The sequence below is a fragment of the Desulfosoma sp. genome (genome assembly GCF_052743555.1).
Window position 1 is genome coordinate 1 of record NZ_JBRAHS010000017.1, and the last position, 57,671, is coordinate 57,671.

The 57,671-nt window shown below is 56.4% G+C and carries 47 protein-coding genes, 2 tRNA genes and 2 pseudogenes (1 of these 51 running past the window's edge); 14 read left to right on the forward strand and 37 right to left on the reverse strand.

Annotation, left to right across the window (positions count from 1 at the left end; genetic code table 11):
* The 10 genes and pseudogenes from ACUVSA_RS11435 to recN form a co-directional block, all read right to left on the reverse strand.
* Positions 1–343 (reverse strand): annotated as a pseudogene (locus ACUVSA_RS11435) (hypothetical protein); the annotation flags it as partial.
* 198 nt (positions 344–541) lie between these two features.
* Positions 542–1,285: pseudogene (locus tag ACUVSA_RS11440) on the reverse strand (DUF6920 family protein).
* Between the two features lie 373 nt (positions 1,286–1,658).
* Entirely contained in the window at positions 1,659–1,808 is a 150-nt protein-coding gene (locus ACUVSA_RS11445) for a hypothetical protein (RefSeq protein ID WP_445892478.1), read from the reverse strand.
* Between the two features lie 293 nt (positions 1,809–2,101).
* On the reverse strand, positions 2,102–4,669 hold the full coding sequence (locus ACUVSA_RS11450) for a cellulose synthase subunit BcsC-related outer membrane protein (protein WP_445894917.1): 2,568 nt from the start codon (positions 4,667–4,669) through the stop codon (positions 2,102–2,104).
* Between the two features lie 21 nt (positions 4,670–4,690).
* Positions 4,691–5,368, reverse strand: a complete 678-nt coding sequence (locus ACUVSA_RS11455) for a tetratricopeptide repeat protein (protein WP_445894918.1) — start codon at positions 5,366–5,368, stop codon at positions 4,691–4,693.
* Positions 5,369–5,408: 40 nt separating this feature from the next.
* Positions 5,409–6,137, reverse strand: coding sequence for a glycosyl hydrolase family 8 (locus ACUVSA_RS11460; RefSeq protein ID WP_445894919.1), 729 nt, complete (start codon positions 6,135–6,137; stop codon positions 5,409–5,411).
* On the reverse strand, positions 6,070–6,447 hold the full coding sequence (locus ACUVSA_RS11465) for a glycosyl hydrolase family 8 (protein WP_445894920.1): 378 nt from the start codon (positions 6,445–6,447) through the stop codon (positions 6,070–6,072). Before ACUVSA_RS11465 ends, ACUVSA_RS11460 begins: the two co-directional genes overlap by 68 nt.
* Position 6,448: 1 nt before the next feature.
* The gene (locus ACUVSA_RS11470; protein WP_445894921.1) at positions 6,449–8,737 is read right to left on the reverse strand and encodes a cellulose biosynthesis cyclic di-GMP-binding regulatory protein BcsB; all 2,289 of its coding nucleotides are present in this window, start codon (positions 8,735–8,737) and stop codon (positions 6,449–6,451) included.
* Positions 8,698–11,043: a glycosyltransferase family 2 protein gene (locus ACUVSA_RS11475; protein ID WP_445894922.1), complete on the reverse strand. Its 2,346-nt coding sequence runs from the start codon at positions 11,041–11,043 to the stop codon at positions 8,698–8,700. The genes ACUVSA_RS11470 and ACUVSA_RS11475 overlap by 40 nt, the downstream gene beginning before the upstream one ends.
* 99 nt (positions 11,044–11,142) lie before the next feature.
* Positions 11,143–12,873: a DNA repair protein RecN gene (gene recN / locus ACUVSA_RS11480; protein WP_445894923.1), complete on the reverse strand. Its 1,731-nt coding sequence runs from the start codon at positions 12,871–12,873 to the stop codon at positions 11,143–11,145.
* Positions 12,874–12,990: 117 nt separating this feature from the next.
* Between recN and ACUVSA_RS11485 the strand changes: the two genes are divergently transcribed.
* Positions 12,991–15,684: a 1-acyl-sn-glycerol-3-phosphate acyltransferase gene (locus tag ACUVSA_RS11485; protein ID WP_445894924.1), complete on the forward strand. Its 2,694-nt coding sequence runs from the start codon at positions 12,991–12,993 to the stop codon at positions 15,682–15,684.
* Between the two features lie 16 nt (positions 15,685–15,700).
* Here the strand turns inward: ACUVSA_RS11485 and ACUVSA_RS11490 are convergent, their stop codons facing one another.
* Complete coding sequence (locus ACUVSA_RS11490) at positions 15,701–16,897, reverse strand: M24 family metallopeptidase (protein WP_445894925.1); 1,197 nt, start codon at positions 16,895–16,897, stop codon at positions 15,701–15,703.
* Positions 16,898–16,923: 26 nt separating this feature from the next.
* Entirely contained in the window at positions 16,924–17,742 is an 819-nt protein-coding gene (locus ACUVSA_RS11495; protein ID WP_445894926.1) for an HAD family hydrolase, read from the reverse strand.
* A 79-nt stretch (positions 17,743–17,821) separates the two neighbouring features.
* On the opposite strand from ACUVSA_RS11495, the gene ACUVSA_RS11500 reads away from it, so the two are divergent.
* Positions 17,822–19,831 (forward strand): cache domain-containing protein, encoded by a 2,010-nt coding sequence (locus ACUVSA_RS11500; RefSeq protein WP_445894927.1) that lies wholly within the window; start codon positions 17,822–17,824, stop codon positions 19,829–19,831.
* Positions 19,832–20,049: 218 nt separating this feature from the next.
* Here the strand turns inward: ACUVSA_RS11500 and ACUVSA_RS11505 are convergent.
* Positions 20,050–20,126: transfer RNA gene (locus ACUVSA_RS11505), tRNA-Arg, on the reverse strand.
* A 50-nt stretch (positions 20,127–20,176) separates the two neighbouring features.
* On the opposite strand from ACUVSA_RS11505, the gene ACUVSA_RS11510 reads away from it, so the two are divergent.
* Positions 20,177–20,713 carry a DUF721 domain-containing protein gene (locus tag ACUVSA_RS11510; protein ID WP_445891768.1) on the forward strand — a complete coding sequence of 179 codons (537 nt, stop codon included), beginning with the start codon at positions 20,177–20,179 and terminating at the stop codon, positions 20,711–20,713.
* A gap of 381 nt (positions 20,714–21,094) precedes the next feature.
* On the opposite strand, the gene uvrC is transcribed toward ACUVSA_RS11510, so the two are convergent.
* Positions 21,095–22,990: an excinuclease ABC subunit UvrC gene (gene uvrC / locus ACUVSA_RS11515; protein WP_445894928.1), complete on the reverse strand. Its 1,896-nt coding sequence runs from the start codon at positions 22,988–22,990 to the stop codon at positions 21,095–21,097.
* 807 nt (positions 22,991–23,797) lie between these two features.
* Here uvrC and ACUVSA_RS11520 point away from each other — a divergent pair.
* Positions 23,798–23,874, forward strand: a tRNA-Pro gene (locus ACUVSA_RS11520).
* Positions 23,875–23,889: 15 nt separating this feature from the next.
* On the opposite strand, the gene ACUVSA_RS11525 is transcribed toward ACUVSA_RS11520, so the two are convergent.
* From ACUVSA_RS11525 to ACUVSA_RS11535, 3 genes are read right to left on the reverse strand one after another with little or no spacing between them, the layout of a single operon-like run.
* Entirely contained in the window at positions 23,890–24,453 is a 564-nt protein-coding gene (locus tag ACUVSA_RS11525; RefSeq protein ID WP_445894929.1) for a response regulator, read from the reverse strand.
* Complete coding sequence (locus ACUVSA_RS11530; protein ID WP_445894930.1) at positions 24,450–26,396, reverse strand: PAS domain S-box protein; 1,947 nt, start codon at positions 26,394–26,396, stop codon at positions 24,450–24,452. Before ACUVSA_RS11530 ends, ACUVSA_RS11525 begins: the two co-directional genes overlap by 4 nt.
* 9 nt (positions 26,397–26,405) lie before the next feature.
* Positions 26,406–26,831 carry a transporter substrate-binding domain-containing protein gene (locus ACUVSA_RS11535; protein WP_445891772.1) on the reverse strand — a complete coding sequence of 142 codons (426 nt, stop codon included), beginning with the start codon at positions 26,829–26,831 and terminating at the stop codon, positions 26,406–26,408.
* A 126-nt stretch (positions 26,832–26,957) separates the two neighbouring features.
* On the opposite strand from ACUVSA_RS11535, the gene ACUVSA_RS11540 reads away from it, so the two are divergent.
* Entirely contained in the window at positions 26,958–27,590 is a 633-nt protein-coding gene (locus ACUVSA_RS11540; RefSeq protein WP_445891773.1) for a hypothetical protein, read from the forward strand.
* A 253-nt stretch (positions 27,591–27,843) separates the two neighbouring features.
* On the opposite strand, the gene cutA is transcribed toward ACUVSA_RS11540, so the two are convergent.
* On the reverse strand, positions 27,844–28,176 hold the full coding sequence (gene cutA, locus ACUVSA_RS11545) for a divalent-cation tolerance protein CutA (protein WP_445891774.1): 333 nt from the start codon (positions 28,174–28,176) through the stop codon (positions 27,844–27,846).
* 51 nt (positions 28,177–28,227) lie between these two features.
* Between cutA and ACUVSA_RS11550 the strand changes: the two genes are divergently transcribed.
* A complete protein-coding gene (locus ACUVSA_RS11550) occupies positions 28,228–28,887 on the forward strand; it encodes a hypothetical protein (RefSeq protein ID WP_445894931.1) in 660 nt (219 codons plus the stop codon).
* A gap of 329 nt (positions 28,888–29,216) precedes the next feature.
* Here ACUVSA_RS11550 and ACUVSA_RS11555 read toward each other — a convergent pair whose 3' ends face one another.
* From ACUVSA_RS11555 to ACUVSA_RS11600, 10 genes are all read right to left on the reverse strand, one after another.
* On the reverse strand, positions 29,217–30,608 hold the full coding sequence (locus ACUVSA_RS11555) for an undecaprenyl-phosphate glucose phosphotransferase (protein ID WP_445891776.1): 1,392 nt from the start codon (positions 30,606–30,608) through the stop codon (positions 29,217–29,219).
* Entirely contained in the window at positions 30,605–31,387 is a 783-nt protein-coding gene (locus ACUVSA_RS11560) for a WecB/TagA/CpsF family glycosyltransferase (RefSeq protein WP_445894932.1), read from the reverse strand. The genes ACUVSA_RS11555 and ACUVSA_RS11560 overlap by 4 nt, the downstream gene beginning before the upstream one ends.
* Positions 31,345–32,589 carry a glycosyltransferase gene (locus ACUVSA_RS11565; protein WP_445894933.1) on the reverse strand — a complete coding sequence of 415 codons (1,245 nt, stop codon included), beginning with the start codon at positions 32,587–32,589 and terminating at the stop codon, positions 31,345–31,347. The genes ACUVSA_RS11560 and ACUVSA_RS11565 overlap by 43 nt, the downstream gene beginning before the upstream one ends.
* 2 nt (positions 32,590–32,591) lie before the next feature.
* Positions 32,592–33,746 (reverse strand): glycosyltransferase, encoded by a 1,155-nt coding sequence (locus tag ACUVSA_RS11570; protein ID WP_445894934.1) that lies wholly within the window; start codon positions 33,744–33,746, stop codon positions 32,592–32,594.
* Positions 33,743–34,963 (reverse strand): O-antigen ligase family protein, encoded by a 1,221-nt coding sequence (locus ACUVSA_RS11575; protein WP_445894935.1) that lies wholly within the window; start codon positions 34,961–34,963, stop codon positions 33,743–33,745. Before ACUVSA_RS11575 ends, ACUVSA_RS11570 begins: the two co-directional genes overlap by 4 nt.
* Entirely contained in the window at positions 34,956–36,275 is a 1,320-nt protein-coding gene (locus ACUVSA_RS11580; protein WP_445894936.1) for a lipopolysaccharide biosynthesis protein, read from the reverse strand. The genes ACUVSA_RS11575 and ACUVSA_RS11580 overlap by 8 nt, the downstream gene beginning before the upstream one ends.
* On the reverse strand, positions 36,235–37,236 hold the full coding sequence (locus tag ACUVSA_RS11585; protein WP_445891782.1) for a UDP-glucuronic acid decarboxylase family protein: 1,002 nt from the start codon (positions 37,234–37,236) through the stop codon (positions 36,235–36,237). The genes ACUVSA_RS11580 and ACUVSA_RS11585 overlap by 41 nt, the downstream gene beginning before the upstream one ends.
* Positions 37,237–37,293: 57 nt before the next feature.
* Entirely contained in the window at positions 37,294–38,259 is a 966-nt protein-coding gene (locus ACUVSA_RS11590) for a hypothetical protein (RefSeq protein ID WP_445891783.1), read from the reverse strand.
* Positions 38,260–38,503: 244 nt separating this feature from the next.
* Positions 38,504–38,707: a DUF6485 family protein gene (locus ACUVSA_RS11595; RefSeq protein WP_445891784.1), complete on the reverse strand. Its 204-nt coding sequence runs from the start codon at positions 38,705–38,707 to the stop codon at positions 38,504–38,506.
* 25 nt (positions 38,708–38,732) lie between these two features.
* Complete coding sequence (locus ACUVSA_RS11600) at positions 38,733–38,924, reverse strand: hypothetical protein (RefSeq protein ID WP_445891785.1); 192 nt, start codon at positions 38,922–38,924, stop codon at positions 38,733–38,735.
* A 141-nt stretch (positions 38,925–39,065) separates the two neighbouring features.
* Between ACUVSA_RS11600 and ACUVSA_RS11605 the strand changes: the two genes are divergently transcribed.
* On the forward strand, positions 39,066–40,226 hold the full coding sequence (locus ACUVSA_RS11605) for a TrkH family potassium uptake protein (protein WP_445894953.1): 1,161 nt from the start codon (positions 39,066–39,068) through the stop codon (positions 40,224–40,226).
* 49 nt (positions 40,227–40,275) lie between these two features.
* Here the strand turns inward: ACUVSA_RS11605 and ACUVSA_RS11610 are convergent, their stop codons facing one another.
* The 3 genes from ACUVSA_RS11610 to mltG all read right to left on the reverse strand — a co-directional run bounded on the left by ACUVSA_RS11610 (position 40,276) and on the right by mltG (position 43,984).
* Complete coding sequence (locus ACUVSA_RS11610) at positions 40,276–41,922, reverse strand: fatty acid--CoA ligase (protein ID WP_445891786.1); 1,647 nt, start codon at positions 41,920–41,922, stop codon at positions 40,276–40,278.
* Between the two features lie 113 nt (positions 41,923–42,035).
* Complete coding sequence (locus ACUVSA_RS11615) at positions 42,036–42,866, reverse strand: NTP transferase domain-containing protein (RefSeq protein ID WP_445891787.1); 831 nt, start codon at positions 42,864–42,866, stop codon at positions 42,036–42,038.
* The gene (gene mltG / locus ACUVSA_RS11620; RefSeq protein ID WP_445894937.1) at positions 42,863–43,984 is read right to left on the reverse strand and encodes an endolytic transglycosylase MltG; all 1,122 of its coding nucleotides are present in this window, start codon (positions 43,982–43,984) and stop codon (positions 42,863–42,865) included. The genes ACUVSA_RS11615 and mltG overlap by 4 nt, the downstream gene beginning before the upstream one ends.
* A 285-nt stretch (positions 43,985–44,269) precedes the next feature.
* Here mltG and selB point away from each other — a divergent pair, with 285 nt between their 5' ends.
* Genes selB through ACUVSA_RS11635 form a run of 3 tightly spaced genes read left to right on the forward strand, consistent with a single transcriptional unit; the run spans position 44,270 to position 47,061 of the window.
* The gene (gene selB, locus ACUVSA_RS11625; RefSeq protein WP_445894938.1) at positions 44,270–46,228 is read left to right on the forward strand and encodes a selenocysteine-specific translation elongation factor; all 1,959 of its coding nucleotides are present in this window, start codon (positions 44,270–44,272) and stop codon (positions 46,226–46,228) included.
* A gap of 45 nt (positions 46,229–46,273) precedes the next feature.
* Complete coding sequence (locus ACUVSA_RS11630; RefSeq protein WP_445894939.1) at positions 46,274–46,564, forward strand: Dabb family protein; 291 nt, start codon at positions 46,274–46,276, stop codon at positions 46,562–46,564.
* 29 nt (positions 46,565–46,593) lie between these two features.
* Complete coding sequence (locus ACUVSA_RS11635; RefSeq protein ID WP_445894940.1) at positions 46,594–47,061, forward strand: hypothetical protein; 468 nt, start codon at positions 46,594–46,596, stop codon at positions 47,059–47,061.
* 365 nt (positions 47,062–47,426) lie between these two features.
* On the opposite strand, the gene ACUVSA_RS11640 is transcribed toward ACUVSA_RS11635, so the two are convergent.
* The 4 genes from ACUVSA_RS11640 to ACUVSA_RS11655 all read right to left on the reverse strand — a co-directional run bounded on the left by ACUVSA_RS11640 (position 47,427) and on the right by ACUVSA_RS11655 (position 53,874).
* Positions 47,427–48,980: an acyl-CoA carboxylase subunit beta gene (locus tag ACUVSA_RS11640; protein ID WP_445894941.1), complete on the reverse strand. Its 1,554-nt coding sequence runs from the start codon at positions 48,978–48,980 to the stop codon at positions 47,427–47,429.
* A 166-nt stretch (positions 48,981–49,146) separates the two neighbouring features.
* Complete coding sequence (locus ACUVSA_RS11645; RefSeq protein ID WP_445894954.1) at positions 49,147–50,655, reverse strand: sigma 54-interacting transcriptional regulator; 1,509 nt, start codon at positions 50,653–50,655, stop codon at positions 49,147–49,149.
* A gap of 75 nt (positions 50,656–50,730) precedes the next feature.
* A complete protein-coding gene (locus ACUVSA_RS11650; RefSeq protein WP_445894942.1) occupies positions 50,731–52,254 on the reverse strand; it encodes a two-component system sensor histidine kinase NtrB in 1,524 nt (507 codons plus the stop codon).
* 291 nt (positions 52,255–52,545) lie between these two features.
* Positions 52,546–53,874: a replication-associated recombination protein A gene (locus ACUVSA_RS11655; protein ID WP_445894943.1), complete on the reverse strand. Its 1,329-nt coding sequence runs from the start codon at positions 53,872–53,874 to the stop codon at positions 52,546–52,548.
* Positions 53,875–54,182: 308 nt separating this feature from the next.
* On the opposite strand from ACUVSA_RS11655, the gene ACUVSA_RS11660 reads away from it, so the two are divergent.
* The 4 genes from ACUVSA_RS11660 to ACUVSA_RS11675 are packed head-to-tail and all read left to right on the forward strand — an operon-like array spanning position 54,183 to position 56,918.
* The gene (locus ACUVSA_RS11660; RefSeq protein WP_445891795.1) at positions 54,183–54,623 is read left to right on the forward strand and encodes a sugar 3,4-ketoisomerase; all 441 of its coding nucleotides are present in this window, start codon (positions 54,183–54,185) and stop codon (positions 54,621–54,623) included.
* The gene (locus ACUVSA_RS11665) at positions 54,620–55,033 is read left to right on the forward strand and encodes a sugar 3,4-ketoisomerase (RefSeq protein WP_445891796.1); all 414 of its coding nucleotides are present in this window, start codon (positions 54,620–54,622) and stop codon (positions 55,031–55,033) included. Before ACUVSA_RS11660 ends, ACUVSA_RS11665 begins: the two co-directional genes overlap by 4 nt.
* The gene (locus ACUVSA_RS11670) at positions 55,030–56,184 is read left to right on the forward strand and encodes a DegT/DnrJ/EryC1/StrS family aminotransferase (protein WP_445894944.1); all 1,155 of its coding nucleotides are present in this window, start codon (positions 55,030–55,032) and stop codon (positions 56,182–56,184) included. The genes ACUVSA_RS11665 and ACUVSA_RS11670 overlap by 4 nt, the downstream gene beginning before the upstream one ends.
* Positions 56,181–56,918, forward strand: a complete 738-nt coding sequence (locus ACUVSA_RS11675) for a phosphoribosylanthranilate isomerase (RefSeq protein ID WP_445894945.1) — start codon at positions 56,181–56,183, stop codon at positions 56,916–56,918. The genes ACUVSA_RS11670 and ACUVSA_RS11675 overlap by 4 nt, the downstream gene beginning before the upstream one ends.
* Here the strand turns inward: ACUVSA_RS11675 and ACUVSA_RS11680 are convergent.
* Positions 56,900–57,604: an ABC transporter ATP-binding protein gene (locus tag ACUVSA_RS11680; protein ID WP_445891799.1), complete on the reverse strand. Its 705-nt coding sequence runs from the start codon at positions 57,602–57,604 to the stop codon at positions 56,900–56,902. The genes ACUVSA_RS11675 and ACUVSA_RS11680 overlap by 19 nt on opposite strands.
* A protein-coding gene (locus ACUVSA_RS11685; protein ID WP_445894946.1) for an ABC transporter ATP-binding protein crosses the window boundary here: on the reverse strand, positions 57,597–57,671 show its final stretch. It continues 699 nt past the right edge of the window; 75 of the gene's 774 nt are visible here — the last part of the coding sequence; the start codon falls outside the window, past its right edge; it ends in the stop codon at positions 57,597–57,599. Before ACUVSA_RS11685 ends, ACUVSA_RS11680 begins: the two co-directional genes overlap by 8 nt.

The following is a 57,671-nucleotide window of genomic DNA, read 5'->3' on the forward strand; positions in this document are numbered from 1 at the left end:
GCTGATTGGTTTCGTCAATGCGCTTGCTCAGTTCGTCGCGAATAGCATCAATGCGTCGGCTTTGATCTATCAAATGGATGTACACATCATCCAGCCGTTTGTGAATCGCCTCGATTTGAATTTTTGTCTCTGCCTGATCCCTTTTGATTTGGTCCAGCTCAGGCACAATAAGTTCTTGCATGGCCGCACGAATGGCTTCTTTGATGTCCATCGATACGCCTCCTTTTTGCATCAGAATAACCGAATCCAGCGCCGGCGGTCCAGCACCAGAATGGATTGTCAGAGAGCGTGTTTTCAGCCCAAAGTGCCTTGGGCCAGTGCACAGCCGGAAAGCCTCTTCCAAGCAAGAGCTCTCCTTAAACAAGCACTCGCAAACCTCCTTTTGCTGTCGTGCTCGACCGCATTTTATGGAAGTAGTGCGCGGTGCAATAGCGAGTAGCAGGTTCCGAAAATCCCACAAAACGATTCTCAGACAAGCTATGACGATAAAGATCCACCGGAGTTCGAGCCGAGAGGACCCATGGAATGGGCGGCGCGCTCGTCACACACCATGTTGGTATTCGATCTGCTCGATGTGAGCCCGCCAGTAGGGCTTCGGCCCCTCAGGTAAAACCCAGGCCCCCTCGGCGCTCATGGGTATCCACATGCCGTCTCGCATTTCATAATTCCAGAATCAGCCCTGCCACGCCGTGGCCTCAAACCTGCCATTCACCCGGCCTTAGCGGGTCTCTGCATACACTGAGCAAATCCACCCCTCATGGCCAAACGCAAAGGTAAAATCGACGGATGTTTTGCCATCTGTGAGCGTCGCTGGGGCATGGGTGGCATCGACGGGGTACCATTGTAGGCCCTGATGGGGAAGAAGCGCCGTGGAATACCAAACGGCCTCGGCAAGATAGCGCATTAATTGGCCGTGTGCGAGCTCGGGTGTCTACGGTTCCTTCACGATGGTCAACAAAGCCCAGAGCTTGGCCGTGAGAACACCGTTGGCGGCTATGCAGGCATCGCGAACAAAAACAGGATGTCCCGGCATCACACGAATTCGCGCATTCCAGAAAAAACCTGGAGGTCTAATGACTACGTGTTGGATCGAGCTGAACGATTTCCACGCTTCGCCGCTTTCGCTCATGTTCAACGTTCTCTTGTGGTGGATTTGCACAGCCGCCACCATTGGGGACTTCGCCTTTAAAACCCGATGGAAATAACGTTCAACCGGTGCGGGAGGTTCCTTCAATTCGCCTGAATCGTACGATTTTCCGGCCAGGAAAATGCGCCCCACTGCCATGGCAACCTGAAGCTTTCTCGTTTCCCTTTGCCAGCGGAAAGAGCCCTAAAGAATCGACGAGATTCCAAGGAGCGCCAAGACGACAACACTCATGAGCACGTTCCATCCCATGCATCCGCCTCATTTCCACCCCAAGCAAAGATGACGCAGCAACCAGGCCACGGACGCTCGTGATGCCCCAACACAGTCATTCCAGCGCTTCGCCCTTATATCCCGGAGGCATGCTGAAAGCCATCTTCAAGTCCTGGGGCCGCCTTGGCGCAATCCCCAAGGGCATCCACCTACGTGGAACGTTCATCCTGCCTTTAATAGCGGGCTAGGAGTGGAATCGATCTTTTTGCGCGGGGCCGTAACCGGCCTCGAAGACGGGCACTCAATGGGTCTTCAGGGCTTCCTTGACTCGTTTTGCTAGAACCGTGCGCACAAAGCTCAAAGCGGCTTGCATGTCGCCATCCATGTCGATACGCACCACTTCCCGAGCTTCATCCGGGCTCAGTGTCAAAACAATGGGTTTCAGCCTCATGGACTGCTCCTTGTCGCCATGGCCACATCGTGCCACGCTCAGGCCTTGGCGGATTTTGGAAACCTTGTCGGCAGGCATTCTGCAGAGCCACTTTCCCGTATCCGCTCCTTCAATGTCTTTGTCTCTGGATCGCCCCAAAATTGTCAAGCAGGAGGAGAAACTTTTCCAGGATCACCTTGCGCGGCAAATGATAACAAACACCCTACGGTTCATCGCTTGGGTAAGCCCTTTGAAAAAGCCTTTGACATCGTGCGTGGTGCGCTTAGGTCACCATAGGCGACTTAAGTCAGCACTTAACGATCCGCGGGGTGAAAGAAGGCGTCGTAGCGGGGGGTTGTGCGGCCGAGCGAGGTATGGGCGTCATAGAACCACGTGAGGGCTGCGCCGGCAGACCAGCGGGTGTAGTCGGAGGACTTGTCCACGTCCAGATGCACTCCCACGGCCCACTGAGGTGCAATTAACCGGACGGCCTTAAAGGATCCCGAATACCCCAGCCCGGAAAATCGCTCACCAGCGTAGCGCTCGGGGCGGTCCTTTCGCGGATACACGGGGCTTTTCTCGGTCTGGTAGTCAAGGTAGCCTGCCGAGGCCTGGATATCCAGCCACCAGGGTTTGCCTTCATGGGTCTGAAAGCGGAGGGTCGGGCCTGCCATGACAAAAACGGAAGGGCTGAAATAGCCGCCATGGCCCAGGGTGTAAAAGTCGCTGTTGCGCTCGTAGCGGGCGGCGGCGACAAACCCGCCCAGGGATATGGTTCCGGCCGTCCAGGAAAAACTTTGCCCCATGGCCGCATCACCCGAAACGGCAAAGTTCTCCCACATACCTTTCCCCCCGTAATGGTCGGCCCCTAGACGCACCCTGGACCAAATATCTCGAGGCCAGGAATGGTTGTAGGTTACGGAACCGCCTGTTCGAAGCACTCGGCCCCACGTTTTCTTCGAATAGGGATCGCGTTGCCCAATCCACGAAAGGAGCGAATCTTCCACAGATTTTCGGTGCGCTTCCAGGCGCCATCGAGGCTGGGACAGTTCCATGGCCAGAACGGGCTCCGGATCCACGGGCCCTTCCAGTGGGGTTAATCCCACTTCCATTCGAACATCCCATGCGCCTTCTCTGGTGTAAGCCACAGAAGGAGACACCACCCACTGGGAAGTGACCCATCGCGATGCCTGGAAAGCCATGTCGTCGAAAAGACCAGATGAACCGACAGAGGGCTTTTCCGGGAGACGCTCAGTCTCCATATAGATCCCTTCCACCTGAAATGTCCACAAGGAGGCTGCCTTCGTAGGAAGTGCCCAGCGCCAGGGCATGCGAATCGTTTTCAGCCGAGACGTGCCGTCATCCCCGGAGCGGCTCATGAAGGACACCCCCAATGTGCTCCAGCCCGAAGCGTCTTTTGGCCCTTGCCCAGAGGCCAAGACCGCCCGCAGTTCCTTGCCGGCTCTTTGAAAATGCTCCACGGCCACTTGCCGAAGGGAGGAATCTTCCTTTTGGCTTAGACCTTCGGCCATATCATAGGCCTCGCCAAATCGGCCGGACCGCTCCAGCGAAAGGAGCAACCCTTGGGCATCGCTCGGCTCCATGGCCACATTCAAAGCTTTCGTAAAGGCTTTGGCTGCTTCGGTTGCACGCCCCTGCTCCAGAAGGACCCACCCCAGCGCCCGCCACGGCGCAGCGTCTTCCCCCTGAAGTTCAGCCGCCCGCCGGTATGCATTTTCCGCTCCCTGAAGGTCCATTGCTTTCTGACGCTGAACCCCCTCTTCCATGTGCAGACGAAAGAGGGCGCTTTGCCGCTCTTTCGTGTAAGGCGGTGTTAAAGATTCCAGCACCTGGTGAGCTTCACCGAACTTCTGCTGGGCAATGCACACGTGGGCAACGCCCAAAAGGGCGTCCTGCCGTTCAGGATGGCGACGATGGAGTTGCGAAAAAAGCGCTTCCGCTTCTGAAAATCGGCCTGCATGATAAGCTTGCCAACCTAGCTTGAGCAGGGCGTCCGGGTCGTCGGGGCTTTGTTGCAGAATTTCTCGTGCCACGGCTTCCACGTCCTCAGCCCCTTCTGCCATGGTAAAAAGCTTACGCCGCAAAACTTCTCTTTCTAAGGTCGCTAGACCGTCCAGGTACGAGGTCGGAATATCCGTGCGTTCCTTTTCCGAGCGCAATCTCGCCAGCATGTTTTCCACCGGTACAAGTTCCAGCAGTTCGGAATACACGCCCAGGCGGAGGGCATACCGGTGGGCCGTGCAATCCAACAGCTTTTCCTGAATCCGCAAAGCTTGCACTGCTTCTCCCTTCTGCCGCAGAGCCTGGGCTGCCTCAAAGAAGGCCTCGGGAGCAATGCAACGGCGAAGAGCCTTTGCATTTTTTTCTACAAACCGGGACACGGTTCCTACTTCTTCGGCGTCACGGACCTTTGCGATTTCTCTTCGAATCCGCCCTTCCAGAAGCTTTCTTTGAATAGAGCCGCCGGCCCGCTGGTATTGGGCCAGCCATTTTTCGGTCTCTCGTGTGCGGTACCCCTGTCGATGCAGGTCTTCCACAAGGGCCGCCGCTTCGTTGCGCCTTTGCAACCGATCCAGGCAGAGCGCCGCGCCCCACTGGGCTTCCTGACGAAGGGAAAGGGTCTCACCTCTTCGCCTGAGTTCTTCAAAAAAAACAAGAGCCTTTTGGGGACGCCCTTCACGAAAATGCCACCAGGCGATTTCCAGCGACGCCCGATCGCGCACGCTGGCCACTTCCCGTTCTTGAGCTGCGGCTGAAACCCTTCGAACAGAGTCATCAAACGGCAGCACGGCGTCGGATGCCCTAAGATGTCCCGTCCACGTCACCCACACAGCTACAGCAAGGAGCATGATTCGCATCATGAGTGCTTCCCCTGGCTCTGTTCAGGGAAGGAGCGGAAGGTACTTTTCGGCGTCTGCGTACCGTTTGAGCCCCAGAAGGGTTTCCACCAAAGCCGGTACAGTTTCTCGAAGGCGAACCCCTTGGGCGACCATATCTTCCAGCAGCTGCGCCGCTTCGTTCAAACGGTTCAGTCGAATCATGCTGTAGGCCAGTCCCAATCGGGATTCCTCGACCACATTCGGCACCGAGTCTTCTCCTGTCAGAGCGTCAAACAGTAGGGCGGCATCCTGGTACCGGCCTTGATTATAATAGCCCCAGGCGATGGTCAGTTTAATTCGGGGAATATCCACGGAAAGGCCGGAAAGTCCCTCTTCCGGCTGCACCTGTAAACTTCTGACACCAGCCTGAGGAGACGCCTCCAAAGGCAGGCTCGGGAGACCCGGAACGGCCAAAGGTTTCGGCATCAAAAGGTGCGCCTGAGCACTCTTTTCCACGTGAATCAGTGCCGCCTGATTGGACTCTTGCGCCAAAATCCCTGGGGTTCCACAAAGTCCCAGCGAGAGAAACAAAGCCAGCGCACAACCCCGTCGAAGCCACATGCTGCCTCGACCGCCAGGGCATGAAGCCGGCCACTCCTTTTCATCCAAAGGCCTGCACACGGCGCGGTCGGTCATGGACCTTTTTACCTGCAGCACGTCTCGGTTTACCGTCCATTTCATGGCCCTGCACACAACTCGGTTAGCCATGGACCTTTTCACCTCATGGTCCTTCCAGAGCCCGTAGGCTCAGAAGATACAAGGTCGCTGAGTAGTAGTCGTCCTTTTCGCGCTCCACTTTTTCACGGGCGCGCTTCCACAGCTTATCAGCCGCCTCGAGTCGGTTCAGCCTTTGAGCCGCCACGGCCCACACGGCATAAAACCCTGCGGGCGCTTCCGTTAGGGACACCGCCGGGTCCACCACATCCACCCACAGGGGCAAGGACCCCGTCTTGTCAAACCAGTCCAGGACCATCAACCACGGCTGCAAGGCTTCTGGCCGATCCATCCACGCCAGGTACAAAGGCACTCTGACGGCTTCGTAGCCAAAGCGGGAACTCCTTTTTTGAAACACATTCAAGCCTTCCCCATTCACCAAAATCCAGTCGGGCGGCAGGTTCCAGGAACCGCGGCGCGCTCGATGCAACAGATCCATGCCGGCTTCGAGAAGACGGTTCCAGATCGGATCGTCGTCGTATCGAGCCAGGGTGTGCAAGGCGGGGTAGACGTAATAGGAGAGGTTCAGCACGAATCCGTTGGGATCGACGAAGCCATAGTAGCCGGGGAGAAGCACCGGGACATTTTGCACGTTCGTCACCACGTGCTTCTTGATGTCGCGGGCCAGTTCCAAGGCTTCCGATCGCAAGGCTGGATCGTTCCAGCGTTCAAAAGCTTTCAGAAGACCGTAAAGGACCAGCAGGTCTCCGTCCGTGGCATTGTTCAGATCCACCACGGTCCACTCTCCATTGGGTCGCTGCCCCCCAGGCCCAAGCCAATAAGTGGTCAGAACCCCGCACCTGCAGGTTCTCTCGAGTCCACTGCCGAATCCGTTCGAAAGTCGGTCGATCATCGGCGGAAACGGCCAATATCAGGCCATATCCTTGCCCTTCGGAATGGCTCATCTGGCGATTGCCACGGTCGATGATGCGGCCGTCCGGGCTCACAAAGCGATCCTTATAAGCATCCCACAGACCGCGGTCCAAGGCCCGCCCATCCACGACCGATCCGGCCCAAAAAGCCGCCAACACGATGAGCAAAACCATTCTAGGACGCACTGAGTCGCCTCCGCCGATACCCTTTGAGGAGACGGTAAACGAGGAAACTCACGAGAGCCAGTGCCACGAGCACCGATAAAGCGAAAGCCCACGGATACGTGTAAACGAAAAAGTCTAACCGGGTCAACGAGGTCAGACTTCCTACTCGGTAAGGAGCGCTGACGCGAAGGCTTTCCACGCGGGTCTTGGGGCCGTCCCAGTCCAACAGAACCAGATCACCTCGACAGGCTCCCTGCGTTTCGTACTCCCATAGGGACCGCGCCGCCTGCGCCACGACCTTCGCGTCCTGGGCGGTGAGCAACAAGAGTGTTCGGTCGGATGTGCCAGGTAAACGATATTCCATCAAAGCCGCTCGATTGGGCGAGAGGCCTCCCGTTTGATCGGCCCGCGCCAAACGCGCCTGAGAGGTTTCCTGAATCGGGGTCGTTCGGCCCAACAGGCGCCGCAGCCAATTATTGATCCATCCCTCTTCTTGAGACGTGACACTGGCGGGCGGGGATGCCACCGGATAGGCTGCGCGAACGGGAGGCACCAACTGATACGGGGCCGACTGAAGCACATCCTCGGGAAAAGCATTCAGGGGCGCGACGGCCAGAACGTTCACCGAAGGCCTTTCCGGCAATCGGTCCCAGACCTGCAAACCCAGCGGAGGATAGCCCACCTTTTGGCTCATGAGCGCTACCAGGTTGACGGCCGCTTCCACGGAAGCGAAATCCGAAACGGGCATCCAGAGGGCGGCTTCACGCCCGTCCGGATGACGGGCGAAGGGAAAACCGTCCTTAAAAAAGAGTCCCAGGACGGGCAGTGCCGCCCAATGGGAGATACCGGGTAACTGAAACGTGGAATCGTCAAAGACAGTAAGCAGCAGATGGTTCGTTTGAATAAGGGTACACTCACCGGTGATGAGCGGCGTCAGGACCGCATGAAAAGCCAGCTCGTTGTCTCCAGGCCTCAATAAATATGTGGGAAAAGAAATGCGATAGCCCTGGTAATGGGCACCCGATTTTTCATTCAATGGAATGGAGAAGAAAAACTTGCCGTTGAGAAAGAGGGCTAGGACGGAATCTTCCCGCATGCCGGCGCTGTAGGCCACATGCAGGGACAATGAGGCGTATTTATGCGGCTTGATCAAAATATCCGACGGCAAGCGGAACCTCAAAATGGACGGAGCCGGCCGGTATCCTTGAAAGGTCACGCTGGAAAAACCCAGATCCTGGAATGTGTAGGTATGGTCCAATTGCAGCATGCCTCGGAACTCATAAGGACTCACTGACGGCGCAACCACGTTGTGCACCAAGGTCATGGAGTTATCCGGAAAAGGAAAGGAGAGAAAGGCCAGGGCCTGAAGCGCCTTGGTCAGCGCCGCATCGTCCGGCCCGCTCACCAGGATCAGAGCGTGCGTGGGATCCTCCGTCTGGTCGATATCGTTTGTTTTTCCGGCGGAACTTGGCATGGAACGCACTTCCAGGTAGGCACCTTCCGGATTGGGTGCCGAGGCACCTAAAACTTGAGTGATAAAGTCCGGTGTTCCCACCACCAGGTTGTCGCACCCGGGTTTCAGAGTGTCAGAAACCGAAAATTGCACGGCGCGATAAGCAAAGCGCAAAGCAACGGCGGATGCCGCCAGCATGGCTCTTCGGGTATCATGCTGACTGGGAGAGGCCACGGCAATGTGGACCCTCTCCGGCCTGGGATTGACCGGATCAAAAACCACGTTGGGAAGTGCGCTGAGCCGAAGGGGAATGGGTTTTAGGGACACCGTCCAGTCCACGTAAGCTTCGTCCAGCTTGAGGGTAGTCCAGAGTTCCGGAGCCGTTGGGTCTTCGCAGTCCAGTACATAATGCTGGGTCACCTTGAAGGATAGACTGTTGTAGCCGGGGGTCAACAAATTGGCGGGCAATCGGACCGAGACCCGGCCCTCGGGAGCCTGGGGTTCCAGAACGACCTGGGCCAGAGGGCGGCCGTTGAGTTTCACGATCAGGCGTGAATTTTGCCGAAGCAGAGCTGTAGAATTGACGTAGGAAAAGGTCAGCACGGCGTCGTGAACCTGCCACCGTTCGGGAACAGGCAAGCTCACGTCAAACCCGTTGTAAGCCCCTTGCAGTTTGTGCACGGAAACGGGGACCAGCTGCGGCAACGGAACCCGTAGACGCATCGGTTCCGGTTCTGGAACGCCCCACGTTGTGGAAGTCATAAACGGGCAGAGAATGGCCAGCACCACGACCCAGGCCGCCCGCCTCACGAAGCCTTGGGCTGTCTTTTGAATCCTCGCGTCCATAAAAACTCCGCCTTCCTCCTGCAGTAGAGCATCAACAGTTTCACTGTCCCCGAAAGGTTATGAAAAGCTCGTCGTACTCCAGTCCTTAGCAAAAGGGCGTATCCATGACCCAGAGGCAGACGAGCGCGGGAATTGGATTCCCAAAACCGCTCCCATCGTTCACTGTCCCCGTAAATGAAACCCACTCGATCCGTAAAAGCCTGAAGGCCTTCCTCGACCCATTGGCAGCCCACCGTGCATTCTTCTTGGCCCTTGACGTCACACGGGTCCATGCGAAGAATGCGAACCGCCAGATTGTATGTCCTTTGGAAACTGTCCTGAGCCCGCAAGGTCAAAACGTCACCCGGCCGAATGGTTGAGGCGATCAGACCGGCCAAACGCAGGCGAGCCCCTCCCAAAGACAGATCCCTGATGCGCACGGAAAGAGTCCGCCCATCGCCGCCGATGAGCTCGGCCGGCTCATCGGTTACCACGCGATGATGGCGGCGCCATTGATGCAGCTCCCAGGCCGCTCCCAGACACAGCAGAATGACGCCCAGATTGTACACATTCCAGAAAAGGCAAATGATGATCACGTCCCGTTCCAGCGGAAAGGTTGTCCAGCGGTTAAAACCCGCCACCATGCCCAACAGAATCAACACCAGCATGACGTAGAACGGATAGCCCAGTGGGCTGGGCGCATCGGCCGCCAGGTGCTTTCCCTTAGGCGTTACCTTAAACCGTGGCGATCGAGGATTCTTAAAGGTGGAAAGAATGGCTGGCAAGAGATAGATGCTCTGAACGGTTTCAAAGAATTCGGAAAAGAGTGTATGCCGCACATCGCCGTAAAGGTAATGAGCTGTGAGCGTGGAGCCGAACAGATGGGGCAGGGCATAGGCGATTACCTGAATCACTGAGGCGTTGTACACGCGAAGCCCGAAAACGAGATACGCCAGGGGCGCCAGGAAAAAGACGATGCGTGCCAAGCCGAAAAACCAGAAGAAACAAGAATTCAGGTAGCACAGTTTCTGGGTGAGCGTCAGACCCTTGGCCAACAGGGGGTTTTTGAGCAAAAAGATCTGAACCATGCCCTGAGCCCAGCGGGTGCGTTGCACAATGAAGGCGTCAAAGGTTTCAGGAGACAGCCCACAGACCATGGGGCGACTCACGTAGACGCTGCGATACCCACGCCGGTGCAGCTCAAGGGCCGTTTCCGCATCCTCCGTGATGGTTTCCCCTTGAATGCCACCGACTTCAGCCAGGCAGCAACGGCGCATGAGTGCTGCGGAACCGCAAAAGAACGACGCATTCCAAAAATCCAGGCCCAGGTGAACGCGCCGGTAAAACATTTCGTTTTCTCCGGGCACCATGCCGTGAATGCCCAGGTTCTTTTCCACGGGGCTGGGGTTGATGAAAAAGTGAGGCGTCTGCACTAGGAAAAGCTTTTCGTCGTGCAGAAAATAAGGCACTGTTCTTTTGAGAAAATCGCGAGTGGGCACGTGGTCACAGTCCAAAATGAGAATGAGATCGCTGCAGGTACGCTGAATGCCCGCATTAATGCACGTGAAGTTCTGGACGTCTCTCTTTTCGGCATCGGCAGCACACAAGCATTGAAGCGCATAATTGATGTTGCCCGCTTTGGCGTCCACGTTGTCATCCCGGGTCATGTAGTGCACGCCGATTTCCTGGGCCAGCTTTTGAAGGCGCTCGTGCCGGATCTGGGCGGCACGGGCCTTTTCCGGGTCCGGGTGGTTTCTTCGAGCCACCGTGCCGCCGTCGTCCAAAATGTAGATGTTCATTTTGTCGCGAGGATAATCCAGAAGGGTGCAGGCCACCGCCGTGGTTCGAACAATCTCTTCCGGCTCATTGTAAGTGGGAATCAAAATATCCACGCTGGGATACTGCAGCGGATCATCGGGCAGGGAGGGTTCACCTTGCCTTTTCAAAGGCCAGATGTTCACGAAGAGCCCTAAAAGATGGAGACCGATGCCATAGGTTTCGGCGCCGTAGAGGAGCAACATGCCCGCGCAGTCCCACGGCCCGGTATAGCTCAGAGTCTCAAAGGTTCGAAACATCCAGTAACGAAGGGAAAGAAAGGCACTCAAAAGCAGGATAAAAAAGCGCAGCGGAACACTGCGCCCGTTTCGCTGAATAACACCCGACAATACGGCAAAAAGCCCCCAGCCCACCAAAACCTGATCCCGAAGCTCCAGGTAAATGGACGCCGCATAGGCGATATAGGCCCACAGAACGGCCAGGGCCACCCACACAATCCAGCGTTGAGCCCCCTCTGTGCCCATGTGTTCTGGCACGGTGTTCCATTTCATACGAAGTCGCCTTGAAGCCCCTTTTCCACGAAAAAGACGTGTCACTTCTGGAGTGTCCTTTTCATCTGTCGGCCGATGAAGGAGGTAGCTTTAAAGAAATCAGCATGACTTGTCAGAAGTATTGTATTTTCTGAAAGTCGGTGGTTGCGCCCGCTCCAGCCATTCTTTGGCGTGGGCCAGTGTCTTTTCGGTGATGCTCACACCGCCCAGCATGCGGGCCAGTTCTTCCACGCGTTCCTGAGGTCTGAGGCGGGCGATGGCGATTTGGGTGGTTTCTCCTGAGGTGTGTTTGATCACACGATAATGGTGGGTGCCGAAACAGGCAATCTGCGGAAGATGCGTGATGCAGAGCACTTGAAATCGTTCCGACAGATGCTGCAGCTGACGCCCCACCAGTTCGGCTGTGCGGCCTCCGATGCCCGTATCCACTTCGTCAAAAATCAAGGTTTCCGCTTCGCCCTGACGACTGAGCAGGGTTTTGAGGGCGAGAAGAATGCGGGACAGTTCACCGCCTGAAGCCACCTTGGCCAAAGGCTTAAGCTCCTCCCCAGGATTGGCGGAGAGCAGGAATTCCACGCGATCGATGCCTTTGGCGCTGACGAGGCTGGAAAAGCTTTCCGGATCATCTTGTTGTGGCGTCGAAAACATCACGTCAAAACGCGCTTTGGGAAGATCCAGAAGGGCCAAGACCTCCTCTACCTCGCTTCTCAGCTTTTCTGCCACGCTTTGGCGTTGGCGAGAAAGTTCTTCGGCAAGAGCCCGCAGGCGTTCCTCGGCTTGATTCGCCTCCTTGCGCAGCACCGATTCTTCCCAGTCCACGTCGGCGCTTTCCCCCATCGCCTTTCGAAGCTCGTCCCGTTTCCGGATCATGTCGGCCACCGTGGGTCCGTACTTTTTGGCCAAGCGCCCTAAAACCGCCAAACGGTCTTCCACTTCCGCAAGCCGGGCGGGATCAAAGCGAATGCTTCCTGCGTAATGTTGCACAAGAAAACTCGATTCTTCCGCATGGATCCGCGCTTGTTCCACATGATCCAGAGCCGGTTTTTGTGTGGGATCGATGTCGGCAATGGTTTTCAGATGTTTGGCGATCTCGTCCAATTTCTCCAAAACCGAACCGTGATCCCGGTAAAGAAGCCCATAGGCGGCTTGGGCAGCTTCATGCAGCGTGGCCGCGTGATGCAAAATCTTGCGCTCCGCCTGCAGTTCTTCGTCTTCACATGGAACAAGACGAGCTCTCTCCAGTTCCTGAAGTTGAAAGCGCAGAAAATCCGTTTGTTCTTGCCGTTGCGCCTTCACGCGCTGAAGGCGTCTGAAAGCATCCAGACGCTGGGTCCATTCCGCGTAGGCTCTGGCCACCTTCGAGGCGGCCTCGCCTAGGTTTCCGTACTGATCCAGAAGATCCAGATGAATGTCCGGATTCAGTAGAATCTGGTGTTCATGCTGGCCGGATATGGAAATGAGCCCCATGGCCAACGCCTGCAGTTGGGCTAGAGTGGCCAAGCGCCCATTGATGAACACGCGATTTCTTCCTAAACGACTCACCGTGCGTTTGATCACAAGCTCCGTGGAAGGTTCTGCGCCCAGGCCTCTGAGGCGTGAAGCCAAAACGTCCGGGTTTTCAAAGGTAAAAAGGGCTTCCACAGTGGTTTCGTCCGCGCCGGTGCGAATCATGTCCTGGGACGCACGACTACCCAGAATCAAGTTCACGGCACCCACCAGAATGGATTTACCGGCGCCCGTTTCGCCGGTAATCACCGTAAATCCTGGGTCAAAGGTCACGTGAAGCCGGGAAATAATGGCAAAGTTGTGCACCACGAGTTCACTGAGCACGGAACACTCTCCCTTGCATGATTCGGGAAAAAACTTTTCCTAAAACGAGAAGCTTCTGGTAATTTACTGCGCCCTTAGGGCCAAGACCGTCACATTTTTCCCGCAGGGAAGGATTGCATGATGAGCACCTGGTTTCAGTCCGTCAAGAACCGTTTGTTCGGCCACAAAGGACAAGACAAGCAACCCCTGGCGGGCGACTCCTTTGGCTTTTCTGTGCCGGACAAACCCCGATTTCTGCTCAGACCCATCTTTGAAAGACTCATTGCCAAAACCTTCTTTCCCGAAGACCAGCAAAAACTCTTGGAAAACCTCGCCCAAAAGGGCGTTATTGTCTACGCTCTGCGGCATCGATCCCAGCTGGACTTCGTCTACGTGAGCCTTCGGCTGCACCAGTTGGGCTTGCCTACGCCACGATTCCTTTTTGACCTGCGGCCTTATTTTTGGCAACCCCGAACCTATGCCGCCATCCTCGCCCTTCGCCGTCTCGTGAAAAACCTTACCCGAGACGGTGTGCCGAATCCTTATGAACACGGCTATTACCGCAACATGGTGCAGCAGGGTCAATCAGGACTGCTTTTTCTTTTGGGGGAAAGAGGTTACTATCAACGGGCCGTCATGGTCCAGCACGATCCCCTGGACCATTTGCTGACCCTGCAACAGGAAATGTCCCGCCCCATTTATGTAGTGCCTCTGGTGCTGCTCTACAGCCGAGCCCCTCTTAAAGAGCGGCGCGGGATTTGGGACATTGTCTTTGGCAATCCGGAAAATCCAGGCCTTGTCAGAAAACTCGTCTCCTTTATTCGGAACTATTCCTTCGCGGCCATTGAAGTGGGCGAACCTTTGGATCTCTTTCATGTGCAGGCCGAACTGTCCCAAGATCCCTGGGAACGACGCAAGCAGGTGTTTGAACTGCGGCGCAACTTGATCGAGTCCGGCAATAAGATTCGACGCGCCGTGGTAGGTCCGCAAATCAAAAGCAAACTTGAACTCAAGGACATCATTTTGCACCACCCGCGGCTGGAATCCTTCATGAAACGCCGCGCCAAAGCTTCCGGCGAACCCGTATGGAAAATTCGAAAAGAAGCCGACGAATACCTGGAAGAAATCGCCGCTGATTACAGCTACACTCTCATTCAGCTGGGCGAAAAGGTTCTCACCTGGATGTGGAACAATCTCTTCGACGGCATCGACGTGGACATGGAAAGCCTGCACCGAGTGCGCAAAGCCGCCCGACACAATACACTGGTGTACGTGCCCTGCCACAAAAGCCACATCGACTACCTCATTCTCTCTTACGTCCTCTTTCGCAACAACCTCTACCCCCCCTTCATCGCCGCAGGCAAAAACCTGTCCTTTTGGCCCCTGGGCCCCATCTTTCGCCGAGGCGGCGCCTTTTTCATTCGAAGAACCTTTAGAGGCGCTCGATTCTATTCCGAGGTTTTTTCACTCTACGTCAAGACCATGGTTCGATTTGGGCACAACATTGAGTTTTTCATCGAGGGCGGGCGCAGCCGCACCGGCAAAATGGTTCTGCCCAAGCTGGGCCTCTTGGCCATTCTCATTCAGGCCGTGGAAGAAGGCTTCTGCGACGATCTGGTCTTTGTGCCCACGTCCATTTGCTACGACCGTATTCCCGAGGAAGAAGTCTATGTCAATGAGATCACCGGAGGGGCCAAGAAGGAGGAGAGTCTAGGGCAGCTCGTACGGGCACGGCGTTTTCTCAAGAAACGCTATGGCCGCGTCTATGTGCGATTCGCAGAACCCATGTCCCTGCAGCGCTATCTGGAACGCCACCGCTACGACCTCAAAAGCCTTTCGTCCAAGGTGCGTCACGCTATGTACCGGGATTTTGCCTTTCGCATCATTTCCCACATCAACCAAGCCTCCTTGGTCACGCCCCATGCTCTAGTCTCCGCCGCTTTGCTTTCCGGAGCGCGCAAAGGCACGGCCCTTGGACAACTCAACCAAACAACTCAGCTCTTCTATCAATACCTGGAACAAAACGGCGTGCGCTTTTCTCGAAGTTTTCAAAATTACGATCTGGTCATCGAAGATACGCTCAAGGACCTGGTCAAGAGCAAGCTTCTGGACCAGCTCAAGGACGAAGACGACGAATTGGAGGAGGAAGTCTTCATTCTGGACGACGAAAAACGCCTCACTCTGGAATACTACAAGAACAACATCATTCACTTTTTCCTGCCGGCCGCTTTTGTGTCCACGTCGATTTTGAGGCAAGAAACCTTTCGTTTCAATCTCGGTGATATTTTGGAAGATCTGGCTTTTATGAAGGACTTTTTTAAGTACGAATTCGTTTACGACATGGACCTGCGGGATCACCAGCTGGCCAAGCAGGTTCTCAACGTTTTTGAGTCCCTGGGATGGCTGCGAAGCCTGGAACCCGCCGAGAACCAGCCCTACATGCTCACCCATCGCGGCCTCATGGCCGTGCAGGCCTTTCACGGCCTGATTCGCAACTTCTTTGAGACCTACTGGCTCGTTCTGCGCTCCCTGCGCTACGTGCAAAAGAAACCTTACACGGAAAAAGATCTGATCAAGAAGGTCCTTTCCGCGGGAGAAAAACACCTCAAGATGGGCCTCATCGAACGACCCGAGTCCATCTCCAAGATCGTTTGTAGTAATGCCCTGAGCTTTTACGTGGAAAAAGGGCTCTTGGAGCGGCGGGTGGACGATTCGAAGGGTGAGGACAGGGCGGTGGAAAGGTTTGAATACACCGCCGAGCGTCAGCAGGTTCAATACTATGGCCGTCAGATCAGCCGGCTTCTACGAGCGCCCCATCTGGCTTTGCAGTGAGGCGCCCGTCGCCCCATCAGGGAAGCATGACCAAATCGTCCGGGGTGACGTTTAGCGCCTCGGCACCATGCTCGGTCACCACGTAGGTATTTTCAAAGCCGCTGACACCGATGCCCGGAACCACCCATTTGGGCTCAAAGGCAAAGGTCATTCCTTCGCGCAGCACCATTTTTTGCCCTTTAGCGATAAAAGGAAACTCATCCACTTCCAACCCCAGCCCGTGCCCCAAGAAAGACACACCGCTGTCCTTGGGACCCATGAAATGTTCTAATCGACCGGCTTTTCGAACCACGTCCAGCACCTGATCGTACAGATCGCCCGTAACAGCTCCCGGCACGGCATGTTCTTGAAGCCAATAGTGCAGTTCTCGGCTCATGGCATAGCAATCCTGCAAAACCGTATGAGAAGGCCCGAGGCTGAAGTTGCGCGTCTGATCGTTCAAGTAGCCGTTATGATTCAGCATGGTATCCACACTAACCAAGTCCCCTCGACGTATGGTACGATACCCTGACCCTTGACTGAAAGCCGGGCTGATTCCGGGCCCTCCGGTAGGATGATCGGCATAGGGGGCTTCCGCGGCCTCCGGTCCGGAGAGGACATGCCCGAAATAGATTTCCAGATTGAACCCACGCACTCTGGAAAATCCTAAATGGCCGGCCAATCGGGCCGTTTTTTCCAATTCCGCCAAAAGGTCCCATTCCCGCATGCCTTCACGGAGCACTTGCGGCACCGCCCGAGCCACCGCGTCGGCAATCACCGCCGCGCCACGCATCATTTCCAGTTCCCAGGATGACTTCAGGCTGCGCACGTGCCGAATGAGGCCGCTGACATCCACAAGGCGGTCTTTGGGAAACAGTTTTTCATCAAAGAAAAAAAACGTGTTGGCGGGCAGCACGTCCAGCTCCATGCCTAGTGTGCGGGGCGATGAGCGGCCTGTAACCTTATCGACCAGAGATGGCAGCTGCTTGAGGCTTTCCAGAGGAATCACAGGCCTCAAAGGCGTCTGTTGTTCGGCGCGATGCACGTCGCGGCGCACGGCAAAGACGGGTGGGCCCGAGGCCGGAATGAGCAGGAAAGCGTCTTGCACAGTTCCTGAAAAATAATAGAGATCAGTGTTCTGGCGAAGGAGCGCGGCGTCCACCTGCTGGGACTGCAACAGGCTCTGAAAGGCAACGATTCTGGCGGCAATTTCCGAGGAAGGAACGAAAAGCATGTCTTTCCCTTTCGTTTCTTGAACCATCATGCGTCGGGTTCTGGGGCGGACGGCCGTTCGAGCGTCTGCAGGACATGGCGAAGGCGGTCCAGGGAAAGGTCCGCAAGGCGAGGCACCGCCCAATGGGCCTGAAGCAGGTCGGCCAGGGGATAAGTGTGGCCCACGGCCACCACGAAAAGACCGGCGCTTCGAGCCGCCTGAATCCCCGTGGGGGTGTCTTCAATCACCACGACGCCTCGGGGTGAAGCCCCATTGCCGGCAACACCTTCGTGCAGCAGGGCAGGGTGGGCGTCATAAAGACCCTTTAGGGCTCGTTGGTACGTTTCTGGATGCGGTTTTCCCGCCTGCACATCATCGGCCGAAACGATCACCGAAAAGGCAAGCAGTATGTTCAGGGTGTTGAGAATAAGGCGGATCTCTTCGGCCTTTGCACCGGAAGCGATGGCTAAAGGCAAGCCGGCCTCGCGAAGCTCTTGCACCAGTTCCTCGGCTCCGGCAAAGGGAACCACACCTTGAGAAACAATTCTTTGAAAGGCGGCCTCCTTGGCGCGCAGCACATGTTCAAAAAGATCGGCACTGAGGGGCAGACCGGCATCTTGAAAGATGGCCCGTACGGCGTCCCGGTCGTCAAATCCGATGTAGCGTTCCAGATAGACCTCGTAAGAATGCGCTAAACCCAACGGAGCCAAAACATCGCAAAAGGCTCGGTAATGCAAGGGTTCTGAGTCAACAAGCACACCGTCGAAATCGAAAATGACCGCTTTGAGGTCTACGGTGCCCGTGGGCATGTTCGTCTCCTTGAACTGGGCCTTGAAAATGACCTTTGCGTTTTGTTTGCGAATCATAGCAGAATGGCGCTATTGTTCAAGAGACCCAAAACCAAGGGCAAAGGCCTCGCGTATTCCATGAAGGCCGTGCCCGTTCATGAAGGCTCCTTTTCCCAAAGCGAGACCGCTCATGGGCCTTTTGTCCCGCAAACCTTCCGCCTTGGCCTCCACGCGCATCAAACTCATCGCCACTTTTCTCGACTTTTCCTTTCTTACCGCCGGCATTCCCCTTTTGGCGGGCGGCGGCGTGCTCTACAGGACGTTTCTGCGGGAAGCCAAGATCCGCGTCACTCAAGACTTGAATGCCGCACGGCAAATGTATGCGGACCACCTGGATAAAATGGCTCTGGCCCTGCAGACCGCTGGCCATGGACTGAATCTTCTCAGGCCTCAGGGCGTTCCTCTGGAAAAGGTCCTGGAACCAACCTTTCGGACCATGGCGTCCCACGCCCCCTTTGATCTGATCGGTATCATTTCGGGAACGCAAGACATTTGGGTCTATTCTTCAGGAATGCTGCGGCGCGTCCAGGGCGCCTCAGTCGTCCTTCCCTGGGTGGACAAAGCGGTCCTGCTCCATCGACCTTTGCAGGAAACCACGCTGCTTTCCCTTTCCCATGTGGCGCTTCTGGATCCCGCTCTAGCGGAAAAGGCTCGGCTGCCCCTCAAGGCCCCTACGCCCACCACTAATGCGCATCGCTCTTTTGTGGAAGAAGCTATGGTGCTGGCCGCCGCCGTCCCGATGAACGACGTCTCCGAGAGATCTGGGACTCTTTTCGACATGAAAATCCTGAACGGCGCTTCCACCCTGGTGGATGGCATACGCGACAGTCTGTTTCGCGGCACCGAACACGACGGCTGGAATCTCGGCACGGTAACCGTTTTCCTTGGCGATGTGCGCATCGCCACCAATGTTCTGGAAGAAGACGGGCAAAGGGCCCTGGGCACTCGAGCATCCCCGGCCGTGGCCCGCCAGGTTCTGGAACAGGGAAAACGCTGGAACGATCGTGCCTTTGTCGTCCACGACTGGTACATCACCGGCTATGACCCCATTGTGGATATGGAAGGTCGGCCCATAGGGATGCTTTACGTGGGTGTCCTGGAAAAACCCTACGCCGGTGTGCGCAACAAGGCCATGATGATCTTTGCGGTGTTGAGCGTTTTAGGCATGAGTGTGGCCATCGGGCTGGGGTATTTTTTGGAATGGAAAATCATTGCGCCCATGGTGCGGTTGAGCCGGGCCGCGGCGGAAGTGGCCCAAGGCAACATGCAGCCCAATCTGGGGCCTGTGGAAAAGGGAGAAATCGGGATTGTGCAACAGGCCTTTGCGTCCATGCTGGAAGCCATTCGCGACAGGGAAACACGCCAGAGGCAGGAAACCGAAAGCAAACTCGTCATGGCGCAAAAGCTCAGCAGCATCGGCAGGCTGGCGGCCGGAGTGGCCCATGAAGTGAATAACCCTCTCACAGGAGTCCTCACCTGTGGCCACCTCCTTTTACAGCGAGACGATCTCGACGATGAAGCCCGGGAAATGCTCACGGTTATCGTGGACGCCACCGAAAGGGTGCGCCGGATTGTCAAGGGTCTGCTGGACTTCTCTCGACAAACCTCCCTGCGCATTGAACCTGGTGATCTCCATCAAGTGGTTCTTGAAACCTTGCCCTTGGTGGAAAATCAGGCGGCCGTCAAGGGCATTCAGCTACACTACGAACCTGGTCGAGACCTTCCCCTGGTCCCCATGGACGTGCAGCATCTGAAGAGCGTGCTCCTGAACCTTCTGCTCAATGCCCTGGATGCCACGGACGCAGGAGGAACCATTACCCTGTCGACCCGTGTGGCCTTATCCATGAGTCGCGAGGGTACCCATCGGCTGGGAGCGGAACTGCGCGTTAAGGATACCGGGTGCGGTGTGCCTTCAGAAAACTTGGAAAAAATTTTCGAGCCTTTCTTTTGCACCAAAGAAGTGGGCAAGGGCACCGGCTTGGGCCTGGCCGTGGCTTACGGCATCGTGTCCCGCCACGGCGGCCTGATTCGCGTGCAAAGCCAGGTGGGCCAAGGAACGGAATTCACCATCTGGCTGCCTCTTGAGGAAGCGCGGCCATCTGGATGAAAAGAAATGGTTTTGTCGACCACGGGCTTCTAAACAAAGGAGCCGCACATGACGGAAAGGCGACGGCTCTGGGAACGCGTGCTTTTGCCCCTTGGTTTCGAAGGCACGGCCCCGAAGCATCCGCACACAACGGGCCAGGGCTCGCGAATGCGACTTGCGCAGGGGGTAACCTTTCCAAGAGGAAGCATGGGCGATCTAAGAGTTCGGCGGGGCTTTCCTGGTGCCCCCGGCAGGATTCGAACCTGCGGCACCAGGATTAGGAATCCTGTGCTCTATCCTCCTGAGCTACGGGGGCCCGTGGAAAAAGCTGCTCGCTCATAGCATAGGCCGTGGAGCATTGCAAGCATGCCGAAAGATTTAGAGAAAAGAACAGCAAACCCCAAGGCGGTTCCTATAGGGCAGTTCATCAAAGATGTGCTGGCCCAGCAGCCCTCATTTGCCTCCAAGCCTATTGGCGAATGGAAAGACCTGGTGGGGGAAAGCGTGGCGCGTCATTGTGCGCCCCGGTCCCTGAAAAACGGGTGCCTCGTCGTTCTGGCACGGAACAGTGTCTGGAAACATCATCTGGAACTGAACAAGGAAGCCCTGCTACGGCGCATCAACGAGCGTTGGGGACGCCACGTCATCACGGACATTCGCATTCGTGTGGGCGAAATCAAAGAAGTCTCCGAGGCGCTGGATGCCAATTATCGCAAGCTGCAAACGCTGGCCCCTAGGAAGGGAACGAAGCGAAAGAAAAAACCCGTTTTGAGGAAACTCACAGACGTCGAAAAAAACTTCATCGCTTCCCTTAAAGATAAAGATCTTCAGAAAATGGCAGCAAAGCTTTTGCGGCTTACCCCAGACGAACCGACGGAATCCCCGGAAAACAGCCGCCCATGACGGTCCGCGTGGCAGGGACCACCTGCCGCCGGGCTGCTTCACGTGTCACACGCGGGCGAGTGTTTTTGAACAAGTGCCGGTTAGAGGTAAAGGGCTTGGAAGGCCCTACGGCGCGGGGTTGTGAATGGTTCACGAAATCGATGATCCGGATGTTCTGGAAATGCTTCACAAAGCAGCATTGCGGACCGAGTCCGTTCAAGGATTTATGGAAAAAGTTCGAGCCGTGGTCGAGCTGTAGAGCTTGCGTTGGGGCGCTTGAGTGAAAAAAGCACGTTGCTATCCCTTGACGCTTGCCTTCGAGCCGGCGCTGAAGCGGCCGACTTTGCGTTTTGGGTTTTAAGAGCCGAAGCACGTTTTAAAACGACCTGCCAAAGCCTCTCCTTAAATCTCTTTGCTTGGCCGGTTTTTCTGAAAATGTTCCACAATGTTCCGGGCGACAGGTTCAGGAATGCCTGGGACCTGCAAGAGCTCTTGAAGGGTGGCCCGACGCAGACTCTCCATGTCGTCAAAATGCGCCAGAAGCGCCTGTTTGCGTTTTGGCCCCAGGCCTTTGACGGCATCCAACGCTGATGCCAGCAGTTCCTTGCGATGCCGATGCTTGTAGCCGCCGATGGCGAACCGGTGCGCTTCATCCCGCAGGCGCTGAAAAAAGTGAAGCACTTCGGCATGGCGTGATAGAAAAAAGGGGTTTTTCCGCCCTGGCACATACACCTTTTCATAGAAGCCTCGGCCTTCCGGCCCCACATCCTTGTCCTTTTCCTTGGCCAAGGCCAAAACCGGCAGTTTGTCACGAAGCCCCTTGCTCTCCAGAAGATGAACAATGCGGTGGAGTTGGCTCTTTCCGCCATCCAGTACAAGGAGATCAATGGTGGGGACGCCCTGACGACGTGCGGCAAGGAGCCGTTCCACGGTTTCCGCCATCATGGCGGGGTCGTCGGGTTGCGCGACCCCGCGAATGGTAAAACGACGATAAAGGGAAGGACGAGGGCGCCCATCCACGAAGGTCACCGCCGAGCCCACGGCATGGCGGCCGGTCATGTTGGAAATGTCCACGCAGACGATGAGCCGTGGCAGGCGGGGTAACTGAAAAATTTCCATGATCCTCTGCAGCACCGCGTCAGAAGACTCACTGCCTTCGGCGTGGCTTCGATGGTGTTCAAGAGCGTTCTTGCGTGCCAGATCCAGCAGTGCCCGGCGAGAACCCCGCCGTGCAGCCCACAACCGCACGTGTTTTCCTCGAACCTCCGTCAGCCATTCCTCCAGCGCCTCGTGACCCTCCAGCTCCATAGGAACGATGATTTCATCGGGAATCCAGCGGCCCGGGCCGTAGAACTGCTGCACGAAAGAAGCGAGGACTTCCGGCGCGTTTCCCGAAATCTCTTGCAAATGGTAAGTCTTCTGGCCCACCACGGAACCTCGGCGAACGAAAAGCACCACCACCGTCCATCGGTCTTCTTTCTGAACGAATCCCAACACATCCTGATCCACGAGACGGGTGGAGACGATGTGCTGGGATTCCTGAAGTTCTTCAATGGACTGCAGGCGGTCTCGATAAAATGCCGCCTTTTCAAAATCCAGAGCCTCCGCAGCCTGGTGCATGCGTTCCTTGAGCAGCCCTTGGAGTGTGTGCGTCTTTCCCTGAAGAAACAGAATGACTTCGTCGACCATGCGCTGGTATTCTTCTTGAGATACCTTGCCAGCGCACGCGCCAAAGCATCGCCCCAAGGAATAATTGAGGCAGGGACGATCTCGAGGAATAAGCTTGGAAGACTTGCACAAGCGCAAAGGAAAAACTTTGTGCAGCACCTTGAGGGTTTCCCGCAAGGCATGCGCGGCATGATACGGGCCGAAATAGAGTGCTCCATCCTTTTCAAAACGGCGGACCACCGACAGGCGCGGATAGGGCTCTCGAGGATCCAGCCTCAAGGCCGGGTAATTCTTGTCGTCCCGCAGGACCACGTTGTATCGAGGTCGGTATCGCTTGATGAGGCTGGATTCCAGAAGAAGGGCTTCTTTTTCGTTGAGGGTAACAACAAATTCCAGGTGGGACGCGTTCTTCAACAAGGCCCGCGTTTTCAGGGAGAGCGCATCGGTGCTGCGCACATAGCTCGCCACGCGCTTTTGCAGGTCGCGCGCTTTACCCACGTAAAGGACGTGTCCTAGGCGGTCCTTGAACAAATACACGCCGGGTTCATGGGGCAGCCGCGGAACATCCACGTGCAATGCATCGGTGAATTCCTCCAGGGCTTCGGCCTTCACCACTCTTTCGTGGCCCATGCCGTCGGCACCTTCGGCATCGGTGGAGCCGCCTTCCCTCGTGCTGAACTCTAAAGAATTCGGTGCCAGCTCCCTTACCCTCAGGCCTTCTTCCCCCTGCGCGGGCTTCCCATCCGTTTCCAAAGGCAGCGACGCCTCTCCATCAGAACACGCGACGCTCAGTTGGCTCAATGTTTCCTTGCGACAACCTTCCGAACACACGGGCAAGCCTCTGATCCAGAACCTGCAGCACAGATCCTTTGAAATTTCCTCAAAACTTTTCTCTTCTTCTATACCACCACAATGGCCGAGATCCTAGAATCCTCTCTGAGAGCACCTTCAGTGGGAGCGGCGCAAGCCACGACGCCTGATCGCGCCTTGCGGCGCTCCTCCTGAATGAGATAAATGAAGAGGGCCTCTAAAAACCATTCCCGGACGGGCTCCTTGAATATTTTCCCAAAAAATCCCGCACGTCCCTATGAAGACCAAAAAAGATGGAGGCGGAGACACTGCAACCCTCCACCAACAACAATACTGCGTCGGCAAGAAAGCCTTTAAATCCTCGAGCAATGGCAGGACACGTGTCGGCGTTCGACCGAGCCTCAGGCCATCCAGGCGCCATGGAAGGCCCCTCCGAAGCCTTTCTGCACCAATCCGCGAATCCCTTCGTCACGGATCGGGAAAACAGCGGTGGTGTGCATCAGAAGGCTTTCGCACATCCAAGCTCATCGCCGCATCCATGAGGAGTTTCTCCAGACGCATCTTCGGCCGTCCTAAGGCTGGAAAAGTCTAGACAGAAAGGCTGTGTTCTGTTAGAAGAAGCGTCGTCGGGACGTGGCTCAGTTTGGGAGAGCGCTGCGTTCGGGACGCAGAGGTCGCTGGTTCAAATCCAGTCGTCCCGACCACATCTAAGGGTTGAATCAAGGCCGCCCCTTCATGGGACGGCCTTGATTATTTGCCCTCATGATAGGTCCATGGGTTTCTCGATGGAGAATGCGGCACACCGTCTCAAGGAGTTTTTCAGGGCTAAAGGGTTTCGCCAGGAAATGCACGTCAGGCAGGAGCATTCCTCGATGCGCCAGCTGATCTTCCGTGTAACCGGAAATGAAGAGAACGGGTAGCAGCGGAGCCTTTTCCGCAAGGTGACGGCTCAGTGCCGCACCGTTCATTTCAGGCATGACCACATCCGTCACCACAAGATCCACTTTGGGCATCCCTTCCAAGACTTCCAGAGCTTCCGCACCGGAAGCCGCCGTGACCACATTGTAGCCGTTTTCGCTGAGGACCTCTAGAACCATTTCCCGTAAAGCCTCTTCGTCCTCCACCACAAGGATCGTTTCTGAACCTGGTGGAACCGCGCATACCTGGGTTGAAGAGGCCGCCGAGATCTGTTCCTGCGCTGTGCTTCGAGGAAGAAAGATCTGAAACGCCGCCCCTTGCCCCACCCCACTGTCCACCAAAATATAGCCTTCCAGCTGCTTCACGATGCCGTAAACGGTGGCAAGCCCGGTGCCTCGGCCCTCGGGTTTCGTCGTAAAAGGGGTTCAAAAATCCTCTGCTGAATTTCCGGGTCGATACCATGGCCCGTGTCGCGCACACGAAAACACACGTAATCTCCCGACCGAATGACAAAGAGCCCTGCATCTCGATCCTCACGCAGCGGCTCGTTCCACGTTTCAATGGTGATGCGGCCTCCAAGGGGCATGGCATCCCGGGCGTTGATGACAAGATTTAAAAGCGTCTGCTCCAAGAACACGGGATCGGCTATGACAGGCCAGAGATCTTTTCCCAGGTTCTGGCTGATTTCAATGTCTTCCCCCACGGCACGGCGAAGAATAGGGTAGAGATCCTGGATGAGCTTATTGAGGTCAAGGGCTACGGGCTGCATGAGCTGTTTTCGACTGAAAACCAAAAGTTGCCTGGTGAGGTTTGCCGCCCGTTCGGCCGTCTTTTCGATTTCGTCGACACGCTTTCTTGTGGCGGAGTCCAGACTGGATTTTCTCCGAATGAGGTCACAGCATCCCAAAATGATCGTCAGGATGTTGTTGAAGTCGTGCGCGATACCGGCGGAGAGCTTCCCTATGGCTTCCATCTTCTGGGAATGCACCAACTGTTTATGCGTCTGGATTTCCTGAGTGATATCACGCGCGCACTGCACAGCGCCGAGCAATTCCCCCTGCCGGTCTCGTAATCTCGCGGCGACGATGCTCATGTGACGTTGCTGGCCTTGCACCACGATTTTTCCGGTCAATTGAATGCCTTCGGCATGAAAAGGTAAAGGCTGAGCCTTCCATTTGGGATGTCTCTGAAGAAAATCCTGAGCGGTCATTTGCAGAAGCAGCAGAGCGGGAATGGGCAGGTCTTTGCCTTCGAGAATGGGCTTCAGGTTTAATGAACGACCCAGGACCTCCTTTTGAGACATTCCAGTGATTCTTTCGCACACCGCGTTCCAAAAAACGACGCGGCCTTCCAGATCGATGACAAAGAGGGCGATGGGAATACCGTCCAGCACCGTCTGAAGGTATTCCCGCTGTCGTTCCCGCTCCATTTGCGCCGCCATCTTATGCGAAACATCGCGCACACAGGCCAAAATGCGCGCCTGGTCCGCCTGGAACATAAGGCTCAGCTGCACTTCCGCCTTGAAGGTTTTGCCGTCCAAGGTTTCGTGCATCCATTCAAACCGCTGGGAACATCCCGCTAGGGTGGATTCCAAAAAAACCGCCCCCTTTCGGTGGGACAGACTGCCGTCCGGCTGAACTCCCGGCGAAAGATCCATGGGCTTTTTCCCCACAATGTGCTCTTGAGATACATTGAACAATCGGCATGCGGCGGGGTTGCATTGAAGAATGATGCCTTTCTCGTCAAGAATCATCTGAGCGTCATCCGCCTTTTCAAAGCAGGCTCGGTACCAGCGTTCCACTTCGGCCAGAGCGCTCTCCGCGACGCGCTGTTTGGTGGCCGCGTCGTCGAGCCGACCGTGAGCATCTTGAACGCGTCGAATCATCACGCGAAGTTGAGACCGCATAAAGAAGATGACGGCCGCCAAGATCGCGATGCCCGCTAAGGCTGCATAAAAATAGGTGGGCAGAACACCTTGTTCAGAGGATTCTTTCGGTACGAGAAGCCACCGCTGCATCGCCTGATGGAATAGAGATTTCCCATCGGCTTTCCAAATTCTGAGATGCTCGTCGATCGTGTCGACAAGCCCAGGTGCCGCCTTGTGGGACGTGGCGAATTTCAGTTCCACCGGATGCACCACAATGGGCGTCATCATGAGGCCGGAACGCCTCTGGGCAAAAGTCGCGTAAGTTCTGCTGGTAAGGCCCGCGTGCGCGAGGCCGCTTTCCACCTCAGAGAGCACGGCATCATAGGAGGCCACCTGGACGTATTCCACTTTAAGTTGAAACCGATGCAGCAGTTCAACCAAGGCTGGGGCCTAAAGGTCTTCATTGGCCACAGCGATCCGCTTGCCATCAAGCTCTATAATGTTTTGGACGCCACGTCCTTGCGCGGTAATCAACACACCCCAGTTCACCAAAACGGTTTCGCGGCCGAATCGGTACAAGCCGGCCCGTTCCGGATCTTCACCAATGGCTGGAAGCACGTCCACATCACCGTCTTTTAACGCCTGCAGACAATTTTCCCAGCTGTCGTGACGGTATTGCAGGGTCCAGTTTTCCCTTAGGGCAATTTCTCGAAGCATGTCATGGAACAGGCCCGAGGCTTGCCCTTCCGCATCGCGAAAGGTAAGAGGAAAATTCTCGTAGGTGCAGTCTCGAATGGTTTGGCTTGCCGAGAGTGCCGGGCAGACTGCCGTGAGCAAGGCCGTCACAAGAAGACAGAGGCGCCACTTCTTGTCCATTTCAGGTCTCCTGCTTAAGTTTACGTCAAGAAGGCCATGAGGCTGAGATCAATAATGATATCTTTGTAGCGGAATTCTTCACCATGTGTAAAGTTTTCATTTCTTAAGACCAAAAGGAGTGTGCTCATGTCGCAGATCATCGCTTGTGAGACCAAGGAAGGGATCGTTCTGGGCGTAGACGCCAAAGCCGTGGATATGGATCCACAAGGAAACGTCACCCACAGCACGGTGGAATGGCTTCATCCTTTGGGAAAGCGAGCCGCCGTAGCCGCCGGCGGTGCGCCGGAAGGCGCGGAGATGGCTCGGTTGCTGAGCCGCTTTGTTGCCGAGGAAAAACTCGAGGACATCGCCGAAATCTACCCTGCGGCTCTTTCCTTTCTTGCCTCGCAATTCCAAGACTTTCGGCGCAGGATGTGCCGCGTGGTACCCCTGGATCCCATGCACCAGGTCTATTTCCTTTTGACCGGAGTCTCGGCCCAAGACCCGGAAAACCCTTATAAGCTCTATCTTGTCTGGACAAAGAAGAAGCAGCCTCAACTGGATGGTGAGGAAATTCGCCATGCCTTTACGGTACCTCGACGCATGGCCTTGGAATATCGCCTCAGCCAAATGGCGCAAAGAGGCGCTTCGGTGCAGGACGTGTTCAAGGAAGTGCGCGCGGCCATGGAATCCCTCACCTGGTATAAGGAAGAAGTCGGCCCGCCGTATCGTTTCGCCGTGCTCTCCATGGACGGTCTTCGTGAGCTGCCGGGATCCTGATCCGCATCATGAGGGCACCCTGCCATGGCGAAGCGGCGCCTACCGGTGCGAACCTAGACGGGCTGCCGGCAGCGTGTCCTTAAATGTGTTCTTGAAGCCGGAAACGTCCAATGTTGTGGAAACACGCAAGGCGCGATAAGAAGCTGCACTTCGCTATGTTTCCACAGGGGATCCCACCAGGGGCCTCCCATGGGTCCCCAACCGAGAACTGGACCGATTTGCACGGCCTCTCGCAGCTTCTCGAAGCCCAGGGTCACTGGGAAGGTTTGCGCGTCCCTTCCACCACCCATTCCAGGTACGGTTCATGGCCGTCTTGCACAGGCACTGCGATGATTTCCGGAACTTCGTAACTATGTAAGGCCTTGACACGGGCCTTTAACAGGGGGAAAACATCGCGCGTGGTCTTGATCAAAAGAAGGCATTCCGCATCGTCGCACAGTTCCCCTTTCCACCGATAGACGGAACGGACGGTGGGAATGATGTTCACGCAGGCAGCCAAGTTTTCCTCCACCACGGTTTTGGCGATGGTGTAGGCCTGATCGGCATGTCCTACGGTAACGAAGGTGATCCAGACTTCGGATGCCATACCCGCTCCTTCTTCTCCCTATGGCGTGTTGGCCCACGACACGACACGTAAATGGAGACTCTTGCGTGCCCTATGAGCGAATACAATCGGGACCAATGGGCAAGTTTCACCATGATTCGGGCCGCCATGGAAACCCTTTCTGAGGATCATCTCGCCGGGCTGCAAGCGACCGTGAAGCCTTATCTTGTCTTTCGGCAAAAGCTTCGTGCCTTCCACGAAAGCTTTTTCGCACCTCATTGTACGGCACGCTGCTTTGAAACGAACCAGAGCGCCTGCTGTGGATTTGAAAGTATCTTCACTTTTTTCGCCGATCAGGTCATCACTTACCTTGTGTCCGAACTCGACGAAAGAGAAAGGCTTTTTCAGGCCCTGCTTCGCCCCTTTAGATCGGATCGCTGCGTGTATCTTGGGCCCCGGGGCTGTGTGTGGACTCTGCCGCCCATCTCCTGCGCCATGTTCTTTTGCGAAGAGGCCAAAGAACAGGTCTTTGCCAAGCACCCGAAGGCACATGCCACCTGGCAGGCATTGCGGGCTGAAGAAAAGGCTTTTACGTACCCGGACCGGCCCGTGCTCTTTGATGCCATCGAGCGCCTTTTTCTGGCCCTCGGCGCGGATTCTCCGCACATGTATTTTCACAAAAGCCCAGGCCTCTTACGGATTAAAAGAAAGGCCGGCCTGCACTTCGAACTTGAAGGAAAAGGGGACACGTAGAACGCGATTGCGCATCTTTCAACCTTTTCCACACCTTCCCCGTTTCAATCTATGGCAGAGCCCTCATTGCTATTAAAGAACGCTTGCGTCACTCTCTTGGGGTGCCTATCCCGCTCCGTGGGAACGCCCACAGCGAAATACCGGTTGGCAATGTGCACCGCTCCTGCGACCTTTTTCCCGAACAAGCTTCGGGAGACTTGATCAACATTGGTCTTTTTTGCGTGCTTTCAACGTTGACAGCATGAATTGGCAGTGCACAAGACGCCGTCAACCTAATTTGGACGAGCCCCTGAAATGAAAAGCCCTTTCGACCCGTCGCGAAACCTTGGTCAGTAAGCGTTTTCGCTCTTCCAGACCTGGAAAACGGTCAAAAGAAGGATTTTGATATCGAGCCACAGGGACCAGGAGCGCAGGTATTCCAAGTCGAATTCCACCCGCTTTTGCATCTTTTCCAGCGTGTCTGTTTCCCCGCGCCAGCCCTTGATCTGAGCCAACCCCGTGATGCCGGGTCGCACCTTGTGGCGAAGCATGTAACCGAAGACTTTTTTACGAAATTCCTCGTTTAAGGCCACCGGATGCGGTCGAGGCCCCACCAGGGACAAGCGACCCTGAATGACGTTGATGAGTTGCGGCAGTTCGTCCAGGGAACTCTTGCGCAGGAACCTACCCAGAGGGGTGACACGAGGGTCCCCTTTGGTGGCTTGTTTAAAGGTATACCCGTCTTCGCAGACGCTCATGGTTCGAAACTTGTACACCTTGATGGGTTGTCCATCCAGGCCGTAACGCCATTGCTTGAAAAGAACCGGCCCTGGGGAAGTGAGTTTCACCAGCACGGCAATGACGGCCATCACCGGCGCCGCCACCAAAAGCGCCAGGCTTCCAAGGATCAGGTCTTCAGCCCGTTTGAGAAGATTGTTGACCCCCATGTGCGGTGAATCCCAGAGGCCCACGAAAGCCATGTTGTCCAGACGGATGATGTGACCACCAAGGAACACATCCAGCAGAAAGACATCCGGGACCACAAAAACAGAAGCCGTGGTGTCGGCCAATTCCCTCACGAGCCATTCGGTCTTTTCGTAGGCTTTAGTGGGCAAGGCCAGATACACATGGTGGATATTTTTTTCCTTGACGTATTGGGGAAGATCCACGAGCGGACCCAGGTAGGGGAGGGTATCCAAAGGTGTGTCGGTCTTATCGTCAAAGAATCCTGTGATTTTGACGCCGATCCACGGGTTTTCTCGAAACCAGGCAATGAGGTGTTCCGCCAAATGCCCACGGCCCGCCACCACGGCATGCCGCGTGTTCCACCCCTTTGCCCGCAAGCGCCGCACAATGGTGCGCATCACCAGTCTTTCGCAACACAAAACAATGGGCAAAAGGGCCATCCAGGACAGCACCACTTCCCTGGTGTAAATGGCATGCATTTTCAAGGCATAGGCCAGGACAAGGGATGTGGTGAAAAGGATGAGACAGCCCCAAAGCACGCGGTACAGTTCCTGGCGCAAAGGCGTGCCCCGCCAGGACCGATAAATGCCGGCCAGGTGAAAGATACCAAAGCCCTGAAGAAAGATGACGCTGGCCGCTGCAGGATACAAGGGTTCGTGGTAGTTTCGAAAATAGACGCTCACGGCCAGGAACACCAGAGCTGCCACCAAGGGATCCAACACTCGGTGCGTGGAAATCAGCAAGGGTTCATAAGAGCGAAGACGTCCTTCACTCATCTAGCTTGATCCTTAACCTCGGGCCGGTGTGCCAGGCGACGGCTCAGAAATTCCGCCGCCACAAGCCCGGTCAGATAAAAGGGTTCCACAAGATAGCGCTTCCACAACCGCCTCGGTTCGCTCAGAAGCCGATAAAGCCACTCTAATCCCAAACGGCCCATCCAACGCGGCGGCATGGGAACCACCCCGGCCACAAAATCGAAACAGGCCCCCGAATTAAGAATCACATGGGTTGGCAGGGCCTGGATATTGTCCAGAATCCACGCTTCCTGCCGAGGCATACCCATACCGACCATGAGAATGTGCGGTTGATAGTCTGCAAGGATGTAAAGGACCGCCTCGTTTTCCGGCCCTTTGGTGTCAAAGTAGCCATGATGTGTCCGAATCTGAAGGCCAGGAGCGGATCGGCGCAGTACCCCTGCCGCTTTTTCCCCTACACCGGGGCGTCCTCCCAGGTGAAAGACCCGGTATCCCTTCTGCGCCGCGGTTTGCATGAGCGGCACGATCCAGTCCACGTAAGTGGTGCGGTGTTCGGCGCGGAGTGGAACACCCAGAAGCTTGGCCAGCAGCACCAAGGACATACCGTCCACGTGAATGACGGACGCCGCATCGCAAAAAGCACGAAAGCGGGGGTGGTGATAGTACAAATAGACGCTGTGCAGATTGTGGTTACCCACAATCACCTTGCGCCGCTCTTCCACCGCTTTCACGACCCATGCGGTCAGCTGTTCGGTGGTCAGCGCATGGACTGTGATGCCCAAAAAGCGAACGACTTCCATCTAGACCCGCAAGACCCTTTCCGAGACAGGATACGTTCTACTTCCGCGATGAGGTGGCGGACGCGCACTACCCATCCATGCCGAGTGAATGCCTGCTGGCGAGCCTTGGCTCCCATGTCCTGCCAGCGCTCTCGATGACGGTAAGCGCGGCGCAGAGCCCTCTTGAGCTCGGCCATGGAATCCGGCGCAAAAAGATACCCTGTTTCCTCCGGAACCACAACGCGCACGGCATCTTCATAGGCTGCAGCCACCACGGGTTTCCCCATGGCCAGGTATTCGTAGAGCTTCAAAGGGGAATGGTACATGGTGCCGATCTTCATGGGGACCTGCCCGGAATACCCAACATCGATGCGCCCCAGTACCTGGGGCACCTGATCCCAGGGAACCCCGCCCAGAAAGAGGACCCGATCGCTCACCCCTCGATCCCTCGCCAGCGCCTCCCAAGCCCTGCGTTCCGGGCCGTTTCCGGCAATCACCAAAGCCCAGTGGATACCTTCCTGTTTGAGTTCGGCCACGGCGGTGATCAGGCGGTCCAATCCCTGCCAGGCAATGAGGCTGCCCACAAACCCCAGGGTAGGGATGGAAAAATAGCGAGACCCATCCGCTTTAGCCGGATCGAACCGCACGGTGTCCACGCCGTTGGGCACAAGCACGATTTTATCCGGAGGCACGCCCGCTTCCCGAACAATGATGTCCCGCAGCGGCTTTGTGATGCACACCAGCACATCACAGTCTCGATAGGCTTTGATTTCCAAGTGGCGCGCCACAGCACTCAGCACAATGCTGCGCCGTTCCATCTTGGCTTCGTAAAAGAAAGGTCCGTTGGTTTCCAGGATCCATGGAATGCCGCGGCGCTGAAAAGCCCGTCCCAAGGACTGAAAAACTCCAAAACGCTCATAAACCCAGTCCACCGGCCCAATTTCTTTCCAAGCCATATGCCGATGGCGATAGGCCAGGGCAAGCCGCACCAGGTCGGCGGCAGCCCGCGTCCATAAGCCGCGGCTCAGTTTCTGTTCCGATCCTGCGCTCACCCACGCCGTGGGCATACGATCTCCCACAATGAAGGGCCGTACGTCCCAGCCAAGCTGACGAAAGGCTCCGATAAACCCCAAGATGTGCGACTTAGGCCCCCAAGCTTCTGCTTCCGGCCGCGTGGACACTCGAGGAGCTCCGGACAAGTACCCCAGTTTCTTTTCACGCATATTCAAAAACCTGCACGGCAGATCCGTTGGTAAAGGTTTTCCAGGGCCTCGTTTTGACGGCGTCGATCGAAATGGGTTTCCACCCAAGCCCGCCCAGCTCGACCCATGGCGTTCCTAAGATCGGCATTTTCCAGCAAAGTCTTGAGGTGTCGGGCAAGAGCCTCGACGTCGCCCTCTTTGGCAAGAAATCCCGTCACACCATGAGCCACCACCTCGGGAATGCCTCCGACAGCATACGCCACTACGGGTACCCCACAGGCTTGGGCTTCCAGAAAAACCATGCCGAAACTTTCGGCTTCCCCATTGGGCATGCTGATGCTGGGCATGCAAAAGACGAAAGCTTTTTGCATTTCATCACGGACGGCCAGGTGAGGCAGGGCTCCCAGAAAGGTACAAGCCGTGCCGAGCTTTCTTCGTGCAAGCTCTTCAAAGGCGCGGCGCTCCGGGCCGTCGCCCACAACCCTTAAATGGATGCGAGGAAAAGAGGCCCGAATCCTAGAGATGGCCTCGATGAGATGATGCAGTCCCTTCAGTTCCACGAGGCGCCCCACAAAAAGGACGCGGCCCTCTCCCGGATGCGGCTCTGGATAAAAACGCTGCACATCGATACCATGCGGAATCACGTGGATCTTTTCTTCAGGCATTCCTTGTCGCAGGACGGCCATTTTTTTGACGAAACGGCTTGGCGTGACAAAGGCCTGGGCGGTGCGAGCCAGCTTTTGACGCCGCAGGCGATACAGCCGATGGCCGATGTAGGAACCCCACGCATAAGCATCTTTGACCGTGGCATCGCTGCCGTGATAGCTGACGATGAGCGGCAGTCCCAGGCGCTCAGCCAAGGGCATGGCCAAGGTGCCGTCCTGGCCGAAATGAGCGTGCACAAGCACGGGCCGAAGCGAGTGACACCATTGAAGAATATCTCGAGGAATCCTGCCAAAGAATTTAAAGAGAATTTCCCTGACCAGCCCCTCGGGTCCTCCGGTATTGAGCAGGCGCAGGCGATCTCGAGGAAGTTCGATGCGCGGCGCATGCCCGGGTTTGGCGCCGAGCAAGAAAGCCTCAAAGCGTTCCAGACCAAGCGTTTGATTGACCACAAAGGTCTCGCTCAGCGGCAGCAAATGATCCCGATATACCAAAACGCGGGGACGATGCGTCAAGAGCGCTCCTCCTGATTCTGCGGTGCAAAGGCCGCGGCCACACCCAAGAGCCACAAAACGCTGTTGGGTCGCATAAAGTACGACTCAGGGAGGTTATAAAGCAAAACAAAAAGCCCGAGAAGAACCCAAAACAAATCCAGGGGACGCCCCTGTGTGGCACCGCGTCCATGGAAAACGAAGGGGCTCAGCACAAGCCCGGCCCCAAGCAGCACGCCCACAAGCCCAAGCTCCAGCCATAGATCCAAGAACCCATTGTGCGCGTGCTCGGGCAACCACGTCAGGGCGCGGTAAACTTCCGCGGAAGGCCCTTCCCACCCCAACCAGAAGGCTCGAAAACCATAACCCGTCCAGAACTTTTCTCGAAGCAAAGGCATCAGAGCAGCCCACAGCGGCGTGCGGCCGGTCAGGGTCACATCCCGCCGAAGGATTTGAAGGATCAGATCCACATTGAGCAGCGCATAAAAAGCGGCTGTGGCTAGTCCCATGGCAACCACCATCGCTGTGCTTCCCTTCCACAGGCGCCTTTGAGGCAGTGCACGCAGACCAAGCCCCAGAGCACTCAGGACGACGACCACAACCAGAGACGATGCCGACTGGGATTTCCATAAAGTGACGGCCGCCAGAACCAAAGCCCCGCTCCACAGAGCGGAATGCTTGTTGGTGCAGCGCAGAAAAGCGAAAAAGAGGATGCCCAAAGCCGCGATACGCCCCAAGACATTCTTATGAAGGAATGCGCCGTTCCAGGCCCCTTCATGGGGGTATTCCATCACGGCCCAATGGGGCGTCACCACAACCATCACCACGCTGGTGGCCAAGGCGATGAGCAAGGCCCAACCCACCAGGGTCATGAATGCCTGATCCGTAAAGCGAACGCGCAGGACCAGAGCATACACCGCCACCAAACCCACGCCCACGCTTCGGCGCATGGTCAGATCCGGCGCCTCAGACCAGAAAAAGGAGATACCGGCCCAAAGCAAAAGCATCCACACCAGGGGGGAGCGCATTGCGGTGCGAAGGGCCTTCCATGGCGCCGTAATGACCACGGCCCCCGCAAACCCCAGGGAAAACACCACCGTGGTCACTTGCGCCGGGCCCAGGTCCGCCGCTTCTTCAAGGCCTCTCACCTCATTCCACAGCGGCAGGAAAAAGTCCATAAGAAGCCAAAGGACGGTCATGTGCAGGATTTTTTCGGCTATCAGACCCAAACGCTTAACCATGGCGATGTCTCAATGTTCCAGCCAGAACCCACAGGCCCACAGCCAAGGCCCCATCGGAGATGAGACTGCTCCACGCAGCCCCCAGCCAGCCAGAGCGCGGAATCCACCAAAGATTCAGCACCAGGTTGAGTAAGGCCACTGCCACTTGGGCGGCACTGCGATGGCCTTGATAACCGGATCCCGTCAATGCATCAGCGGCGAGAAAATGCACGGTGCGAATGAGCAGCAATGGAGCCAACCAGGGAATCATGGCTGGAGTTAAAGCGTAGTCGCGTCCTAATATCCAGGGAAAGAGCGGCGCACAGAGGATAAGGCCCAGCCAGGCCAGAGTCCCGTATGCGCAGGACCAGGGCAGAAGTTTTCGAGAAAACTCCAAGGCCGCCCCCAGTCCTTTGGCGCCTTCCTGAAAAAACCGAGGATACGTGGAAGCCAGCAAGGCTTTGATGGGGGTAAAGCCGGCATCCACCAACCGATAGCACGCGGCGTACGCTCCCGCCAGATCCCCGGATCCCAACCGCAACAGGATGGTCTTGTCGATGTCGTTATACGCTCCCTGCGCCGAAAGACTGATGGCGAAATAAAAGCCTTCACGCCATTCCCCGCGAAGCGGTTTCAAAGACCATGAAGCGGGTCCCCACAAAGCCCTGACCCAATAAACACCGAACAGGCCGGAGCCCAGCCCGCTCAGCATGTAGAACAATGACCACAGGGCGGCGGTCTTTTCCCAAGGAAGCCACCACAAAGCCACGGCCCCCACCAACCGCAGAAGACTCACGACGCTCCAAATGATCGACGCCCCGGAGAGCTTTTGTTGAGCCTGAAAGGCCTGGCTGGCCAGATCCGCGCAACGCGTTCCCAGAAGATCGGCCACAGCAATGGGAGCCATAACGGTCAAGGCCAGGTGCGGTGAAAAAAGCACCATCCCGATCCCGACGGCACAGGCCATGAGGGCGAAACCCGAGAGCAGGGCGGTGAGCAGAGCTGCGCCCCAGTAGGTCCTGAAAAGCTGAGGCCGGCGCGCCGTATGTTTGATGAGAATATTGCCGGTACCCCAGGTGGCAAAGGGCACCAGCACGGAAACCACGGCCAAGCACCCAGAAAACACTCCAAAGGCTTCCGGTCGAAGCACACGGGCCACCAGCACAAAGGTGGCGAACTGCACACCGAGGCGAAACCCAAATCCGCCCAGCATCCACAACGTGTTTCGAATCAGCGAGGCCGAAGCCGGTATTTTCAACGAACCCCTCGAGAGCTCTCTATTGAAAAAACTCCTAGAAACCAGCGGAACGTTGCGGCGCCATCGCTGACCCATCGGCACTTAAGGCCCGCTGTCGCAAGAAATCGTCAAAATAATCAATGGTCTTGCGAAGCCCTTCACGCAGCGGCACCGTCGGCGCCCATTCAAGGATCTGTTGAGCTCGCGTGATGTCCGGACGGCGCCGCACGGGATCGTCTTTCGGCAACGGTTCAAATCGAATTTCGGACTTGGAGCCGGTCAATTCCAGCACCAGCTGGGCCAGTTCCATAATCGTGAATTCATCGGGATTGCCCAAATTGATGGGCCCCGTGACCTCCTCGGGGGACTCCATCAGCCGAATAAGGCCGTCGACCATGTCGTCCACATAGCAAAAGGATCGGGTTTGGGAACCGTCACCAAAGACGGTGATGGGCTTATTGAGCAGCGCTTGCACGATGAAGTTGCTCACCACCCGCCCGTCATTGGGATGCATGCGCGGCCCATAGGTGTTGAAGATGCGCGCTACCTTGATGGAAAGCTTATGCTGGCGACGATAGTCAAAAAACAGGGTTTCGGCACACCTCTTGCCCTCGTCATAACAAGACCGTGGGCCGATGGGATTGACGTTGCCTCGGTAGTCTTCCGTCTGGGGATGAACCGTGGGATCACCGTAGACCTCCGAAGTGGAGGCTTGCAGAATCCGTGCTTTGAGCCTCTTGGCCAGGCCGAGCATATTGATGGAGCCATGAACGCACACCTTGGTGGTCTGGACCGGATCGTTTTGATAGTGCACTGGTGAGGCGGGACATGCCAGGTTGTAAATTTGATCCACCTCCACAAAAAGGGGAAAGGTGATGTCGTGCCGATGGACTTCAAAAAAGGGGTTTGAAAGCAGGTGCGCGATGTTGCCCTTGGTGCCCGTATAGAAATTATCCACACATAAGACGTCATGGCCCTGCGCGAGAAGTTTTTCGCACAAATGGGAACCTAAAAAACCGGCGCCGCCTGTGACTAGGACACGCTTTTGCAAATGCATCGATAGGCCTCCTGTTTTTCCCTCCTTGAAAACGTGGCACCGCCGACGGGTTTGGCTTTACCGAGCGGCGGACCCTGAAAGCCGACGCTCCCGCAGGCCAAGCCCCAGCAAAAGACCCAAAAAACTCCCTGCCATGACAGCGCCCACCACGTGCCATTTCTTTTGCGGTCGAACAGGGTAGGGACTGGCCACGGGAGGCACCACCTGTTCCAATGGAGCGAGCGCGGCGAGCTTTTGATGCTCCAAAGCTTTTTCCGCCTCTAGGCGGCGTTTTTTTATGTCCAGAGCGTCCCGGGCCAACTGAAGGCTCGCGATGAGGCGGGATTCCTCGGCCATGTCGCGGCGCAAGGTCTTGGCCAGGCTTTCATGTTCCAAAAGAACGTGGAACACCTGGGGATCAGGCTTGAGAGCCGCCATTTCCTGAATCCGCTTCTCAACGGTCGCCAAAAGCCGGCTCATGGCCGCAAGCTCCCCCTTCCTTCCTTCCAATTCGGCCTCCACAGTCGGCCGTTCCACGGCATCCACAGAGTGCATCAAGCTTTCCAGCGACTGCAATCTTTCCTGAATCTTTTTGGTGGATACCGCAATGAGAGGTTCTTTGCCCGAAGTTTGGTAATGCTGGAGCAGGTTGTCATAGAATTGCTGCAGAAGACGCACGCCCTCGCTCGGATCCGCATGATACAAGGTCAGCGTCACTGTCGTGGCACTGCGGCCTTGCGCAGGATGCAGGGTGAGGGGCTTCCCGGAAGATCCGCTCTTCGGTAGAAAGGCCCGATACGCATCCTGGCGAAAGAAGTCCATGACGTCGCCCACATTCCAACTGCGAATTTCTTTGCCCGTTTCGTCAAAGGCCGTAATCCCCGGCCTCACCTGCATCTTGACGGCATAGAGCGGTTCGGCTTTCCACAGATAGAGCGCCGCCGCCGCCAGGGCGATCCCTATGCAGATGACCACAAACTTCCAAGAAAAGACCACAAGATCCACCAGATCCGCAACAAAGCCTCTGCATTCATTGGATGGCATGGCACGGTTTCTCCCACGACTTCGACACACGCGTTTTCCGGCACCTCAAAGGTTCCCGAACGCCCGCGGAAAAAAACCCTCTCGCATGGGAGAGGGTTCCGGCGGTCGATCGGGCGCATATCTACACGAGCCGACAAAGCGGGTCAATGGGAATCATCGGAAAGCGAATGAGATCCAGCAGAGCACGCTCCCTCAGTAGGGGGGCGGCAGAAGCAGCCCACAAGGGCCGAAAGAGAGCGGGCCGTCAGATCCTTTTTTCCTGCACCAGGCGCGCAAAGTGTTCAAAGGATCGATCGTAGGTGCGTTCGGCGTCCTTGGGAAAACAGCAGCCCGGAAGCTGCCGACTTTTCAAATGATACTGCAGACATTCACAACAAAGGCCCTTTTTGGCACAGGGCTCATAAGAGCACGCGCACAACTCCACGTTCTTTTCTTTGCGGCATTCCATAAAAGTCCCTCAATAAATCAGCGTCTTAGTGATGGGCTTCTTGGGTCGCTTTTTTGTCTCCTTTGGCGATGATGAGGCTGAGAAGAAAAAGAAGCACGATTTCCCACACCACCACCGCCGTCCATTTTTTAAAGAGATGCCAAAACAGCCCCCCACCAATAATGGCGGGAACGCAGCCCACCACCAACATGCCAATGCGCCACGCCCATTGCGACATAGATCCCTCCTGTAGGCGCTTTATTTCACAACATGGCTTTTTAACAGATTCCACGCGACCGTGCAAGAACTACTCTCCCTGCATCTTTCCATGGGCGTGCGCTTCTGCTAAAGGGACAAAGACGTCGCACGTCGACACACCATCTTTACCGCTGCCTTTTTTGAATCCATGTCGGGCTTTACTACCACCGGCGCCTCGGTGCTGATCGACATCGAAAGGGTGCCTGAGAGTCTCCTGCTTTGGCCGGCTTTGACCCACTGGTTGGGCAGCATGGGCATCATCGTGTTATCCTTGGCCATCCTGCCTTTTTTGGGCGTTGGCGGCATGCAGCTCTATAAAGCTGAAGTTCCATCCCCCGTGCCGGACAAGCTACGCCCACGTATCAAAGACACGGCCATGGCTCTGTGGAAGGTCTACATCCTTTTCACGGCGGCGGAAACCGTGCTGCTCATGGCCGGAGGATTGAACCTCTTTGAGGCCTTAAGCCACACCTTTGCCACCTTGGCCACCAGCGGCTTTTCCACCAAGAATGCCTCGGTGGGCCACTACCAGAGCGCCTACCTGGATGGTGTGGTCATGATCTTCATGCTCTTGGCCGGTATCAACTTTTCTTTGCATTATGCGGCCCTTAGGGGCCGCGTTCACTCTTTTTGGCGCGATCCCGGATGCCGCTTTTTTCTTGGACTTTGCGCCCTGTTGATTGCCGCCACCGCTGGAAGCCTTTATGGTTCCACCGATACCAGCCTATCCCAAGCCTTTCGATATGCCGCCTTTCAAGTGATCTCCATTCTCACCACCACCGGATTTGCCACGGCGGACTATGAGACATGGCCGCCGCTGGCCCAAGTCGTTCTCTTTCTGTGCATGTTTTTGGGAGGATCTGCCGGATCCACCGGTGGTGGAATCAAATGCCTGCGCATTCTTCTTTTGATCAAGCGGGGATACCGAGAAACGCTGCTCCTGATACATCCTCGCTCGGTTTTTCAAGTGAAACTGGGAGGTCGCATGGTGCCTGCGGACGTGCTGCACAGCATCTGGGGCTTCTTTGTGCTCTACTTGCGTCTGTTTGTTCTTTTTTCCCTTCTGATGGCCGCCTTGGGTTTGGATCTTCTCACTGCTTTTTCCTCCGTCGCCGCCACCTTGGGAAACATCGGGCCGGGTTTTAGCGCCATGGGCCCAGCAGACAATTACGCGGCCTTGCCTCAAGCCGCCAAGTGGCTTTTGTCTTTAAGCATGCTCTTAGGGCGACTGGAAATCTATACGGTCCTGGTCCTTGTGATTCCCGAATTCTGGCGCCCTTAAAGTGTGTTCAGGACAGGGAGGTGCCGCCGCGCCTCCCGGCATGGAAGTGCTAACGGTACTGCTGGCGCATAACCTTTTTGTCCAGCTTGCCCACACTGGTCTTGGGCAGTGCTTCCACAAAACCGATTTTGTCCGGAACCGCCCATTTGGTAATGGCGCCCTCGTCCACAAACCGCATAAAATGCCGGCGAATCTCCTCCTCCGTGACCTTTCCTTTGAATTCCTCTTTGAGCACCACGAGCACCATGGGCCGCTCGCCCCATTTTTCGTCCGGAACGCCAATGGCCGCCGCTTCGCTCACGCCGGGGTGCTGCATGAGAATGTCTTCCAGAATGAGGGTAGAAATCCATTCTCCGCCGGTCTTGATAACATCCTTGATGCGGTCGGTGATCTGCAAATAGCCGCGCTCATCAATGAAGCCCACATCCCCCGTGTGCAGCCAACCTCCGTCCCACAGCTCTTCGGCACGTTCGGGGTCCTTGAAGTAGCCTTGAGTGAGCCACGGGGAACGGACCACCACCTCCCCGGTGCTTTTGCCGTCGTGGGGCAGAGGCACGCCGTCCGACGTCACCACCCGCAGGTCCACCAGAGGAATGGGCTGGCCCGTTCGGCACCGCACCGGAATTTGCTCATCAGCGGACCAGGACATCATGTCAGGTTGCGGCTGGGCTAGGGTGAGCACAGGGCAGGTTTCCGACATGCCATAGCCCGTGATGAGGTCCACACCTCGGTCCATGGCTGCCTTGCACAGGCCCTTAGTGAGAGCGGATCCACCGATGATGACTTTCCATCCCGCAAGATCCACATTCTTGGCGGCCGGACTGGAGAGAATCATGTGCAAAATGGTCGGCACACAATGGGAAAAAGTCACCTTTTCGGTCACCAAGAGTTTTAAAATGACGGCCGGATCATAGCGACCCGGATACACCTGCTTGACACCCAACTGAGCAGCCACGAACGGAATGCCCCACGCATGGACATGAAACATGGGCGTCAGGGGCATGTAAACGTCATTGGATCGAAAGGCGGCCGCCGTGTGATAGGATCCCGCCGCCGCCAACACGGCCAGCGTATGCAGCACCAGTTGTCGATGACTGAAATAAACCCCTTTAGGCAGCCCCGTTGTGCCCGTGGTGTAAAAGGTGGTCGCCTTGGCGTTTTCGTCAAAATCGGGAAAGGCATAATCGTCGGAGGCTTGAGCCAGCAGCTCTTCATATTCGCCGTCCAGAGGCACCTTGGAGCTGGGTGTATCGGCGCCGTCCTTGAGCACCACGATCTTCTTCACGGTTTGGAATTGATCCTTAACGGCCTCTACAATGGGCAGAAAGTCCGTGTGTACAAAGAGCACGTCGTCTTCGGCGTGGTTGATGGTAAAAAGAATCTGTTCGGGCGAGAGTCGAATGTTCACCGTGTGCAAAATGGCACCCATCATGGGCACGGCGTAGAAGAGTTCCAGATATCGATGGCTGTCCCAGTCCATGACACCCACCGTGGAACCTTCGGCCACCCCAAGGCTTCTCAACATGTGGGCCGCCTTATGCACCCTTCGAAACATCTCGGCGTAGGTAAAGCGATACAAGTCCCGGTAAACGATTTCCTGGTTCGGCGTGCAACGCAACGGTTTGTGCAATAGATGCTTGATGAGAAGCGGGTAGGAATAGGCGGACGGCGTTCGGTCGACGAGCTTCACTGGCATGAATCCCTCCTTGCATGGTTAAAAGAAACCTCCTGACGCGCACTCTTTCCAAGGCCAGGCCCCTGGAAAGTGTTTGTACCCGAAAGCTCAATAGAATAGTTTGGCTGGTCCCGTCAATTGTTGCCTTGACGTAAACGGTAGATTTTTTGAACCTCGGCAAGGGCCTTCGGCGTGTCCACGCCCATGACTTCCCAGGGTTCCGCCATAGTGAGCGTGACCGTGAGGCCTTGGGCATTGAAGATTTCCACCAGGTCTGTGAGAAAATACTCCTGAATCACAACCCATCGGCCGTCTCTTTGCTTGCGCACGTCGTGAGGGCGTTGCGCCAGGGCGTCCAGGCCTTCCAACAGGGCGCTTCGGTCCACGGCATACACGCCCGCATTGCATGGGGCCTGTTGCATGTGCCCCTCCATGCTGCGCCAGTATTGCCATTCCACAATGCGTTGCACACGTTTTTCTTGAACATCGAGCTTGCCGTACTGGGCCGAATCCTCAGGGTGAAATGCCAGAACGCTCATGTGAGCGGCCTCCAGGCCTTTCAAAAGGCGAGCGTAGGTTTGACGGCGAATGAGCGGCACATCGCCCATGGTGATAATGATCGCCTTTTCCTCAAGGTTTCTCAGGAACGGCCGGGCAGCCAGCACGGCGCCTCCCGTACCGTCGGTGACCGGCTGAAAGATATAGGTGCAGTCCATAGACGATGTTTCTCGCCGAACATCTTCAGCTCGATGATGCACGACGATACCCTTGGGGCCTGGCGGGAGGTTTTCCAAAACTTCCACGAGTATGGGATGTGATCCCTCGTAGGGGTTGCGGGCCCTGGGAAGCAGGGGAAGAAGGGTTTTGTTGCCGTCATAGCCCCTCATTCGGCTGCCCTTACCGGCGGCGAGAATGAGACTTGCCGCAGTCCGTGGCCTCTCAAAGTGCGCGTTAGAGTTGTTCATGGCATGTCTTCGGCATGGAGTTCATTTACAGGAACGGTTTCCCCGTTTCGGCCTTCTTGCTTCATGGAGCGAAAACGCGCCACGGCCTCCACATGTTCCTGATAGGTGCTGGAAAATGTATGGGATCCGTCATTGTTGCTGACGAAATACAAGTAGGAACTCTTCTTGGCCTCCAGGACCGCGCGCAAGGATTTCTCTCCGGGATTGCAGATGGGCCCGGGCGGCAGTCCCTTGTGAAGGTATGTATTGTAAGGACTCTCCCTTTCCAGATGGCGCCGAAGAATGGGGCCTGTGAAGTCCCCCAGATCGTAGACCGCCGTCGGATCACTTTGCAGGGGCATTTGGCGCTGCAGCCGGTTGAGGAAAACCCCGGCGATCACCGGCCGTTCGTCATCCCTGACGGTTTCTTTTTCCACCAAGGAGGCGAGGGTGACCGTTTCATGGACGGTAAAACCCATCCGGCGCGCTTGAGCTTGCCGTGGGGGAGAAAACCTGCGCCAAAATTCCAGCACCATGCGTCGCAGCACGTCTTGAGGACGATCCGTGCGTCGAAACAGGTAGGTTTCCGGAAAGAGGTAGCCTTCCAGGGACGAAGCAGGGTGCGTCACATTCAGAGAGGCCATGAGGTGGGGGTCTCGAGCCCATTGCAAAATCGCGTCGGCCTCGGCGAGCTCCGTGGCGGCCACAAGACGTGCCACATCCTTGAGGGTTGCGCCTTCCGGAATGGTCACCCGGTACACCACCACCTTGCCTTGCAGCAAAACATCCAGCACCAGGTTGGGCGTCGGCGCCGCCGGGAATTGATATTCGCCGGCTTTCATTCGGCCGGCCACACCTCGGGCTCGAGCATACCAGTAAAAAAGGTTCGCGTCGGTGACCACACCTTCTTTGGCCAGTTGGGTCGCCACGGCGCGAGCGCCCGTGCCGGTTCGAATGAGTACCTTTGCAGAAGGTTTGTAAGCCACGGCCGGTGTCGAGCCAAACAAAACGAGGCGAAAACCAAAACCCACACTTAGGGCTGTAAAAGCCAAGAAAAGCCAGAGGCAAACCGCTCCGATCCAGATCTTTCCACCACCAGGACGCACCTTGCGCCTCCACTGCCGTAGATCATCAGCCATCTCAGCCTTTATCGCCTCCTATCACAGCGTCTGATCTTTCTCAAGGCTTGCCCTGGAGGACGAAACACGGTCTTGGTTGATCCACCAAGCTGTGGAAGCGCCGCAACGTGCGGGAACGTCGCGCGGCTCACACCGCTTCTGGGAATCGCTTTCTCAAAAAAGGGCTGGTTCTCTTCTAAGGCAGCTTCTTTTTGGCAACCGCGTTGAATTGCAGGAGCGAATGTGGCACTATGCCGAAGAATACAGCCTATTCCACATCTTTTGGCGTGAACGAGGTCAAACACCATGCACCAAGTCGTGCTCGGCACCGCTGGTCACATCGACCATGGAAAAACGTCCCTCATTCGTGCTCTGACGGGAATCGACACGGATAGGCTCAAAGAAGAAAAGCGTCGGGGCATCACCATCGAGTTGGGGTTCGCTTATCTGGACCTGCCTGACGGCACGCGACTGGGCATCGTGGACGTACCGGGACATGAGCGTTTCGTCAAACACATGGTGGCCGGGGCCACGGGCATCGATCTGGTGGCTTTGGTGATTGCCGCCGACGAGGGTGTCATGCCGCAAACACGCGAACATTTGGAAATCTGCCAACTGCTTCGCGTCAAACAAGGCCTGGTGGTGCTCACCAAGATCGATCTAGTGGACGATGCGGAATGGGTCGATATGGTGGAAGAAGATATTCGCGACTTTCTCCAGGGAACTTTTCTGGAAAACGCTCCCATCGTGCGGGTTTCGGCGGCCACAGGCGAAGGGCTCGATACCCTGAAACAGCGCCTCTTGGAAATGGTGCCCAACGTGCCTGCTCGAAACACCTCGGGACCCTTCCGCATGTCCATCGACCGAGTCTTTACCATGAAGGGATTCGGGACCGTGGTCACCGGCACCAGCCTTTCAGGTACGGTTCGCGTCGGGGATGCCGTGACCCTTTATCCGTCACGCATCGAGACCAGGGTGCGCGGTCTTCAGGTGCACAATCAGGAAGTTCAGCAGGCTTTTCCGGGACAGCGCACGGCCATCAATTTGCAAGGGGTGGAACGGGACGCCTTGCCACGGGGCGAAGTGGTGGCCACTCCGGATTCCCTGCTGTCCAGTTACATGCTGGATGTGTCCCTGGAGCTTCTGCCGGACGCTCCGCAGCCGCTAAAGGACCGGCAAAAAATCCGATTTCACACGGGAACCACCGAAAGGGTGGCCACGTTGGTCCTGCTGGACCGAGACCAGCTCGCGCCAGGGGAAAAAACCTACGCGCAGGTGCGGCTGGACCGCCCCTTGGCCGTCCTTCGAGGAGACCGGTATGTGCTGCGGTCCTACTCGCCCATTCGCACCATGGGGGGTGGGGCTGTGTTGCATCCGGTGCCGAAAAAGCACAAAGGAAAAGACAAACCCGTGGCCGCCCAAGCCCTCAAGACTTTGGAAGACGCCGAGCCCGCCGTTGCGCTTCAATGGCATCTTCGGGATGCCGGCTGGCTGGGCGTGTCGGAAAAAGAGCTTCAAATTCGAGCCAACGTCTTTGGAAAATCGTTTTCCGACGCCTTGGAAATGTTGCTCTCACGCCAAAAGGCCATTCTCTACGACCGAGAAAACCGTCGTTTCATCGACCTCGAATCCCTGACCGCTCTGCAGGAAAACGTCACAGCTATTCTGGCAACCTATCATGCAAGGAACCCTCTGAAACCCGGCATGCCCAAGGAAGAAATTTCGGCCCAGACCGACCGCCCGGTGGACCCCAAGCTGCTGCACCATGTGTTACGGCGTCTCGCGGAAAAAGGGGCACTGGTTCTGGACAAGGAATGGGTTCGCCTGTCCAGCCACAAGGGGGATTTGAGCTCCGATGCCAAGGTCATTCACGAGCAGATGGAAAAAATTTACAGCGAAGCAGGCTTGCAGCCGCCCTTTTTCAAGGACGTTTCGGCTCAAATGCCCGGCACGGCCCGCCAGCACAAAGACGTTCTTGACTGGATGTTGAACCAGGGACGATTGATCAAGGTCAAAGAAGACTTGTTCTTTCACGTTCAAGCCATCGCCGGTTTGCAGGAAAAACTGGTAACCTTCCTGCAGGAACACGGAGAAATTTCCGCAGCCCAGTTTAAGGAAATGACCCAGGTGAGTCGCAAGTACACCATCCCTCTTTTAGAATATTTTGATGGGCAAAAGCTGACCATTCGCATTGGGGACGTCCGGCGCCTGAGAGAAACCAAGGGAGCCGGGGCAAGAGATGACGCGGGCGCCTCGGGCCGCTAAATCTGTAGGTCTTGGAAAAAGTGACGAGAAATAGCGGAGGTGACAATGATTAAACATGTGGTGGTCATGAAGTTCAAACCCGGAGTGAGTGAGGCGAATATCATGCAATTGGAACAGGGGCTGGATCGGCTCCCGGGCGCCATTCCTGAGATTCTCTCCTATGATTTCGGGCGCGACATCGTCCACTCCCCGCGATCCTTTGACTTCGCCTTGGTTTCCAGTTTCACGGACATGAATGCTTTGCAGCGCTATCAAGGGCATCCCGAACACATGAAAGTCCTGGAGTTGGTCCAAAGCCTGTGTGACCAGATCATCGCCGTGGACTTCACGTTTTGAAGACCGAGCTTTCCGAGGTGCCCATGGGCATGGCCAAGCAGAAGCACGTCTATGACTATGTCATTGACGCGCACGGAAACTGGTTCTGTGAAGGGAATCCCGTGACGGATCCCGAGCTCTTTCGCATGCTCAGCCGCTCTCTGTTTGAAAAAGGCGGTCGTTACTACGTGCGTTGCGAAGGGGAGGTGCATCCCGTGCGTGTTGCCGATGCCCCTTTGTGGGTTCGCTACGTGTTTCTGGACGAAGAACCCGAGGGAAAAATCCTTGCCGTCCATATCCAATTGGAAGACGGACGGCGGGAAGTTCTGCGGCCGGAAACCCTTTCGGTCAAGGAAGAAAGCGCCCTGTACTGTTTGGCAACGCGCAGAAACCTTCTGGCGCGGTTCGCCAAACCAGCCTATTACGAGCTGGCATCCCGACTCTCCTATGAGCCCGAATCCCGAACGTATGTGCTGACCGTCGCCGGTCATGCCTACCGCCTGGCTTCGCGCCCCTGATGCGCGCTCTTCCTTGGGGGGTTCGAGGAACTGGCCGGCGAGCGTTCTTTAAGGGTTCTTGTGTCCGTATGAAAGACTGGTGCGCCGACTTTTTCGCAGGCACGGCATTGTGCGGGCGAACCGTGGCAAAGGAGGGACGCGCTCCTGCGCGCCCCCAAATACGCCGATTTCTCAGGGTCCGTCGGAAAACACCTTTTGTAGAAGCGGCGCCGGCCGCGACGCCTGATCGCGCCCTGCGGCGCTCCTACAGAATAAACGGGCCCGCATGGGCGCTAAGGAAAGGCCTTCTCGAACGGACTTGAAGACACGCCAAAAGGCACGCTCATTTCCTCGAAGGGAGCGTGCCCCGGCGTTTTTCCTGAAGGTTACATGGGAATGTTGCCGTGCTTTTTGGGAGGCAACGCCTGCCGCTTGGTGGCCAGCAACTCATAGGCTTCCACGAGGCGCATGCGCGTCTCACTGGGAACAATGACGCCGTCGATGTAGCCTCGGGAAGCAGCAATGTACGGATTATAGAGAAGGTTTCGATACTCTTCGATCTTTTCCTTTCTTTTGGCTAAAGGATCCTGCGCGGACTGAATGTCTTTACGAAAGATAATGTTGGCCGCACCTTCGGCACCCATGACCGCAATTTCCGCCGTCGGCCAGGCCAGCACAATGTCCGCTCCCAGATCCTTGGAACACATGGCAAGATAGGAACCGCCGTAGTCCTTGCGAATGATGAGGGTGATCTTGGGCACCGTGGCTTCAGAATAACACCAGAGCAGCTTGGCCCCGTGCCGAATGATACCGCCCCATTCCTGCTGCTTGCCGGGCAGATATCCGGGCACGTCGGCCAGGGTGAGCATCGGAATATTAAAGGCATCGCAGAAGCGAATAAACCGCGTGGCCTTATCGGAAGAATCCACGTCCAGACAGCCGGCCAAAACCTTTGGCTGGTTGGCGATGATACCGATGGTTCGGCCGTTGAGACGAGCAAAGCCCACCACGATATTTTGCGCATACCCTTCATGGACCTCGAAAAAGTCGCCTCGGTCCACGATGGCGCGAATCACATCCTTCATGTCATAGGCGCCCATAGGATTGTCCGGCAAAATAGTATCCAACTCGGGAGCCAGCCGACAGGGGTCATCACCCGTATTCGCCATAGGCGGATCTTCCATGTTGTTGTCCGGCAGAAAGCTGAGCAGCCTCTTGATCTCATCGATGGCATGTTGGTCGTTTTCACAGGCGAAATGAGCGACCCCGCTCTTGGTGCTGTGGGCAATGGCGCCGCCCAGCTCTTCCTGCGTGATTTCCTCTCCAAGAACGGATTTAATGACATCCGGGCCCGTAATGAACATGTAACTGGTATTCTTCACCATGAAGACGAAATCCGTCATGGCCGGGGAATAGACGGCGCCGCCGGCGCACGGCCCCATGATGGCGGAGATTTGCGGAATAACCCCTGAACTAATGGCGTTGCGGTAGAAAATCTGACCGTATCCGGACAGGGCATCCACACCTTCCTGAATGCGAGCCCCTCCCGAATCGTTAAAGCCCACAAAGGGTTTGCCGGCCTTGAGGGCCAAGTCCATCACTTTGCAAATCTTACGCGAATGCATCTCTCCAAGGGTACCGGCCCGTGCCGTAAAATCCTGGGAAAAGGCAAAAACATGCCGACCATTCACCAGGCCGTAACCGGTAATGACACCGTCTGCCGGAATATCCATCTTGTCCAACCCAAACAGGGTGCCGCGGTGCTTGACGAAGATGTCCAGCTCACGAAACGTGCCAGGATCAAAAAAATATTCCAGTCGTTCGCGCGCGGTCAGTTTCCCCCGCTCGTGCTGCGCCGCGACGGCCTTTTCGCCGCCCATCTCCTTGATCTTCGCTTCGCGTTCTCGCAGTTCCCTGATTTTTTCCGCCACCGTCTGCATAAGTGCTACTCCTGTTGATTCTAGTCACATGGAGGGGTTATGGGCCGTAGCCATTTTTGGAGCTTCGGGCAATTCTATTGGCTGGCCCCACGATGTCAAGCGCTTTGCCGACTCCCTTGGCGCCGTGTGGCGTCGCCACCGGTCCCTGCGTTTCACGCCGCATTCGTCATGACAGTTCTCGGGCGGAGACGTACTGGCAGCTGCGCCCTTTGCCCATCCGCATCAAAAGGCCTCGATCCACCATGTCCGTCAGTTCCCGCAGGGCCTGGCGCTCAGAGACTTCATTCAGGCGCGCGTAATCCCGATTGGTGATGTAGCCCTGGGATTGCACAAGATCCAAAGCTCGAAGCTGACGCACACGTTGCGGCCCCGGCGCCAAAAGCCGGTCCGCTTCCCGTCGCTCCGAAGACCCCTGAGACGGTGATGCTCGATGCGCCCCCATGGGCGGTTCCAGAAAAGTTGGGGAGGGGGCCGTCGCGGGACGAAGAACCTCAGGAGGCAGATCCTCGGGAGTAATTTCGCGATCCGGGCACAAGATCACCGCTCGCTCCATAACGTTTTCCAATTCCCGAACATTTCCCGGCCAGGAATAGTTCAGCAAAGCGCGCAGGGTGTCCGCGCGAAGACGCAGATCCTCACGGCTGGTTTGTTCTCGGAATTTTTTCAAAAAATGATGCGCAAGAAGAGGGATATCCGACGGGCGTTCTCGAAGGGGGGGCAATTGCACATGGACCACATTGAGCCGAAAGAAGAGGTCGGAGCGGAATCGACCGGCGGCGACTTCTTCCTTGAGGTTTCGATTGGAAGCGGCCACGACCCGCACATCCACGTGAAGGGTTTCCGTGCCGCCCACCCGTTCAAACCGCATCTCCTGCAAAGCTCGCAGCAGCTTCACCTGAAGCGGCGGCGACATTTCGCTGATTTCATCCAAAAACAGAGTTCCTCCATGGGCCAGTTCAAATCGGCCCTTGCGCAAGCCGATGGCTCCTGTAAAAGCGCCACGTTCGTGACCAAAGAGTTCGCTTTCCAAAAGATTTTCTGGTAGGGCACCGCAGTTGACCGAAATGAAAGGTGCATTCTTTCGCGGGCTGTTAAAATGGATCGCTCGCGCAATGAGCTCTTTTCCCGTGCCGGATTCTCCTGTGATCAGCACCGTCGCTTTGGTAGGCGCCACTTTGCGAATCAGCGCGTAAACCTGCTCCATGGGGCGGCTTTTGCCCACAATATTGTCAAAATGGTACTGTCCCGCCAGAATCTCACTCATCCGCCGGTTCTGGCGCACGAGCTGATGGTGTTCCACGGCCTTTTGCACAAGCACCTTGAGCTCTTCGTTTTCAAAAGGCTTGAGAATGTAGTGGAAGGCTCCTTTTTTCATGGCTTCCACGGCCTTTTCCACCGTGCCGAAAGCCGTCATCATGATCACCGGCAGGTCCGCGTTCAAGGTCCGTATCTGTTCCAGGACCTCCATACCGTCCATGCCCGGCATCTTCATGTCAGTGACTACCACATCCAGATCGTTGTGTTGGGCCAGTTCCAAACCTTCTCGGCCGTTTTCCGCCGTCAACACATGATGGCCCTCTTCCGACAACAGATCCTCTAAGATGATGAGATAATTTTTTTCGTCGTCGATGATCAGCACATTTCCCATATCACGGCATTCCCGTAGACATTTCATCACAGCACTGTCCTCAAAGCCCCACGCCCACAGAGCGCCTTGTGTGAACCCGCAGGTCCACTTTTTCGTCGGCCGTCATGAAGGCCCTTCGCTGGTGTCCTGCGGTTTCATGGGCAATCGCACCACAGCGCTTGTTCCTCCTTCCGAACGCGGCACCAGTTCCACCGTGCCATGATGGCTTTGGATGATGCTCAGCACAATGGACAGTCCCAGGCCAGTGCCTTTCTCTCGAGTGGTGAAAAAAGGGTTGAAGATCTTAGGCAACACCTCCGCTGAAATGCCCGGCCCCGTATCGCTGACGCGCACCTCCAGCCAGGGTTCCTGACGGCTGTCGAGGCACTTCAGGGCTGTGGCAATTTCCAACGTGCCCCCCGCCTCCATGGCCTGCACCGCATTGACCATCAGGTTCATGAAAGCACGATAGAGCAGATTGGTATCCGCTGGGGTCAAGGCTCCACCCGTCTTGTAGTCCCTGAGGATGCGAATGTTGCGTTTCTGACATTCCGCTTCAAGCACCGTGAGGTTTCGCTCAAGGATTTCTTCCACACAACACAGCTCCAGCCTTAGATCCTTGGGTCGAGCAAAGTCCAGAAATTCTGTGACAATATTGTTCAGTCGAGTGGCCTCTTCAATGACGATCGACGCCAGCTTCTTTTGTCGAGGATCCTCCGAGCGCTTTTCCAAAAGCTCGGCCGTACTTCGAATAATGCCCAGAGGATTTTTGATTTCGTGGGACACTCCCGCAATCATCTCTCCCAGCACAGCCAATCGCTCTGCACGATGCAGTTCATCTTCCAGCTTCTGACGCTCTCGGGCTCGAGCTTCCAGAATTCTTTCCGCACGCCGTAAAATGGCCACAAGCGCCGCGAACAAAACCCCCACACAGGCCGCAACGCTTGCAAAGATGATCACCTGAAACCGCGCGATGTTGGCCTGATCCGCCGTCACATCCTGAGTGAGCTCAAAGACCCCGATGATGCGCCCTCGCTTCCAGCTCAAAGGAAGCTCCACCCACATGGGCAGATAGGTGTGCATCTTTTGAGGGCCGATGGGCCAGGAAATGCCCAGGAGCGACAAGCGCCGCCCTTCCATGACGGAAAACATGTCTCCGGAAAGGGCCTTCTGAAAGGGCTCTCCCAAATCCTTCTTTTCGCCCAAGGGCACCTCTTCCGTGCTGTAGGTCAAGATGCCTTCAGCGCTATAGATGTTGACGCTTTCCACGGCCAGCCCGTGAATGGCGTTTCGAACCACCCGGTCCAGGCGCTGGTACTGCTCCTTTCGGCTGAGCCGTATCTCACCCTCGACGGCCAGCGTGATGGTCGTGAACTGGTAAAAAACCTGAGAGTTCAAGTTTTCCGCTGTCAGAGACGCATACTGCTCGCTCTTTTGCACAAGGATTTTCCTGGCCCGGTGGGAAAGAAAGGCGGAAAGAAACACCGTGCTGACGAGAATCACCACCAGGCTGGAGACAGCCACGGACTTCACCAATCGAAACGGTTTTTCCCGAGCAACGCCCGTGGAAACCGCAACCTCATCTGCCGGGAGCGTTCTGATGGGCAAAGCCGCATTTTTGAGTCGCCACGATTTTAGAGGATACACAGCACTCCTTTTTCCTGTCCGTGCTTGAGCGTGAATCGATTAAAAAGGTAAAAATGAGTTCACAGCCAATCTCCAAAAACGTGTTCGACAATGACTTGCCCGCGTGCTTTCGCCATGACGCCGTAGGAGCGCCGCAAGGCGCGATGAGGTATTGCGGCTTGCGCCGCTCCAACGTTATTCTCGAACACGCTCCTTCGCTGCGGTTCCTCCGAAAATGTGGGCGTGGGAATGCTCGATATGGGCACAAAAGCCTTCACAGAGCATTGGGGGAGAGCTGCTCTTCAGCAGCGCTCAGCTTTTTTTCTTCACCAAGGCACGACGCCGCTCCAGCGTCTCCTTCCACTTTCCCTCCCACCCCCGTACGCTGGGTTCATAGAATACGGCGTCTTTTAAAGTCTCAGGCACATACACTTCAGGAACCCACCCTTGTGGATCGTCGTGGGGGTATCGATAAGCCTTACCGTATCCCAGCTCCTTCAAAAGCGCCGTAGGAGCGTTTCTCAAATGCAAAGGAACAGGATCATAGGGCGTCTTTCGCGCCAATTCCCGAGCTGACTTCAAGGCTTTGTAGACACTGTTGCTTTTTGGCGCAAGGCTCACATACACCGCAGCCTGGGCCAGGTGCAGTTCCCCTTCAGGACTCCCCAGGAATTCATAAGCGCGAACAGCGTTCATGGTCAAAACCAAGGCAAAGGGGTCGGCAAGCCCCACGTCTTCAGACGCGGCCACAACCAGCCTTCGGGCGATGTAGAGGGGATCTTCGCCGGCTTGCAACATGCGTGTCATCCAGTAGAGCGCCGCGTCCGGATCCCCGCCTCTCAAGCTCTTGTGAAAGGCGGAAATCAAATTGTAGTGTTCTTCCCCGTTCTTGTCGTAATGACCAGGCCGTTCCATGACATCCAACAACATAGAGGCCTCCACGCGGCGTACACCGTCCGCATGGGGAGGTGTGCTGAGAACGGCTGTTTCCAAAAGGTTCAAAGCCACCCGCGCATCGCCTCCAGCGGCCTGCACGAGAAGTTTCAAGGCCTCTTCGCTCAACACAGGGCGTAGCAACCCTAAGCCTCGCTCCGAATCACTCAGAGCTCGCACCACCACATGGGCAAGATCGTCTTCGGACAAAGGTTCGAGTACCAGGACATGGCAGCGGCTGAGCAGAGGACGAGTCATTTCAAAGGAAGGATTTTCCGTGGTCGCCCCAAGAAGATACAGAGTGCCTTTTTCCACATGAGGCAAAAGGACGTCCTGTTGCGCCTTGTTCAACCGATGCATTTCATCCATGAAGAGCCAGGAGCGCTTGCGCACCGAAGCCCACACGTGGCGCGCCTCTTCGACGGCTTCACGAATCTCCTTGGTGCCCGCCGTGACGGCCGAAAGGGCTATGAGATGTCCTTCCGTGTGACGGGCAATGAGGTGGGCCAAGGTGGTCTTGCCGCAGCCCGGAGGACCCCAGAGAATGAGGGACTGGAAGAGGGCGCGATGCAGAAGACGATGAAGGATCTTGCCTTCCCCTAAAAGGTGCCTCTGTCCCACAAATTCTTCCAGGCAGCGCGGACGCACACGCTCCGCCAGCGGCTCCGTCGGAGACCATGCGCTCGATAGATCCGGCTTTGAAGACATCTTGGACAAAGCCTTTTTCCTTTTCCATGAGCAGCAGTGCTCTTAACTTATAAAAAATTTTTAAAGGGTTTCCAATAAGGCATCTTTGTTCCTTGACATGGTCGCAAAGACGTGCCACATGAGCGGCGCTTTTTGAGAATCATCTTGGACGTAAGAGCCATCGGGGAGGTTGTCTGAGAACACCTCCAGTAGGAGCGGCGCACGCCGCGACGCCTTACCGCGCCTTGCGGCGCTCCTACTGAATGAACCGAAAACGGCCGCGAAAAGCCATTTTCGGACAGGCTCCAAGGCGTCCGACGGAGGAAGGGGTGGTTTCGCGAGCATCTCGACTGGCATCGCGTTCCGTCTATGATGCGGCGATCATTCAATTCCCCAGGATTTTGGATGATCGGGGCAACCTCACCTTTATCGAATCGCGCCGACATCTTCCCTTTGATATCGCCCGCGTCTACTGGATCTACGACGTTCCGGGCGGGGAATCCAGAGGGAGCCATGCCTACCGCACGCTCCATGAAGTGATCATCGCCTTGTCGGGAAGCTTTGAAGTCTTCCTGGACGACGGCATGGCTCAAAAAACCGTCATGCTCAACCGGGCTTACTACGGGCTTTACGTTCCCAACCTCATTTGGCGCCGCATGCAACATTTTTCCACCAATGCTGTGGCTCTGGTTTTGGCGTCCAAGAGCTACGATTTAAATGATTACATTCGAGACTACGAAGAATTTCAGAGGTTGAACCAAAGGACGTGAAAACCACCGTTCACGACTGCAGACTCATCGATCTTCCCAAAATCAGCGACCGCCAAGGGGCCATCACTCCCATCTACGGGGGCGTGCACCTTCCTTTCAGCATCCAGCGGGTCTATTATCTCTACGATGTTCCCGGCGGGCAGAGCCGCGGAGGACATGCCCATCGTGAACTGCAGCAACTCATTGTTTCGGTCATGGGGGCCTTTGACGTGGTGCTGGACGATGGGACCGAACGCCGTCACATTCACCTGGACCGCGCCTATTACGGACTTTACGTGCCCAAGATGATTTGGAGAGAGCTGGAGAATTTTTCTTCCGGCGGCATCTGTCTGGTTCTGGCTTCATTACCCTTTGATGAAGCGGATTATCTCCGCGACTACGAAGCCTTTCGCCGGGAAAAGGCCTCATGAAAGTTCCCTTTCTGGACCTCAAAGCGGCCTATCACGAACTGCAGCCCGCCCTGGATGCAGCCTACCGTCGCGTGATGTTATCGGGCCGCTACATTCTGGGAGCGGAACTTCAGGCCTTTGAATCGGAATTCGCGGCTTACTGCGGTGTGCGACACTGTATCGGGACGGGAAACGGGTTGGACGCCCTGCACCTGATCCTTCGCGCCATGGACATCGGGCCGGGCGATGAAGTCCTTGTCTCGGCCCATACCTTCATCGCCACGTGGCTTGCCGTGACGTACGCCGGAGCTGTTCCCGTCCCTGTGGAACCTCTGGAAGACACCTACAACATGGACCCCCGTGGCATCCCTGCCGCTGTGACACCGAGGACTCGAGCATTGATAGTGGCCCATATGTACGGCCAACCGGCCGATATGGATGCCATCGCCGCCGCTGCACGCCCATACGGACTCCGCATCATCGAAGATGCCGCGCAGGCTCACGGCGCCCGTTACAAGGGGCGAAGAGTCGGTGGCTTGGGAGACGCCGCCGGTTTCAGTTTCTATCCCGGTAAGAACCTGGGAGCTTTTGGGGACGGCGGGGCTGTGACCACCAATGACGACGATCTTGCCCACCGGCTGCAAGCTTTGCGCAATTACGGTTCGCACTGCAAATACATTCATGAAGTCAAAGGCGTGAATTCCCGCCTGGATGAAATGCAAGCGGCGTTCCTGCGAGTCAAGCTGGCAAAGCTGGATACATGGAACGCTCAACGAAGGCTTCTTGCCGCCCGCTACACAAAAGCCTTGCAAGACCTCCCCGGCATCATCACGCCCTTTGTACCCGACTGGGCCGAACCGGTGTGGCATTTGTTCGTCATTCGCTCCCCCTTCAGGGACCAACTGCAACACGCCTTGGCACAGCAGGGCATCGAGACGCTGATCCATTACCCCATCCCGCCCCATAGGCAAAAGGCTTACGAAGACACGGCGCTCAGGTCCTATCCCGTTACGGAAAGAATCCATAAGGAAGTTCTGAGCTTACCCATGTGGCCGGCCATGCCGAAGGCCGACGTGGACCGGGTGGTGTCAGCCATTGAGGCCTTTTGCGAAAAACAAGATGCCGAGAGCCTTCGGCGGCCCCTTTGTTCGATGGAGCCCATTGGGCCATGAAACCCTCGGCTTTCAAGAAGCCCGTCATTCAGGTGGCGGGAATTCAAGATATCCAGGAATGCCAGATGCTTGTGGATCTTGGTGTGCGCTGGTTGGGTTTTCCCCTACGGCTCGCCGTCCATCGCGAGGACCTGACGGCGGAAGAAGCCGCATGCCTGATCGCCTCTTTGCCCCGTTTCGTGACACCGGTCCTCATCACCTACGAACACCGATGGCACGAGATTCATGATCTGGGCCGATTTTTGGGGGTTCACGCGGTGCAACTCCACGGCGACGCGTCACGGCGAGAGGTTCGCCGGTTGAAAGAGGTTTGGCCCACTCTTTGGGTGATCAAAAGTGTCATCGTCATGCCGGGGGCTCGTGCAGAGGATTGCTTGCGAAGCATCGAGCCGCTTCTGCCCCACGTGGATGCTTTGATTACGGATACGCAAGATCCCGAAACGGGAGCCTGCGGCGCCACGGGAAAAACCCATGATTGGAACGTGAGCCGATGGATCGTGGAACGGTGTGGCAAGCCGGTCATTCTGGCGGGTGGGCTCACGGCTGAAAATGTCGCTGAAGCGATTCGAACCGTGCGCCCCGCGGGCGTGGACGCCCATACGGGACTGGAAGACGCCTCAGGAAGAAAAGACGCCAAAAAAGTGGCCGCCTTTCTTCGGAAAGCCCAGGCCGCTTTTGCCAACCTGTGGAGCGCGTCCCGGCCGGCGCATCCCTCTTACTCCTCGCCGAGATAGGCTTTGCGCACACGTTCGTCCGCCAAAAGTTCCCGTCCTGTGCCTTCCAATGCGATGCGGCCGGTCTCCAACACATAGGCATAGTGCGCCACGTGCAGCGCGGCCATGGCGTTTTGTTCCACAAGCAGTACGGTCGCTCCCTGCCCATTGATGGTTTGAATGGTCTGAAAAACTTCTTCCACCACCAGGGGCGCCAACCCCAAGGACGGCTCGTCCAGAAGCACCAGAGAGGGGCGGCTCATGAGGGCTCGGCCCAAGGCCAGCATCTGCTGCTCCCCACCGCTCAACGTACCGGCAAGCTGCCTGGACCGTTCCTGAAGTCGAGGAAAAAGAGTAAAAACCCATTCCAGATCGTTGCGAAACTCTCCAGCCGGGCGATTGTAAGCGCCCAGCTCCAAATTTTCCAAGACCGTCAAGTTGGGGAAAACCCTTCGCCCTTCAGGCGCCACACCGATGCCGAGCCGAATAATCTTATAGGTGGGTAACCGCGTCAGTTCCTGCTCGACAAAGGTGATACTGCCCCGCTTGGGGCGCACGAGGCCCGCTATGGCTCGAAGGGTCGTGGTCTTGCCCGCCCCGTTGGCTCCGATGAGCGTCACAATCTTGCCTTGAGGCACTTTGAGATGAATGCCTTTCAAGGCATGAATGCCACCGTAATATACATGCAGATCCTTCACTTCAAGCATGCTTGGGCTCTCCCAGGTACGCCCTGATGACGTCGGGGTGGCGTTGGATTTCCGCAGGCGTGCCCTC

Coding starts and splice junctions, on each gene's coding strand:
- ACUVSA_RS11635 (WP_445894940.1), top strand. CDS start 46,594: ATGGCCAAGCAGAAGCACGTCTATGACTATGTCATTGACGCGCACGGA.
- selB (WP_445894938.1), top strand. CDS start 44,270: ATGCACCAAGTCGTGCTCGGCACCGCTGGTCACATCGACCATGGAAAA.
- ACUVSA_RS11595 (WP_445891784.1), bottom strand. CDS start 38,707: ATGGAATGCCGCAAAGAAAAGAACGTGGAGTTGTGCGCGTGCTCTTAT.
- ACUVSA_RS11575 (WP_445894935.1), bottom strand. CDS start 34,963: ATGGTTAAGCGTTTGGGTCTGATAGCCGAAAAAATCCTGCACATGACC.
- ACUVSA_RS11450 (WP_445894917.1), bottom strand. CDS start 4,669: ATGATGCGAATCATGCTCCTTGCTGTAGCTGTGTGGGTGACGTGGACG.
- ACUVSA_RS11455 (WP_445894918.1), bottom strand. CDS start 5,368: ATGAAATGGACGGTAAACCGAGACGTGCTGCAGGTAAAAAGGTCCATG.
- ACUVSA_RS11510 (WP_445891768.1), top strand. CDS start 20,177: ATGCCGAAAGATTTAGAGAAAAGAACAGCAAACCCCAAGGCGGTTCCT.
- ACUVSA_RS11535 (WP_445891772.1), bottom strand. CDS start 26,831: ATGGACAAGAAGTGGCGCCTCTGTCTTCTTGTGACGGCCTTGCTCACG.
- ACUVSA_RS11600 (WP_445891785.1), bottom strand. CDS start 38,924: ATGTCGCAATGGGCGTGGCGCATTGGCATGTTGGTGGTGGGCTGCGTT.
- ACUVSA_RS11610 (WP_445891786.1), bottom strand. CDS start 41,922: ATGCCAGTGAAGCTCGTCGACCGAACGCCGTCCGCCTATTCCTACCCG.
- ACUVSA_RS11475 (WP_445894922.1), bottom strand. CDS start 11,043: ATGAAATGGAACACCGTGCCAGAACACATGGGCACAGAGGGGGCTCAA.
- ACUVSA_RS11565 (WP_445894933.1), bottom strand. CDS start 32,589: ATGCGTGAAAAGAAACTGGGGTACTTGTCCGGAGCTCCTCGAGTGTCC.
- ACUVSA_RS11640 (WP_445894941.1), bottom strand. CDS start 48,980: ATGCAGACGGTGGCGGAAAAAATCAGGGAACTGCGAGAACGCGAAGCG.
- cutA (WP_445891774.1), bottom strand. CDS start 28,176: ATGGCATCCGAAGTCTGGATCACCTTCGTTACCGTAGGACATGCCGAT.
- ACUVSA_RS11590 (WP_445891783.1), bottom strand. CDS start 38,259: ATGCCATCCAATGAATGCAGAGGCTTTGTTGCGGATCTGGTGGATCTT.
- ACUVSA_RS11645 (WP_445894954.1), bottom strand. CDS start 50,655: ATGAAATGTCTACGGGAATGCCGTGATATGGGAAATGTGCTGATCATC.
- ACUVSA_RS11675 (WP_445894945.1), top strand. CDS start 56,181: ATGAAACCCTCGGCTTTCAAGAAGCCCGTCATTCAGGTGGCGGGAATT.
- ACUVSA_RS11490 (WP_445894925.1), bottom strand. CDS start 16,897: ATGCTTTTCGTTCCTTCCTCGGAAATTGCCGCCAGAATCGTTGCCTTT.
- mltG (WP_445894937.1), bottom strand. CDS start 43,984: ATGGCTGATGATCTACGGCAGTGGAGGCGCAAGGTGCGTCCTGGTGGT.
- ACUVSA_RS11445 (WP_445892478.1), bottom strand. CDS start 1,808: ATGAGGCTGAAACCCATTGTTTTGACACTGAGCCCGGATGAAGCTCGG.
- ACUVSA_RS11550 (WP_445894931.1), top strand. CDS start 28,228: ATGGAGACTCTTGCGTGCCCTATGAGCGAATACAATCGGGACCAATGG.
- uvrC (WP_445894928.1), bottom strand. CDS start 22,990: ATGGGCCACGAAAGAGTGGTGAAGGCCGAAGCCCTGGAGGAATTCACC.
- ACUVSA_RS11465 (WP_445894920.1), bottom strand. CDS start 6,447: ATGGTTTTGCTCATCGTGTTGGCGGCTTTTTGGGCCGGATCGGTCGTG.
- ACUVSA_RS11540 (WP_445891773.1), top strand. CDS start 26,958: ATGTCGCAGATCATCGCTTGTGAGACCAAGGAAGGGATCGTTCTGGGC.
- ACUVSA_RS11630 (WP_445894939.1), top strand. CDS start 46,274: ATGATTAAACATGTGGTGGTCATGAAGTTCAAACCCGGAGTGAGTGAG.
- ACUVSA_RS11485 (WP_445894924.1), top strand. CDS start 12,991: ATGATGAGCACCTGGTTTCAGTCCGTCAAGAACCGTTTGTTCGGCCAC.
- ACUVSA_RS11580 (WP_445894936.1), bottom strand. CDS start 36,275: ATGGGTCAGCGATGGCGCCGCAACGTTCCGCTGGTTTCTAGGAGTTTT.
- ACUVSA_RS11655 (WP_445894943.1), bottom strand. CDS start 53,874: ATGTCTTCAAAGCCGGATCTATCGAGCGCATGGTCTCCGACGGAGCCG.
- ACUVSA_RS11560 (WP_445894932.1), bottom strand. CDS start 31,387: ATGGAAGTCGTTCGCTTTTTGGGCATCACAGTCCATGCGCTGACCACC.
- ACUVSA_RS11615 (WP_445891787.1), bottom strand. CDS start 42,866: ATGAACAACTCTAACGCGCACTTTGAGAGGCCACGGACTGCGGCAAGT.
- ACUVSA_RS11495 (WP_445894926.1), bottom strand. CDS start 17,742: ATGATTCGCAAACAAAACGCAAAGGTCATTTTCAAGGCCCAGTTCAAG.
- ACUVSA_RS11500 (WP_445894927.1), top strand. CDS start 17,822: ATGAAGGCTCCTTTTCCCAAAGCGAGACCGCTCATGGGCCTTTTGTCC.
- ACUVSA_RS11670 (WP_445894944.1), top strand. CDS start 55,030: ATGAAAGTTCCCTTTCTGGACCTCAAAGCGGCCTATCACGAACTGCAG.
- ACUVSA_RS11585 (WP_445891782.1), bottom strand. CDS start 37,236: ATGCATTTGCAAAAGCGTGTCCTAGTCACAGGCGGCGCCGGTTTTTTA.
- ACUVSA_RS11470 (WP_445894921.1), bottom strand. CDS start 8,737: ATGGACGCGAGGATTCAAAAGACAGCCCAAGGCTTCGTGAGGCGGGCG.
- ACUVSA_RS11680 (WP_445891799.1), bottom strand. CDS start 57,604: ATGCTTGAAGTGAAGGATCTGCATGTATATTACGGTGGCATTCATGCC.
- ACUVSA_RS11555 (WP_445891776.1), bottom strand. CDS start 30,608: ATGAGTGAAGGACGTCTTCGCTCTTATGAACCCTTGCTGATTTCCACG.